The sequence below is a fragment of the Xylanibacter brevis P6B11 genome (genome assembly GCF_000621825.1).
Lineage (GTDB): Bacteria > Bacteroidota > Bacteroidia > Bacteroidales > Bacteroidaceae > Prevotella > Prevotella brevis.
Genome location: NZ_JHXG01000012.1, coordinates 57,672 through 115,342 on the forward strand (window position 1 = coordinate 57,672; position 57,671 = coordinate 115,342).

Consider the following 57,671-nt stretch of genomic DNA (forward strand, 5'->3'; position numbering starts at 1 on the left):
ATTATTTCTTATATCTTTGGTGTGGAAAGGATTCTCCATTATTTGACAAGTCAAAGATGGCTACCTTTGAAAGGTATTTCTTATCTGACAAAATTACGTACCAAGAGGAAAAAGGATATTATTATAAGTTAAGAGACTCCATAGAAGTGTGTGATCGGATTCTTGATGCTTTTGGTATTCAGGGGGAAAATCGACATATCATAAATGGACATGTGCCTGTACATGCATCAAAAGGAGAAAATCCCATTAAGGCCGGAGGACGTTTAATGGTAATTGACGGCGGTTTTTCCGAAGCATATCATAAAGAAACAGGTATAGCTGGCTACACATTAGTGTATCATAGTCGTGGATTCCAGTTGGTACAACATGAACCATTCACTAATGCTAATGATGCTGTTTTAAGAGGTACTGACATCAAATCAACAACCCAAATTGTAGAATTGTCAGCTCATAGAATGCATGTTTCAGATACTGACAAAGGTCGTGAGCTACGTGAGCAAATTCAAGATCTTAAAGATTTGCTTTATGCATACAGACATGGCATTATTAAAGAAAAAAGGGTATAATCAATTTATCACATAAACCAACGAGTTTATCAATTGCATAACAAAAACGTATAGCACCAAGTATGGTGCTATTGTTTTTATACCATCCCCCATCGCAGCTATTATGGTAGAAGCTGATGCGAACCTCTTTGTAATAAGACCATAGATAATACTTGCCAAAGAAAAGATAAAAGCAATAATTGGAACAACAGCTCTGCTAAACGCAGATGACCATAGCCCTCCTGTCGCAGAACGAAGAATAGCATGTGATGGCAACGAAATATATAATATAAAAGAAACGTACACCACGACAACAAACAAAACTATCCTAAATGCGCCATAATGGCGTATGTCGTGATTATAATGTCCAATTCCGCAATTCCTAACACACCCCCATGTGATAGAAAGAAGAAGTATCCAAATAAGAACTTCCGTTTGCAGTCCATCTACAAAACTGCCAAAGAACCACCTGATACCCTCCGCAGAAAGAAGAGAACGTATCCCCTCTACTTCAATGGCAGACATTAACCACGAAGCAAGTACCAGCATAACTTCTAATATGCATAAAAAGACTACAAGAAAACCAATAATTCTATTCTTCATCTGGTTCCAGGTTATCAATGTCTAAGATATGGAGTTCTATGGCTCTTACAACAAGACGGGTGGCATTGACGCTTTTCCCATCTGGAAACAATTTCTGTATTAATTCATTTTGGCGTTTTTCCAGACTTTTAACGCCAAAAGGCATTGCTCTCAATTGCGTTATTTGATCCTTCGTGTAGCCAAGTGCCAAATGACGCAAGAATCGTTCATCATATTCATCTATTTCATAGTTGATGAGTGCCTCTTGTTTAGCAATTTGCGCACCAATACTCTTTTTAAATCGCTCCACAATTTTTTTAAGAATCGGCTCGTTAAAGACAAGTTGTTTACCTTCCATTACAGCCGAAACATCATTGCGTGTCAGCAGCTCGCCTGTCTTTAGAATAATACCGTCAGCTCCCGCATCTAGCACGTCAACCCACAGTTTCTCATTTAGTATTTCACCTGTAAATATTAAAACCTTTATTTCAGGGTGCAGTTCTTTAGTCTGACGACAGATCTCTACTCCAACAGTCGTAGAACCACCTAATCCTAAATCCAATAAGACAAGGTCAGGCAGTTGCTTTTTTAACAAATGCCAATAGGCAGATTCTGTATCCGCTGTTCCAATTATTTCTGCCTCAGGAATCTCTTTATTTATAATACCTTCAGTTCCTTTCAATTCTAAAGGAACGTCTTCTACGATAATTACTTTGAAGTTTTGCATACTCGTGGAAATATAACATTGATAATCACTTTGTCATCTTTTCTTTCTGCCCAAATACCACAGCTGTGTAAATTGGTAATATTACCTAGATCTCTCACAATCTGTTTACATATTAGCAATGGTATATGTTCGATGCTTGGTGCAAAAAGATTCTTCAACTCTTCATCTGTTAATGACACTTGCTTCAGATTAACTTGGCAAGCTATATATCTATTATCTCGTGGTACATAATTAATAGTTTCAATCTGACCACTAAACACTTTTCTCAACAAATCAAAAAGCATTTTTAGTTGCAGTTCGTTTGCTAAAATCTCATGATCACACTCTGACAGCCTAGTAGAATGCTCGTTTGCTTGTTTATTGGCATGTTCACTTAGAATACCATAAATCTCACGATAATAGGCGACGGTATCGATAAGAGATTTTAAATCTCCATCATTTAAAAGTTGCCGTATTCGACCAGGGTAATACATCGTTTCATGCTTAAGTGAAGAAAGACAATTGTCCAGCACAGCATTTGTTACGTAAAGATTACCTTCTTCATAACGTATTCTATTTAGCTCATCTTCCTTCATTTTCAACTGCTCTCGAATGCTGTTCTGGCGTTGTGCAGAATTATTAAGTTTAACAATAACATGCCAAACGATGACCACGATGATGGAAAACAGTAAGATTACTAATAGTATAATTGCTATTTGCTTATTGCTTTGTGACTGTTGTATTTTTCTACAATAATCATCCAATGTAGCATCCGCAGACAATTCCTTAAACAAGAGAGTGTATATTCTGTTGTTGTAATGATATAGTGTCCAATCGTGAAGTGCCAGAGCAGCTACCGCACTCTCGTTTCGAATATCTAATATGACGTTATAATTAATATCAATAGAATCGTGTAGCCAAAGAATCTCCGGAATTACCGCATTATCCGCATACTCCATCAAAGTATCTTTTCCTTGTGTGCATATCTTTAGATACTGTTCATTGATCTTTTGTCTACCTAAATTTGCAAAAGTCAAAGCCTTCTCATAATCCCCATTAATATTACAGAAATAAGCAGAGTCAGCATAGATACTTGCTTGTTCTATTGGAGTCATGGCAGACACATTCAGAGGAATCAATGAGGCTATAATAAAAGATAAAAGAGAAAGACTTCTACTTAACATCTTTACAACGCCTTTAGGCAGTCGGAAATAGAACCGGCTACCCTCGCCTTTTGAACTTTCGCAACTGATAGTACATACATTGAATATTTTACTAGTCTTGCGATATTTCTCAATGATTCCCTTGCAGTTTACAAGTCCATAACCATGACCACCTTCTATCTTGTGTTCAAATATATGCGCTGCTGTGTCCTCATCCATTCCAATGCCCGTATCTTTAATTGAGATTTCGACATAATCATCGGATTCCTCAGAATAGATGGAAACGACATCTCCTTCTCTCGTAAATTTACGCGCATTATCAGCCAGCGTGTTCAACATAAACACTGTCAGTATCTTGTCAGCCTTCACCGTAGCATTTGTCGGAACAATGTTCAACTGAACATGTTTCATCTTAAATCCCATTTCGCTCTTTGCTACAATATTAAATATTTCCTGCAGCGGGAAGGATTCTATATGTAGATTTAAGTCTCCTTGATGTAGCTTTATCCAGTTGGTTAAAACATCGTTGTCTTTTTCTATCTGCTCCGTCAGCTCATTGACATAGGTAATAGAGTCAATATCGATATGGTCGTTGGGCGACTTGATTGCATATAGTATTCTATCTATCAGTGGAGTAATACTATTTACAAGAGAAATCTTTGCACGATGTTCCACTAGAGCACGTTGCTCATTCTCACAATGCAGTGTTGCTATATCTATCTGTTCTTGAATCTCTTCTATTTCATTGACAATCTCTTCATCTTCAACATAATTATTTCTTCGATGACGTAGAAGTCTGCGATAGTAGAGTACACAAACCAAGGTAGCAACAAAACCTATAACAATACAAAGAACGATTAATAAATCATTCAATTGCGACAGCTGATACTCCAACTGTCCGGCTCTAGCCTCCAGTGAGCGATCTTGACGTGTTTGTTCTTGTAAATCAAGATAGCGATTTCTATTCAGATCACTATTTCGTTTATTGTTTATAGCCGCATAGACCACACTCAACTGTTCACAAATACTAGCAACCAGGTCTGGCGCTTGGTTTATAGTGGAGTCAGAAAGGGCTTTTTCTAAGTACAACAGAGCCTGTTCGTAGTCTTGATGGGCCCAATAGCAGGACGCTAATGTTCTATAAGCACCCGCAATTTGGTAAACATCCCCGTATTGGCAAAATAAAATCAGTGCACTATCAGCCAATGCAGGTGCATAATACTCATCCAAATGATGTTCAGCTAGTCCTTCTAACGAATTGGCCATAAAGAATGTATACTGTCCCTCCTTTGCTAATTCATAGCACCTTGTTAGATATACAATTTCTTTTTCATTGATATCATCTTGAGTACCCTGATTAATCACACCACCGGCACCAATATTATATAGGTAGTTCAGATATTGGGCAGTGTCACTTTCCAGATCAACGGATATTTCATCCATAGCCTGTATAGACTGTCGTTCCAGTCCTACATAATAATAGTAGGTGGAGGTGATCAGAGACATCTCACTTTTGGCATAGCTTAACCGATGCTTCTGACGCTCGTCGAGCATTTCTGTATCTTCCTCTATTCTGGCCAATGACTGTAGGGCCTTCATACGAAAATCATAAAACTCTCGATTATGTGAACGACGTTGACATAATCGCATCTGTTGAACATACGCAACAAGAAGTTCAATATGATTGTCCGTTAATAGAGGGATTTGACGAAGCAGGCTGTCAGCCTGATCGTATTGCATTCGAATAATGTGAACGAATGCAAGATTATTAAAAGCTTCTGCCTTTCCATCAGGGTAATTATCTGAGAGGTTGATAGCAACATTCGCATAATGCTTGACTGAATCTAAGTCACGATAATGAAAGGCATAAGAAAGAGAATTCAGCTTGTCCACCGCTTGTCTATTAGACGGTGAACAAGCTGAAAGAAATAATATTGCGGTGACTATATTAAGCGCGAGCTTTTGCCACATAACCCAGTGCCTCCTTGCACTTGTTGGTCACGTACTGCCAATCGCCAGCCTTAACGATGTCGCTTGGGAAGAGTTTTGATCCCATACCTACACAGAATACGCCTGCTTTAAACCACTTGGTCAGGTTCTCTTCTTCTGGAGCTACGCCACCAGTGACCATGATTTTAGACCAAGGCATTGGTGCCTTCAAACCTTTCACCATATTCGGTCCAACCACATCACCAGGGAATACTTTTGTCAGATCACAACCCAACTCTTGAGCTTTACCTATTTCAGATACAGTCATACATCCAGGACAGTATGGAACCAGTCGTCTGTTGCAAACTGGCGCAATCTCTGGGTTGAACAGAGGACCAACAACAAAGTTTGCACCCAACTGGAGATATAATGCAGCAGTAGGAGCATCTACAACAGAACCAATTCCTAATGCCAGCTCAGGACATTCCATGTCTGCCCACTTTACCAACTCTCCGAAAATCTCATGTGCGAAATCGCCACGATTAGTAAACTCGAATGCGCGTACACCTCCTTCGTAGCAGGCCTTTACTACATTCTTACATGTTTCTAAGTCTTTGTGGTAGAAAACAGGCACCATACCTGTATCACCTATCTTTTTTAGTACAGCTATTTTATCAAATTTTGCCATAGTAGTAGTTCTTCTTTATGTGTCATATTATCGTTGAACACGTCCGTTGGCATTGCCGCCTGCCAAAGCCTCTACTTCTTCGGCAGAAACCAGATTGAAGTCACCATTAATAGTGTGTTTCAGCGCACTGGCTGCCACTGCAAATTCGAGAGCTTCACCTTGTGTTTCTTTTGTCAGCAAACCGTGTATCAGGCCACCTGAAAATGAATCGCCACCACCAACGCGGTCGATAATGGGATTAATTTCGTAACGTTTTGACTGATAGAATTCCTTACCATCGTAAATCAGCGCTTTCCAACCATTAAACGTTGCAGAGTATGACTCACGCAATGTCGAAACGACATACTTGAATCCGAATTCCTTCATCATCTGCTTAAAGATGCCTTCATAACCTGCAGCATCCGTTTGTCCGCCTTCGACATCTGCATCTGGTTTGAATCCTAAGCAGAGTTCAGCATCTTCTTCGTTACCAATGCATACGTCAACATACTTCATAAGAGGACGCATCACAGAGATAGCCTTTTCACTGGTCCACAACTTCTTACGGAAATTCAGATCGACAGACACCGTCACGCCATGACGCTTAGCTGCTTCACAGGCCAAACGGGTAAGTTCTGCTGCCTTATCACTAATAGCAGGTGTGATACCACTCCAATGGAACCACTGTGCACCTTCCATGATCTCATCAAAATCGAAGTCCTTTGGATCGGCTTCAGCAATTGAAGAATGTGCACGGTCATATATAACCTTTGAAGGACGCATAGATGCTCCTGTTTCTGCGTAGTACAATCCAACGCGATCGCCACCACGTGCAATAAAGCGTGTATCTACGCCATAACGACGCAAAGCGTTTACTGCAATCTGGCCAATCTCATGTTTGGGCAGTTTTGACACAAAATATGCCTCATGACCATAATTAGCCACGCTAATAGCTACATTAGCCTCACCGCCACCAGGAATGATACGAAAAGACTCACTCTGAATGAAGCGATCGTTACCCTGTGGTGAGAGACGAAGCATAATTTCACCAAGTGTTACAATTTTTGCCATAATTTTAATTTGTTTTTAATAGTTTGTTAATTATCCATTCATTGACATAAGGAATTCATCGTTATTCCTACTTTGTACAAGTCTGTCGCGTACAGTATTCATCGCCTCAATAGGATTCATCTCACTGATAAACTTACGTATAATCCACATGCGGTTAAGTGTAGTTGTATCCTGCAACAGGTCATCACGGCGTGTTGATGACTGAACAAGATTGACTGCAGGGAATATACGTTTGTTAGAGAGCATACGATCCAACTGAATTTCCGAGTTACCCGTACCTTTAAACTCTTCAAAAATGACTTCATCCATCTTTGAACCCGTATCTACCAACGCAGTTGCAATAATAGTCAGCGAACCGCCATTTTCAATGTTTCGCGCAGCACCAAAGAATCGCTTTGGTTTTTGCAGTGCATTGGCATCCACACCACCGGTAAGTACTTTACCACTTGCGGGAGATACCGTATTGTATGCGCGCGCCAGACGCGTGATAGAGTCAAGGAAGATAACCACATCGTGGCCACATTCAACCATACGTTTTGCTTTCTCCAAAACAATACCAGCAATTTTTACATGACGGTCTGCGGGTTCGTCGAATGTAGATGCAATCACTTCAGCATTAACTGTACGACTCATATCTGTCACCTCCTCAGGACGTTCATCAATGAGCAGCATCATGATATACGCTTCTGGATGATTGGCAGCAATTGCATTAGCGATGTCTTTCATCAGGATTGTTTTACCAGTCTTAGGCTGTGCCACAATCAATGCACGCTGTCCTTTACCAATTGGAGAGAATAAGTCAACAATACGAGTTGAAGGATTTGTTGTAGCCTTTTCACCACACAAGTTAAACTTCTCCTCAGGGAAAAGTGGAGTCAGATGTTCAAAACTAACACGGTCACGAACTTCAGAAGGTATGCGTCCATTGATCATTTCCACATTAGACATTGCGAAATATTTCTCATTGTCTTGTGGAGGGCGAACGGTGCATTCTACCACATCGCCTGTTTTCAATCCAAAACGTTTGATCTGCTGTGGCGAAACATAAATATCATCGGGTGATGAAAGGTAATTATAGTCGCTGGAGCGGAGGAATCCATAACCATCCTGCAAGATCTCCAACACACCATTACCTTTGATAATATCTTCAAAGTCGTATTTCTCGATTTGAGGTGCAACGGTTGGTGCTGAAGGGAATGAAGTATCTGGCTGTTGAATCATGGGGCGATCAAACATATCCAATGTTGGAATGGCAGCTTGATCTTCTATGGGAATATCGACTACTGTAATAAAGTCGGTACCATCGCCTGGGTCACCAGGCCAAACGTCATCATCCTCAACTTCAAAATCCTCTAACAATCCGTGATGAGACATTTTTTCTTGTAGCTGATTAATCATGCCTTCATCCAACATCTCCGAGGCGTCTGAATCAATATGCGCTTCCTCAGGAATTTCTGCAATAGATTCCTCAGGAACCACCGTTTCATTTGGCTGTTCTTCTGCGGGCACTGCCACTTCTTCTGTAGCTTCTTGTATTTCCTCTTTAGCTACTTTTGGCTTGCGACCGCGCTTTTTGGGAGCAGATTTCTCTTCGCTTTGAGTTTCCTCTGCAGCAGGTTGTTCCTCTGTGAAAAGAGAAGGCGCTTCCGAGGCAGTTTTCTTTCCGCTTTTCAAGTCGTAGTTTTCTCCCTCGTTTCCTTTTACCGTATAAACTTTGTCTGTGTCTTTCTTGGCAATACGAGTACGTTTTTTCTTCGGAGCCTCATTGGTATTATTTGCGGTATCAATAGCCGCTTTGTCCAGAATGTCATAGATAACCTTTTCCAGACTATCATCCTGAGAAACTTTTACACCTAGGTTGTTGGCAATTTCCATCAACTGAGGTATATCCATCTTTTGGAGTTCATCTTTTGTATACATAAACTAATATACTAATTTCAAAATTTGTTTTGTTTGATTTTAAAAAACGCTTCTAGGAAAGAAGCGCTACTTGAATTTGCTTGCAAAGGTACAAAAATTCTTTGATATAAACAATTGACAATTGAAAAACTGCACCGTATTTACATTAATTAACCATGCGCATGTTTTTCAATCGTCAATTATCAGATATCTTATTTTTTTAGGGGAACGACAACACTAAACGTAGATCCTTCTCCCAATACAGATTCTACCATAACGTCTCCACCAATTTTCGTGGCAAAATCCTTGCAAAGTTGTAGTCCTAATCCACTACCCTCTTCGCCATCGGTTCCATAGGTCGTTTCACCTTTATGGAATAATGTTTCTATGCGATCAGGGCTTATACCAACACCATGGTCCTTGATGCTAATTTTGGCGAATTCACCCTCAGGTTTCATCGAAATCTCAATAGTGCTCTCATCAGGACTGAACTTAATGGCATTAGAAATAAAGTTTCTGACAATAGTTTTCAGCATATCGTTATCTGCCAAAACGACGACAGGATCTTTACTACCCGTATAGACCAGTTTAATCTTCTTGGTAAGGGCAATCATATTGTATATTTCAACGACACCTGGAATGATGTCATTCAAATCCAATTCCTGCTGAACGACATTGAGTCGTCCGGTCTGACTTTTCGTCCATTTCAAAAGATTATCCAGCAAGTCATGACAATCCTCCGACTCTTTGTTCGCCTTATCCAACAAATCAAATAATTCAGGACCAATAATATCTGGAGTCACAGCCGACATCACTAGGTTCAAAACCATACGGATTGACGCCATTGGCGAGCGTAAGTCATGAGCAATAACCGAATACATCTTATCGCGGTTCTTGATAGTCGCCTGCAAATCGCTATTTTGCTTTTGAATAATGCGCTTTGCAGCGACAAGTGCTATTTGGTGCATCACACGAACCAACAGCTCATCCTTATTGAAGGGTTTCGTCAAGAAATCGTTAGCTCCCACCTGGAAACCTTTTACCAAGTCACTTGGGTTATTAAGTGCAGTAAGAAATATGATGGGAATATCTTTTGTTTCAGGATCCTTACGCAAAATGATAGCAGCATCAAAACCACTAATATCTGGCATCATAACATCAAGCAAAATCAAATCTGGCTTCTCTGCCTTCGCTTGCTCAATGGCCATATTTCCGCAGTTTGCAGTACATACCTGAAACTTCTCATTAGACAGCAGTATCTTCAATAGAAGAACATTGCTGACGACATCGTCAACAATTAAGATTTTATAGTCACTTCTGTTAATTTGTGACTCAAATTTACCTTCCTGATCCATCGTTAATAAATTAATGGTGTGGATTTATTTTGCAAAAATAAGACAAATAATTGATTTCCGCAAATTTTTAGACAAGATTTTTAATATGAGCATATTATTTTAGCTAATTTACTATAGTATACAGGAATTTTTAGCTAACTTTGCACATTGAAATGGAAAAAATTATACTTGGAATTGACCCTGGAACAAATATCATGGGATATGGCTTACTTAAAGTCTGCGACGGAAAAGCTCAAATGATTACCATGGGTATCATCGACTTACGCAAGTTTGGCGATGCATATCTTAAGCTAGGCTATATTTTTGAGAGAGTTACGGGTATCATTGATGCATATCTTCCAGACGAATTGGCTATTGAAGCTCCGTTTTTTGGAAAAAACGTTCAGTCAATGTTAAAACTTGGCCGAGCGCAAGGTGTTGCCATTGCTGCAGCCATCAAACATGGGGTTCCCATTCATGAATACGCACCTATGAAGATAAAGATGGCATTGACAGGTAATGGAAATGCATCGAAAGAGCAAGTGGCTGGCATGCTTCAGCGTTTACTTCATATACAACAAGAGGAAATGAGCAAATTCATGGATGCCACCGACGCCTTGGCAGCCGCCTATTGTCACTATCTTCAAATGCGCTCTCCCATTTCCGATGCACCACACTATAAGGGATGGAAGGATTTTGTGAATAAAAACCAGGATAAAGTATGGAAAAAGGCAAAACCATAGCGATTGTTGGTTTTAATGCCAGCGGCAAAACCCAATTTGTAGATAAACTTCGTCGCCAACTGGCCAGTGATCGGGTTCGGTACATGGCTTTCTGCGATTCATATGGGATGTTTACAGATCGTGCTTATTATCTTCAGCAACGCTGGAACCAACACGACATCGACGAAGAGACGCCTACCGTTGGGGGGATTCTTGAGCAGACTTTCCTTCTTACAGGTGATGACAATCCTGAACGGCGTAATTATCAACAGCGTCTCTACAGATTGTTTGCTATGAATGACGAGCTTGATAAGTACGTCATATTACTCTCTAGCGGAGAGTTGCGCAAGTATCAATTGGTGAAACAGCTACTTTCGCATCCTAGCACTTTAATTCTTGATAATCCTTTCATTGGATTAGATGCTGAGTCCAGAGACTCGTTGCGCAATCTGCTCTATTCACTAGTTAAAGAAGAGCATCTCACGCTTTACATTCTTCTTACAAAACCAGAAGACATACCTGAATATGTTGACGAGGTTATCTATTCAACACAAAAAGAACTGTTTCACTCTAATCCCCAGAGCATTAGCTACAGAAAGAAAAAGGAACTCTTGAATCTACAAACTCCAATACACACATCTACATCCAACTTAGTTGTCAAGATGAAAGATGTTGGCATTCGCTATGGAAATCGTCAGATTCTGGAGAACGTAAATTGGGAAATTCATGAAGGGGAATGTTGGTCGCTTTCCGGTTCCAATGGTTCCGGCAAATCGACTCTGTTGTCACTCATTGCTGCCGACAATCCTCAAGCTTACGCATGCGACATCACACTGTTTGGTAATCAACGAGGATCCGGCGAAACAATATGGGATATCAAACGCCGTATTGGATACGTATCACCAGAAATGCATCGTGCCTACAAACACAGTCTCCCCGCACTACAAGTAGTAGCTAGTGGTCTCAAAGACACCATTGGATTATATGTACGCCCAAATGAAGCAGAGCGCGAACAATGCATGTGGTGGATGCGTTTATTTGGTATAGAGGAATTAGCCACTCGTTCATTTATGATGATGTCGAGCGGAGAACAACGAATGGTTCTTTTGGCGCGTGCATTTGTCAAAGACCCTGAGCTTCTTATTCTCGATGAACCCATGCATGGTTTGGATTTACACAACCAACAGTTGGTCAAAGACATCATTGAGACGTTTTGCCAGAGGCCTCATAAGTCACTCATCTTTGTGACTCACTATCCAGATGAGCTGCCTCCTTGCATAGATCATCATCTTACACTTACAAAAATACATTAATATCCTCAGTTATAATATGAAAAAGATAATAATAGTTTGTTCGTTGCTTTTCACAACTTATATTAGCTCATCTGCGCAAGCGGTCTATGCGGAAGTAAAAAAAATCACGCAAGAACACATAGATAATCCCCGTTCGACACAGATCATTAAAGACGTGAACAGATTTGAGCTTGATGCTTTAAACTATATGGGTATGAAGATGAAAGAGCTGATGCCAGACGCTCCAGCCTCTGTACTCGATGATCAAGCATACGCTTTATATCAGTTTATCAATTTATACTGTAAAACATTGGTTGACATTAAGAATCAGCCCAAATCCTATCAGCTTAAAGTTCTAAACCTCTTTATGGATGTCAGCTATTCTAATCCCTTCTTCAAAGACCCAGAGAAAGAATTAGTTTTGTTTTACTTTTCCAATGCCGAGAGTGTAACACGGTTCTCTCTTGACACAGATTGGCAACGTGCTTTTGTTGCTGCATCAACAGAACTAAAGAAGCTAAAGTAAGCGAACATAACCAATGTTCTTCGTAGTCAAAGAGCGTACTCCCCTCGCCCTTTGGCTAGGAGTTTTAGTTGAATCATTTTAGTGAAGCTCTTTTCCAACCTAATAGCGACGCTTTAGTAACTGAAAAGCGCCGCTTTTTTAATTCACGACTTAAGTCAACAGATCTCACGACTTAAGTCAACAGATCTCACGACTTAAGTCAACAGATCGCACGACTTAAGTCAACAGGTCGCACGACTTAAGTCAACAGGTCGCACGACTTAAGTCAACAGGTCGCACGACTTAAGTCAACAGGTCGCACGACTTAAGTCGAAAGACGCGAAAGTGGCACCATTAAGGCGGAATAGTGGCACTATTAGCAAACAAAAGTGCCAGTATTCAGAACGAATAGCGGCACTTTAAAACTATTTCTGTTTTATATTCCATCAACACAGCAAAACGAGTGAGTCATAAAAAAAGGAGCTTAGATTTTAAGCTCCTTCATTATTTCACTCATACGTTGAAGTGTTGAGATCCTGGTTGGTACCAAAGGCAACCTCAAAACATTTTCAATGAAACCCATCTCGTGTAGCATTGCCTTAACACCAGCGGGGTTGCCGTCAACAAAGAGCAGCGAGAACAAATCCGTAAATCGATGATGTATCTTTCGTGCAGGATCATACTCACCTTTCATTTGCAAACGAATCATCTTAGAGAATTCCTTTGGTAGCGCATTGCCAATAACCGAGATAACGCCCACGGCACCACACGATATCATGGGGAAGGTTAATGCATCATCACCCGAAATAACATCAAAATCCTTAGGTTTATTCTTGATTATCTCGTCCACCTGCTCCAAGTTGCCGGAGGCTTCCTTAATAGCAACAATATTCTTACAGTCACGTGCCAATCTAACAGTTGTTTCTGCTTTCAAGTTTACACCCGTACGTCCAGGCACATTATAAAGGACTACTGGAAGTTCTGTGGCAGCAGCTATGGCTTTAAAATGCTGATAAAGTCCCTCCTGCGAAGGTTTATTATAATATGGGCAAACGCTCAACACGCCATCAACGCCCTTAAAATCACCATTTTTCAACTCATCAATCACAGCAGCTGTGTTATTACCGCCGCAACCCATCAAAATGGGAACACGAGCCTGCACTCTATCTACAATCAGATTTTTGATTTTTGACTTTTCTTCTTGTGTCAGTGTGGGAGTCTCTCCTGTAGTAGCTAGAATACAAAAGAAATCTGCGCCGTTCTCTAATTGATAGTCAACCAATCGCAAAATAGCGTCGTAATCTACAGAGCCATCTTGTTTAAAAGGGGTTACGAGCGCAATTCCTAGCCCTTTAAAAATATTGTATACCATAATAGTCCGTCTAATTTGTCTGCAAAGGTACTAATTATTTTTCTATTACTTGCACGATAAACGATTTTTTTACTCGTTTAACTACCAATATACAAGAATATCATTCCCAACAGCACCAAGGCCAAATCAACGGCTTTAGCTTTCAGGTTCTTCTCATGGAAGAACGCTGCGCCACACAAGAACGAAACTATCACGCTACCTCTTCTGACCATCGACACAATACTGATCATAGCCTCAGGAAGTGACAATGCATAGAAGTAAACGAAATCAGCCGTTGACAGAAAGAGGCTTACGCCAATAATAGCCCAATCCCAGTGAAAAGGGGTGTTTTCCTTTCTTTTAGGCCACCACAACAACATCAACATCACAAACATCATGATGCATTGGTAGATGTTATACCATGCCTGTACCATCATGCGGTCTAGCCCTACCCCACCAGCTTCAACGGGTGCCATTAAATACTTGTCATAAAGGCCACTTATGGCTCCCAGTATTGCTGCGCCAACAATCATATAAATCCATTGGTCATGCTTAAAGTCTATTCCCTCTTTTTTTCCGCTTCTGCTCAACAAAAGAAAAGAGACGATGGCCAGCGACACACCAATCCACTGCCAGGTATTTAAACGTTCGCCAAAAACCAACAATGCACCGATCAGCACCATTACAGGTCGTGTCGCATTAATTGGTCCAACTATTGTAAGTGGCAAATGCTTCATGCCAAAATATCCTAATACCCAGCTAGAAAGCACAATAATGGCCTTCAGTACAATATACTTATGACATTCCCATCCTCCTGCAGCCACCAGAAAAGGCGTTTCTTCTAACGACTGCGTCATATAGCTCAAAACAATGAATGGAATGAATATAAGCGACGAAAACAATGTATTAAGAAACAAAATAGGAATAACCGCATTATCCTTCAGTGCTTTCTTTTTCAAAGAGTCATACACACCCAAAAGGGCTGCAGACATGAATGCAAGTAATAACCACATATTAATATTTGATATCTACTAAAAACAAGGCATTTCCAGGCATCGATTCTCCGGCTTCCGTACGACGTTTTCCTTCTATCACGTGACGAAAATCATCTAGCGAAAGACGGCCTCGACCAACTTCAACTAATGTTCCAACGACAGCCCTCACCATATTTCTCAAAAACCTGTTCGCACTTATCTCAAAGCGCCATTCTCCATCCTTAAGTTCTTTCCATTCTGCATGAGTTACTTTACAGAGGGTCGTCTTTACATCTGAATGACTCTTACAAAAAGCGCCGAAGTCTTCATACTCCATCAGAATCATGGCAGCCTCATTCATTTTCTTAAAGTCCAGTTCATAATGCATTTCACATGAATAATGACGTAAAAAAGGAGACTTATATGTATGAATGAAATAATGGTACGTGCGCGATGTAGCCGAAAAACGTGCATGCAAATCTTCGTCAACAGGTTCTATCCGCTGGATAGCAATATCCTGAGGCAACAACCTATTCAACTTGTAACACAACTGATGGCAGTCAAACTCTTTTACCGTATCAAAGTGCGCAATCATCATCGAGGCATGAACTCCTGCATCCGTGCGTCCTGCACCAGTGATAGCTATTTCTTCACGTAAAATAAGGGACAGAGCTTTTTGCAACTCTCCCTGCACAGAAATTCCATTGGGTTGCACCTGCCATCCATGAAATCGAGTTCCGTCGTAACTTAATGTGATGAAATATCTCATAATCGCCTGCAAAATTACCTCAAAAATCAAAGAAAAGCGATTTTTTTAACGAAAAGTTTGGCTGTTATGAAGTTTTTATATACTTTTGTACCCAATAAAACCATTATTAATAACTCATCAATCTAAAAATTATTGCCTATCGAAACAAAATTACTTCATTATTAAAATAAAAACAATATGAAGAAATTTGAAGGAGTTACCGACGAACAGTTGGCACTGCTCTATGCTAAAGGCAATAATCGTGCGTTTGATGAATTATTAGATCGCACCAAGAGCAAGTTGTTTACATATATTATGTTCGTGGTACGCGATCACGATATCGCAGACGACATCTTCCAAGAGACCTTTGTCAAGGTTATCATGAAGTTACAAAGCGGACACTACGCCGATACTGGAAAGTTCCAGTTTTGGGTTAGCCGCATTGCCCATAACGTAATGATGGATTGGTATCGTCAGCAGCAAAACCATCATTTTGTTGAACCAAACAAAGAAAACGATCTACAGAACTTACGTGGAGCATCCATAATGGACAATTGTCGTGAATCTGAATTGGTCAACGAGCAAGTTCTGCATGATGTTACTCGACTGATGAACACCCTTCCTGCCACACAGCGCGAGGTAGTTTACATGCGTTTCTTTCAGCAACTTTCTTTCAAGGAAATTGCCGAGATCACAGGTGTTAGCATCAACACATCACTTGGACGTATGCGCTACGCCATTTTTAACTTGCGTAAAATGGCGAAAGAAAACAAAATGGAACTTGCCCTTCAGCTATAGCAACTTGTAGTTAAGACTTATAAAGCCTTCAATTCTTTGATGACAGACTCGGGATCGGCAGCTTTGAAAATATAGCTGCCGCTTACCAATACATCGGCACCTGCAGCTACGAGACGTGGTGCCGTTTCTTTTTGTACACCTCCATCTATCTCAATCAAAGCTCTACTACCACTTTCGTCAATCATTTGGCGCAATCGTTTCACTTTATTGATTGTGTTCTCAATAAACTTCTGACCGCCAAAACCGGGGTTAACACTCATCAACAACACCATCTCTACTTCTGAAATCACATCTTCTAACACCGAAACAGGTGTTGATGGATTCAGGGTCACTGCAGCTTTCATACCTGCATCATGTATCTCCTGAATGGTGCGATGCAAATGCACCGTAGCCTCTTGATGTACATTCATCATCATTGCACCTAGTTTCGCCGTTTGGCTGATATACCTCTCAGGACGTTCAATCATAAAATGCACATCCAAAGGTTTTGTACATACCTTGGCAACTGCCTCGATAACAGGAAAACCGAAAGAGATATTAGGAACAAACATGCCGTCCATCACATCAACATGCAACCAGTCGGCTTCAGAACGATTAATCATCTGAATGTCGCGTTCCAAATGCAGGAAATCAGCAGAGAGCATTGAAGGTGAAACAATGGTCATTTCTTACTATTAGTTTAAATGTTTTTAAATTTAATTCAGGCAGTAAGCCTCTTTGTTATTTACGCGATAGGTATAAGCTATCTGTTTAATGAGTTTAATCACCTTCTCACTGGGGTTCATTTCTTCGGGAGTAAATATTTGCATAGGCCAATATATTATGTTTTTATTGATCGTTTTTATTATCATAACGTACTGACCCATATAAATATTATACTAACGAACAAAATATTTTTCTATATCTTTCACCCCATTGAGAAAGGCCGTAGCTTCCATTCTCTTTTTACCAGCTAATTGCAATTCCTCAATTTGTAGCAGGAAATCTTCGCAACAAACATACAAGTGCTTTTTATCTGCTATTAATTGTCCCACGTTTCCTTTGGTGGGAAGATTGGTTTTGCGAGTCTTATATATTTTCATCACGGTTTCGTGTCCTTCGCCATCTGTCATGGTTGTCCAACTGCCAGGGTAAGGTGATAGTCCGCGAACAAAATCATATATCTTTTTGCATGATTTATTCCAATCAATCATACAGGTTTCCTTAAAAATCTTTGGGGCATGATTCAACTCAGTCTCGATCAAAGAAGATTGATCGCAAGCTGCAGGATGACCATTTGAATCCACAATCTTACTCAGAGTACTTAGACATATTTTCGCGCCTAGATGCATCAGCCCGTCATATACATACTCAACATCTGCATCGTCTGGAATATCAAAAGGCATTTGTTCAATAATACGTCCTGTATCTATGTAGTGATCTAAGAAAAAGGTCGTAACTCCTGTTTTGGTTTCACCATTGATAACAGCCCAGTTGATAGGTGCGGCACCACGATATTGAGGCAGCAGCGCAGCATGAACATTAAACGTACCATATTCAGGCATAGCCCACACCACCTCTGGCAACATACGGAAGGCTACCACCACCTGCAAATTGGCATGATACCCTTTCAACTGTTCGATGAAACTGGGATCTTTCATTTTCTCAGGCTGCAGCACAGGCAGTCCTTTACTGAGAGCGTATTGCTTTACTGGCGATGGCTGCAGAACCGAGCCATGCCTCCCTACTGGTTTGTCTGGCTGTGTCACGACAGCCACCACCTGATAGTTGTTTTCAACCAAAGTTTGAAGGGTCTCTACCGCAAATTCGGGCGTACCCATAAAAACGATTCTTAAATCTTCTTTTGTCATGCTATTCCTCACTCATATCTGCCACCATCTTTCTGTACTGTGTAAACAGGCGTTGACGCGAAATATACCCATCAAGACGGCCCTCGTTGTCGAGTACAGGTAGCCAGTCGGCATGTGTCTGCTCGAACACTTTCACTACATCGGTCATTGGCGATTGGTCACTTAATACAGCAGCAGGCTCCTGCATCAACTGTCGAGCAGTAAAATGATGGTAAAGTTCGATACGAAATACTACATTGCGTATCTTGGTTATGTCTATCTCACCCTGCAACATACCACCGGCATCAAGCACGGGTATGACACTGGTATGAGAACGACTTATTTTATTGACGATGTCTCTCAACTCTGTATCAGGTTCCACCGATAAAAAATCCTTCTCTACAACACTACTCAATTGCATCAGTGTCAGCACAGCGTGATCGGTGTGATGCGTAATCAGTTTACCTTCTTTTGCCAGTCGTGCACTATAAATGCTGTGCGATTCAAAAATATTAATCGTCAAGAACGAGCTGACAGATACAATCATCAGGGGCAGGAAAAGACTATATCCACTCGTAAGTTCTGCGATCAAAAAGATACCCGTCAGTGGTGCATGCATTACGCCAGACATAACACCGGCCATGCCCATCAGTGCAAAGTTCTTTTCAGGTACATGAACACCAACCTGATAGATATTCCACAGACGTGAAAAAAGGAAGCCACTATAGCATCCCACAAACAAGCTGGGAGCAAAAGTACCGCCACAACCACCTGCACCATTCGTTGCAGATGTAGCAAAGACTTTTGTCAACAAAACCAATGCTATGTATATAATCAGCCAATGACTATGTCCAGAAAACAACGAGTTATTCAAGATGGCATCCCAGTCGGCCTCGTCAGTACCATTAATCAACAAATTAATAGAATCGTAACCTTCTCCAAACAATGCCGGAAACAAGAAGATTAGCCCGCTCAGCAGCGCGCCTCCTAACAACAATTTAACATACGTACGGTTCTTCAATCTTGCGAAGATGCCCTCACAAAAGCTCATGGTTCTAATAAAATAGAGACTCACAAGTCCACAGAACACACCCAAGAAAATGCAAGCAGGAATACGTTCAACCGTCCATTCTTCATCAAGATGGAATGTAAATAGAGCATTTCCACCACTTAATATATAAGTAAAACAAGTGGCTGTAACACAAGACACCAGAATAGGCATTAATGAGGCCATTGTCAAATCTATCATCAATACCTCAAGTGTGAAAACCAAACCGGCAATGGGAGCCTTAAAAATGCCGGCTATGGCACCTGCAGCACCACAGCCCACAAGCAGCATCATAGTCTTACGGTCAAGCCCGAACACTTTTCCCAGGTTACTACCGATGGCGGAACCCGTTAGCACAATCGGAGCCTCTGCACCCACCGAGCCACCAAAACCAATAGTGATAGCCGATGCCAGAACCGACGTCCATGTATTATGTGCTTTCAATCGCGAACGATTCGAGCTGATTGCATATAAGATGCGAGTGATACCATGCGAGATATTATCTTTCACAACATACTTTATAAAAAGCATCGTTAGAAAGATACCTACAACGGGATAAACCAAATATAACCAGTTGTAAGATTCTGAATTAAAAGAACTGGTCAGGAAATGACCAATCTGCCGAATGATAGAGTGAAGTACAAAGGCTGCTACCGCAGCTAGCAAGCCTACCAAGAAAGCTAAAACGAGCACAAGCATGCGCTCGCTAATATGATCCTCACGCCAACTGTTCAGACGCAAGAGCCACGATGAAGATATGTCAGTTGATGTATCTGTCATCAGATATAAGGCTACAGTTTAGTTTTTTAAAAGTTCTGCCAGAAAGTTATCCAGTTCTTCATCCAATCCTTCCATCAGGTTAGGATCAATTATCACGGTATCGTCGTCAACAACATACAACTCTGTAATATGTTCGCAATCATCATTCTCCAACACAAAAGAATATGGTTTCAGAATCGACAAGTTCTCCACCATCTCTTTTTGTTGACTAATGCATTGACGGATATCCTTTGCGATGGCCTCATAGAAATCATCATCCTTATTATCTATCCATTGCTCAACTACGCAACGTGTAATCTCATTGTCGTCATCATCAAAAGCCAACAATTCACCTGTATCCTGCGATACGCGGATATGAATATCTGTCAGCAAAGCTGCCTCGTCATTTACTGGGAACTTCTCAGCTATTTTCCTAATAGCTCGTTGGATTTGCTGCATGGTGTTTTCTGTTGCTTTCATATGCTTTTCTATCAAATATCACTGCAAAAATATCAAAAAAAAATTGTATCTGCAAATAAATGCGGAAAATATTTAAAAAAGACATTATTTTCTTCGTCTTAATTCTGATTTTATTGTATCTTTGCCCTCAATATGGAAGAAATAGTACGCCACAAAGGCACCGTATTATCGACCTCTGACACCCATGTAAGGGTTAAGATTGTACAGCAGTCAGCCTGTGCAACTTGTCAGATTTCATCCCATTGCCAGGTTTCTGAGTCAAAGGAGAAAATCATCGACGTCTTCGATGTTCAGTCAACAACCTATCAAGCTGGCGATTCCGTTGTGGTGTATACCACACGTCGAATGGCCTTTCAGGCTTTGTTTCTTGGATTTATCCTACCATTACTCCTGCTCTTAGTCATCTTGTCACTGCTTTTGTGGCAACACACCAGCGAAGGACTAGCCTCGTTACTATCTCTGAGTGCACTTGTACCCTACTACGGCATCCTATGGCTATATCGAAAGAAAGTGGCCAATTTCGCGACATTCTACATTGAACATACCTAAAAAACAAATAACTATAACACTAATAATTTATACTTTATGAATTCAATTATTATAGCAGTCGTTATACTTGGAGGCATCGCATTTGTTGCAGCCATCGTACTATTTGTCTGCTCTAAGAAATTTGCGGTCTTCGAAGATCCCCGCATTGCCCGCGTCAACGAGTTGCTACCAGGAGCCAACTGTGGTGGATGTGGATTTGCAGGTTGCAACGCCATGGCCGAAGCTCTAGTCAAAGAGTCTGACAAAGGTAGCATCGAAGGAATCAGTTGTCCTGTGGGTGGTGCCGAAGTCATGTCGCAAGTAGCAAATCTCCTCGGCATGACTGTTGCAAATGGTGAGCCACAAGTTGCCGTGATAAGATGCAACGGAACATGTGAGAATCGTCCTCGAATCTCTCAATATGTCGGTCTGCGCACCTGTGCCGCAATGAATGCCTGTGGTGCAGGCGAGACCGCCTGCGGCTATGGGTGCCTGGGGTGTGGCGATTGTGTAAATGCTTGTCAGTTTGACGCCCTCCACATGAATAAAGAAACCGGTCTGCCCGAAGTTGACGAAAATAAATGTGTGACATGTGGTGCTTGCGTCAAAGCTTGTCCTCGACATATCATCGAATTACGCAAGAAGGGCCCAAAGAATCGAAGAGTCTTTGTTTCGTGTGTCAATCGTGACAAAGGCGCAATTGCCATGAAGGCTTGCAAATCCGCCTGTATTGGTTGTGGCAAATGCGCAAAAGAGTGTCAGTTCGAAGCAATTACCATAGAAGAAAACCTCTCCTACATTGACTTCACGAAATGTCGTCTCTGCAAGAAGTGCGTAGCTATTTGTCCTACAAAGGCCATCCAAGCTGTCAATTTCCCATTACCCAAGAACACAGAAGTAAAAAAGGAGGTAGAAGCATGAAAATTAAGACATTCAGCATAGGTGGTATTCACCCGGATGAGAACAAGTTGACCCACGAAGTGCCAACCCAGTCAGCCCCATTGCCCACACAAGCCATCTTTCCATTGTCGCAACATATCGGTGCTCCAGCCAAGCCTGTTGTCAAGAAGGGAGATTTTGTTAAGGTCGGTACGTTAATAGCCGAGGCTGGTGGTTTTGTGTCGGCTCCCATCTATTCATCAGTCAGTGGCATCGTATTCAAAATAGATACCGCCATTGATGCCACAGGCTATCGCAAACCTGCCATTTTTATCAACGTGGAAGGTGACGAATGGGAACCTTCTATCGACCGAACAGAAAAACTAGAATTAGTGAAAGACCATCCTGAGCTGACGCCCGAGGAGATTGTGAATCGAATCAAGTTAGGAGGTGTCACCGGTATGGGTGGAGCAGGATTCCCGACATTTATCAAACTCTGTCCGCCACCAAAAGCCAAGGCCGAGTGTGTGATAATTAATGCCGTAGAGTGCGAACCCTATATAACAGCCGATTACCGTCTGATGATGGAGCATAGTGATGAGATACTTGTAGGACTGGAATTGTTAATGAAAGCAGCCAAGGTGACACGAGGCTATATTGGCATTGAAATTAACAAGCCCGCAGCTATCAAGCTTCTCAAGCAAAAATGCAACGAAGTGTTCTGTAACTCAGATTACAAGGTTGAGGTAGTACCTCTACAGCAACGCTATCCCCAGGGAGGCGAAAAGCAGTTGGTTGACGCAGTCATTGGGCGCCAAGTACCAGCACCGCCAGCCATCCCCGTCAACGTTGGAGCAATAGTTCAGAATGTTGGTACTGCTTACGCTGTATATGAAGCAGTTATGAAACACAAACCACTTATCGAACGCTATACGACTGTTACAGGTAAAAAGCTATCGAAACCTGCAAACTATCTAGTGCGTATAGGTACTCCTATGCTACAACTGATAAATCTATGCGGAGGGATGCCGGAAGACGACAACAAAGTCTTGGCTGGTGGACCTATGATGGGTAAAGCACTCACTTCTACCGAGGTGCCTATCTGCAAAGGTACAAATGCAGTAACAGTCCTCTCGGGCGATGAAGCTCGTCGTCGGACACCTGCCCCCTGTATCCGTTGCGCCAAATGTGTCTCCGCATGTCCGATGGGACTTGAACCCTATCTTTTGGCAAAGCTTTCAGCTTTCAAGGAATGGGAACGTGCCGAGCGCAACGACATCGTCAGTTGTATAGAATGCGGTTCGTGTCAGTTCACGTGTCCTGCGCATCGTCCGTTGCTGGACAATATCCGCTTAGGTAAGAGCACCGTTATGGGTATCATTAAATCAAGACAAATAAAATGAAACAACTTATAGTATCTCTTTCGCCACATGCTCACGGAAATGATTCCGTAGAGCGCAATATGTATGGTGTCATCATCGCGCTAATACCTGCCTTGCTGGTATCGTTTGTTTATTTTGGCATTGGCTCTATTGTCGTTTGCCTTTCCAGTGTTATAGCATGTGTATTTTTCGAGTGGTTCATCGCCAAGTATGTAATGGGCCGCCAGACATGTAGCATTCTCGATGGATCAGCAGCTTTGACAGGCCTTCTTCTAGGCATGAACCTACCATCTAACCTACCAATTTGGATTGTTATTATCGGCGCCTTATTTGCCATAGGTGTAGCCAAAATGACGTTTGGTGGTCTCGGTAATAATATATTCAATCCAGCTTTGGTTGGTCGTTGTGTACTGCTTGTTGCCTTTCCTGCCCAGATGACTAGTTGGCCCCAGCCCGGCCAGTTATGGCAATATACAGATGCTATCACTGGTGCCACCCCCCTATCCGTTATGAAGCAGGCAATTCAAACGGGCGATGCGGCCGTACTCGATCAGTTACCTGATGCTTTTCACCTATTGCTAGGCAACCATTCTATTGGCGGTGGCGCAGGAACCATCGGTGAGATATGCGGACTAGCCCTCTTGTTAGGTTTAGCCTTTATGTTATGGCGACGCATTATCACCTGGCATATTCCCGTCAGCATCATTGCAACGGTTTTCTTATTCAGCACGGTAATGCATATTATTAACCCGATTTACGCAGACCCGACTACCGTCATTCTAAGTGGCGGGCTATTACTTGGTGCCATCTTCATGGCCACTGATTATGTTACATCTCCAATGACCGCCCGTGGTCAGCTTGTATATGGTGTTTGCATCGGTCTGCTCACCATTGTTATCCGCAATTGGGGATCCTATCCTGAGGGCATGTCATTTGCCATTCTTATCATGAATGCCTTCACACCACTCATCAACAATTACATGAAACCAAAAAGATTCGGAGAGGAGATCAAGAAATGAGAAAGCTTGAATCATCATTAATAAATATGGTGCTGGTACTTACGGGAGTTGCTATTATTATGAGCATCGTACTAGCCAGTGTAAACCATATAACCAGTGAACCTATTGCCTTACAGCAGCAGAAGGCTTTAGCCGATGGCATCAAGGCAGTGATGCAGGCAGACGACATCTGCGTCAGCCGCACAGACACAGTTCAGCAAACCGACGATAGTGGCAAACCGCAACTATTCTTAGTTTATCAAAATGAGCTTGGTGCAGCTGTGGAAAGCACCACCAATGGCTTTGGCGGCAAGCTGCGTGTATTGGTAGGATTCAATAACCAGGGCAAAATTTTGGGCTACACAATTTTAGAACATGCCGAGACGCCTGGACTAGGCGCCAAGGTCACTGAGTGGTTTCAAAGTGGACAAAAAAGCTCCATCATTGGTCTATCCCCCGCTAAGCCTCTCACGGTATCAAAGGACGGTGGTACCATAGATGCTATTACTGCATCTACCATTACAAGTAGAGCATTTCTTTTAGCTGTCAACAATGCCTATCGTGCTTATAAAACAATGTCTATCGATGAAGAAACAGCAGCCACTCCACAAACTAAAGATAAGAAGGAATAAGTGAAATGAAAGCTATACAAATTATCAAGAATGGCATCATCAAAGAGAATCCTACCTTTGTACTGATGCTTGGCATGTGTCCTACACTTGCCACCACGTCTTCAGCCATCAATGGTCTTTCAATGGGCTTAGCTACCATGGTTGTTCTTATATGCACCAATGTGGTCATTTCGTGCCTAAAAAGTATAACGCCCGACAAGGTTCGCATACCTGTATTCATCGTTGTGATTGCAGCCTTCGTCACCATCCTACAGATGACCATTCGGGCCTACCTGCCTGCTATCGATAAGGCACTAGGACTATTCATACCACTTATTGTTGTCAACTGCATCATTCTGGGGCGCGCTGAAGCCTTTGCATCCAAACACACGCCACTGGCATCGCTTTTCGATGGTATTGGCATTGGACTAGGATTCACGCTGGCACTTACCTTGTTAGGCATGGTTCGAGAATTGCTAGGTGCAGGCTCTCTTTTCGGCTACACTATCATCTCCGAGCAATACAACATTCTGCTATTCGTCTTGGCTCCTGGTGCATTCATAACTTTAGGCTATCTTATTGCATTAGTCAGAAAAATAACAGAACGATAATATATATCCCTTTTAGCATTGCTGCAAGGAAATAATTTTCAATAAAGATATTACAAGAATATGGAATACTTACTGATTTTCATAAGTGCTGTCTTTGTCAACAACATTGTGTTGGCGCAGTTTTTGGGCATATGCCCCTTCTTGGGCGTTTCTAAAAAGATAGACACCTCATTGGGAATGTCGGCAGCAGTAGCCTTTGTTATGGTTCTGGCCACATTAGTCACATGGTTGGTACAATCCTACCTGCTAGTACCCTTCCATCTAGAGTATTTGCAAACTATTGCTTTCATTCTAGTCATTGCCTCACTTGTTCAGATGATAGAGATTGTACTGAAGAAAGTTTCTCCAACTCTGTATCAGGCATTGGGTATCTTCTTGCCACTTATCACTACTAACTGTGCCGTGCTGGGTGTCGCCATCCTAGTTATTCAGAAAGAAATGTCTTTGGCTCACTCTGTGATGTATGCCCTATCTACGGCAATTGGCTTTGGCCTAGCTCTAACCGTGTTTGCCGGCATTCGCGAACAGTTGGCACTAAACGACGTACCCAAGGGCATGCAAGGTATGGCTATCGTACTAGTCACAGCCGGCCTGCTTAGCCTCGCCTTCATGGGTTTCTCGGGTATTGGAAACTAAGAAAGACAAGATGCGATTGTCTTGTCTGCGTGTTTTACCCTGAAAAACGTTGAATCAAAAAACAACGTTCTTCAGGGTAAAATTGTGAGATAATAATAAAAAGTGCAGGTTATCCACTTCAACAATTAAAAGATGTGTATTTATTGATATACATCTGTAGAAAATCCAAAGATAAAGAACAAAAACAAAAAAAAACTTGAAATATTACTCAATACGGATTTTATTTAGTAACTTTGCATCGCAAAACAGCAAATTCTTTATAACGTAATAAAATAATGGCTTAAAAGATGAAGCTTATCATCCTTACAAGAGCCACGTTTTTCGTGGAAGAAGACAAGATTCTGACAAGTCTTTTTGAAGAAGGCATGGAGAATCTGCATCTATACAAGCCCGGTTCAGAACCAGTTTATTCTGAACGGCTTCTTACCCTTCTCTCTGAAGACTATTATAAAAAGATTACTGTTCACGACCATTTCTACCTGAAAGAAGAATATGGGCTGCACGGCATTCATCTTGACGCTGCAGATATTGAAAAGCCTGAAGGATACAAAGGACATACAAGTTGTACATGCCATAGCATTGAAGAACTTCATGATGCCAAAAAGCGCAACGATTATGTTTTCCTGAAGACGATCTTTGATAGCAATAGTAATCCTGACGACAAACAGACACTCGACATGGAAAGTTTGAGAAATGCGTCGAAGAAAGGATTAATTGACAGACATGTATACGCTATGGGTGGTATATGCCTGGATAATATAAAAGAAATGAAAGATCTTGGCTTTGGCGGAGTTGTGATTTGTGGTGATATATGGAATAGATTTAGTATTCATCATGGTCAAGACTTCAAAGAGCTGATCACACATTTCCAGAAATTACAAAAGGCAGTAAGTTAATTTTCGATTATACAATAAAAAAATGAGTACACAAAACTCCTACATGGTATTCTCAGGTACAGCAACTAAGTACCTGGCTGAAAAAATCTGTCAAAGTTTGGGTTGCCCTTTAGGTAAAATGCAGATGACAAAGTTCTCTGACGGAGAATTCGCAGTGTCTTACGAAGAATCAATTCGTGGTCGCGATGTATTCTTGGTGCAGAGCACATTTCCCTCTAGTGACAACTTGATGGAACTGTTGCTTATGATTGACGCAGCAAAACGTGCTTCTGCCCGTACCATCAATGCTGTTATCCCCTATTTTGGATGGGCGCGTCAAGACAGAAAAGATAAGCCACGCGTTTCAATTGGTGCGAAACTCGTAGCCGATCTTCTTAGCACCGCAGGAGTTAACCGTGTTATCACGATGGACTTGCACGCAGATCAGATTCAAGGTTTCTTTGATGTTCCCGTAGATCATCTCTACGCGTCAGGCGTTATTCTCCCCTATCTACAGAGTTTGAAGCTAAAGGAAATGGTCATTGCATCTCCTGACGTCGGTGGTTCAAAGCGCGCTAACACATATGCCAAATATCTTGGTTGTCCACTGGTTCTCTGCAACAAGACTCGTGCTAGAGCAAACGTAGTAGAGTCTATGCAAATCATTGGTGACGTAGAAGGTAAGAACGTTGTAATCATCGACGATATGGTTGACACCGCTGGTACCATCACTAAGGCTGCCGATCTAATGATGGCTGCCGGCGCAAGTAGCGTTAGAGCCTGTGCTTCGCACTGCGTGATGAGCGGACCTGCTAGTGAAAGAGTTCAAGAGTCTGCTCTTGAGGAAATTGTATTTACCGATTCAATTCCTTACACTCAGCGTTGCGCAAAGGTTAAGCAGATCTCAGTTGCAGACATGTTCGCCGAGACTATTCGCCGCGTGATTGCAAACGAGAGCATCAGCGATCAATATCTAGTATAATAATATTGTATGAAGATTCATAAATTATCTATTGGGCTAACTAGTTTAGCCCTTTTCTTTTCAGCATGTCACTCAAACAGTTATAAGATTGAGGGAACTACTGAAGGAATGTCTGACGGAGACACACTGTTTATTGTTGACGCCTTTGGTAATCCAACCGACACGCTAACCATCAGTAATGGTAAGTTCGAATACGAAGGAGAAGTAGATTCGGCCGCCCTCTATTTGCTAGGAGCACCCGCATCTATGAATTCGGTATCGTTCTTCAAAGAACCTGGAACCATCAAGATTCATTTCTCTGCTGATGGTAATTCTAAGGTATCAGGAACTAAAGCCAATGATGGATTGCAGATTTTCGAGGATATCAACACTGAATATGCGAAGAAAGCTGAAGAGTTGATGATGACGGCAAAACCTGACGAGATGACAGAAGCGCAGCAGATGGCCATATTCCAGCAATACAAGAATCTGCAGAAAGAAATGCTTGACAAAATTCTTGAACTTGCTTCTGACAATATCGACAATGAATTTGGCTACTACCTAGTAGTCAACATTCCCATCAACGAAGAGGCACTTACACCAGAGAAGGCTTCTGAACTGATTGAGAAGATGCCTGAAAAATTCAAAAAGCGCCAGCTTATCAAAGAGTTAAGAGAGCGTATATCGGCCTATCAGGATCTAGCAGTAGGAAAAGAAATTAAAGATTTCACACTGACTACACCCGATGGAGCACCACTGAGCATCATGAGCGAGGTTAGTAAACATAAGATAACAGTTCTCGACTTCTGGGCCTCATGGTGCAACCCATGTCGCAGGGAAATGCCCAACATTGTGAAGCTATACAAGGACTATCAGCCAAAAGGCTTAGGCATCATTGGTATTTCTCTTGATGAGGATGCAGATGAATGGAAAAAAGCCATCAAAAGCATGGGACTCACATGGCCACAAGTTTCCGATTTGAAAGGGTGGCAATCTGAACCAGCAAAAAGATTCCAAGTAAGAGCAATTCCATTCACTATGGTTTTAGACAACAATGGAAAAATCATAGCAAAAGAGTTAAGAGGCGTAGAACTCGAAAACTTTATCAAGCAACAGCTTAATTAACTAATAAAGAACGGCGGACTTCATCAAGAAGATCCGCCGTTTTTATATATAACTTTACAAGATTAAACCAACTTATTGTCCTTTGGGAAAACAACTGTCGGTTTGAAAGTCTTTGCTTCTTCAAAATCCATCAACGCATACGAAATGATGATGACAGTATCTCCAACCTGAACTTTTCGTGCAGCGGCACCATTTAGACAAATACAACCACTACCGCGCTCACCCTTTATGATATATGTCTCGAAGCGCTCACCATTGTTATTATCAACAATCTGTACTTTCTCGCCAGCAATCATATTGGCTGCATCAAGCAAAGCTTCGTCGATAGTGATACTACCCATGTAGTTCAAGTTCGCTTCCGTTACCTGAGCACAATGTATCTTTGACTTCAATACTTCTATCATCATGATTCTTTATATTTTATATGGTCGATAAGGCGAATGGGGGTCTTGCCACAATAAACAGTAATACATCCTACTACATAATCAGAAGAATCCCAATCAACAAGGTCCTGAAGCGTATTACCATCTACGATAGAGAAGTACTCCACGTCAAGTCCATCAACAGCATTAATCGAGTCAACCACATAATCATGTGTTTCCTTCAACGAATGAGTCTTGCTATATACAACGCTGTCCTTCAATGCTTCATAGATTCTAGGAGCGATAGCGCGTTCTTCTGGTTTTAACAATGTATTTCTGCTGGAACGAGCCAATCCATCGTCATCACGAACAATCGGACATTCCACGATTTGAACCCTCAGGTCCAGATGCTTGACCATTGCCTTCACGACAGCTATCTGCTGCCAGTCTTTCTCACCAAAATAAGCCCGATCTGGACGAACTATGTAAAAAAGACGACTTACCACCTGACACACTCCGTTGAAATGGCCAGGACGATGTGCGCCCTCCATAACAGTAGATACTGGAGGATACTCGAACTGACGCGTATCGGGAGTTGGATACATATCCTCCACTTCGGGAGCAAAGACGTAATCAGCCTTACATTTCTCTAACAATTCGCAGTCAGCTTTTAAATCCCTCGGATAATTTTTAAGGTCATTTTTATCGTTGAATTGAGTAGGATTTACAAATACTGATACCACTGTTACATCGTTATCCTTAACACTACGGCGCACAAGCGATGCATGACCCTCATGCAATGCTCCCATCGTGGGAACTAATCCGACAGAGTGTCCCTGCTTTCTCGCCTCAAAAAGTTCGTTTTGCAGGTCAACAATTTTACTTAAAACTTTCATCAATATTGTATATCTTTAATCACCAAAATTCATATCATGGCGTAAATTGCGGTGCAAAGTAACAACAATTTTTGCAAATATGGAAAAAAAAGACTAAAAAATAGCCTCTCAAATGTCACTTTTTCATAAAATAAGACCTTTTAATGCGTCTTTTAAGATTTTTTTTCGTACCTTTGCATGGAAATAATCAAATAGTAATGGCAAAGAAAAAGATTCTTTTTATCAACCAGGAGATTGCTCCTTACGTTCCTGATACGAATCTATCGCTCATGGGACGTGCTCTTCCTCAAGCAATGCAAGAGAAGAACCATGAAATCCGTACGTTCATGCCTAAGTGGGGAAATATCAATGAGCGCAGAGGTCAGCTTCATGAAGTGATCAGACTCTCTGGTATGAATCTCATTATTGACGACACCGACCATCCCCTAATTATTAAAGTCGCAAGCATTCAGTCTAGCCGCGTTCAAGTATATTTCATCGACAACGACGATTATTTTTCTAAACGCCAGATGGTTACAGACGAGCTTGGAGAGGATTATCCTGATAATGGTGAACGTGCCATCTTCTTTGCAAGAGGCGTACTCGAGACCGTCAAGAAACTGCGTTGGGTACCAGACATCATTCACTGCCAGGGTTGGATGAGTGCCGTAGTTCCATTGTACGTAAAAACAGCTTACCACGATGAGCCCTCTTTTGCCAATACAAAGATTGTTACCTCATTGTTTACCAAGGGCTTAAAAAATGATTTGGGTACAAACTTCAAGAAATGTCTGGAATTCAGAGAGGCTAAAGCTGAACTGCTGGCTGGATACAAAGACAAATTTGACTTCGTGGAGTTAGGAAAGCTTGCTATTGATTATAGCGATGGTGTCATTCAGGCTAGCGAAGATGCCAATGCGCAACTGATCAAATACACTAAGAAAAAAGAAATTCCGCTGTTGCCCTTCACAGAAGATTTTGCTGACGCATACGAAAGCTTCTATGATCAGATTTATCCAGATCCGGTGGAATAATAAATTGATAATAACATCATACAATAAAAATGATGAACGTTTTTAAGTACATGGCTGGCGCTACATTCGTAGCAATAGCCATTTCTTCTTGTGATGAAAGTACAGTGACACTTGGCGGATCGCTGACTGACGAGAACGACAATCTCTCTATTGTCGATGCCGCATTTCATGCCACTTCACGCACATATGTTGCAGATTCTGTTCTTTCGCTGAGTAATTCTTTCTACCTTGGAAAGGTAAAAGATCCAGAAACAGGCGCTGAAGTTAGAAGTGAATTCACTACGCAGTTTCACCTGTTAGAACATACATACATCTCACCTGAAAACAAAATTGTTGGAAGAGACAATGGGCGAGCAGCTGCAGACTCATGCGAACTGTTAATTTATATTGAATCTGCATACAATAACAACGACAGTTTGACTGCCGTCAAGATGCGTGTTCGAGAACTAGCTAATCCCATGGAGGAAGGCGTGAAGTATTACTCAAACTATGATCCTGTGAGCCACAACCAAATCCTTGCTGATGGACTGAACAAAAGCAAGGTCTTCACATATAAGAATTTAATGGAAGAAGATAGTGTGCGCAATGAATCAAACTATTTGAACCACATACGTATTACGCTAAACGAGCCATACACAAAGAATGGTGTAACCTACAACAACTATGGCACATACCTGATGCGTAATTACTATGATCATCCAGAATATTTCAAGAACTCATACTCATTCATCCATAACCTTTGCCCTGGCTTCTACTTTGAGATGACAGATGGTGTGGGATTTCATTCTAAGATTTCAAATATAGGATTAAGAGTACACTATCGTATCGATGCTGATACTGCAGTAACCAGTGGTATTCTAACACTAGCCGGAACCAAAGAGGTTCTTCAAACTAGCCATATTATAAATGACAAGAACGTCATAAAAAATCTGGCAGAAGAGAACACTCACACATATATCAAATCTCCAGCTGGACTCTTCACAGAAGTTGAGCTTCCTGTTACCGACATTAAGGAGAACCATCAGAACGACTCATTATTAGCAGCTAAGATTGTGTTCCAACGTCTGAACAACCAATCGTCAGACAGCCGCCAACTGGGCATACCACAAACCATCATTATGATTCAAAAGGATAGTCTCATCTCCTATTTTGAGAATAATGATGTTCCCGATGGCAAAACATCGTACTACACATCGTTTGCATCAAGCACAAACACCTACACATTCACCAATATATCAAACCTGATTACTTATTTATGGCAAGTAAGAGCAGATGGTATTGCAAAAGATGCAGCATGGGAGACAAAACATCCTAACTGGAACAAGGTATTGCTGATACCCGTGAATGTTAAGACTTCAAACTCATCCTCTACCCTAACTCGTGTGGAACACGACATGTCACTATCTAGCATTCGCTTGGTAGGTGGAGAAAACAATCCTAACGATCCAATAACCATCAATGTGGTTTACGGAAAGTTTAAATAAGCAACAAGATGGCAGACGGATATTTAGAGAAGCATCAGCAGGATTACGAAATACGCAAAGAAAACTATCTAAGAAAGAAAAAGCATTTGCCGAAACTCGTAAAGAGACCAACAAGACCTGATGATGAAGCCTTATAAGAAGACAAAAGCGCCGCAATTCTTCGAGAAAAGCGGCGCTTTTATCATATTAAACAATTGAAATACAAAGACGAAACAGCATGACAACCAATGATATTTTAGAACTACGAAAAGCTGGACACACTGAAGATGCCTACGAAGCTGCCAGAAGACTATATGCATCTGTAAAAGACGCTAGAACTTCCGCAGTGATGTTTCTCACTGCCACCGACGTACTCAAACGCAGGACGGATGAAGGAAGAATGGATGAAGCTTATAAGATATATATGGCTTTAAAGAGACTTATAAGCAACACGAACTGCGAGAACGAATGGATGCAAGACGCGCTTAAAAGATGCGAAGGTTATCTACAACAGGCCAACAGAAGGATGACAAATCCAAGACTAACACCTGAGCACATAACCCTAGGTAAATGGGGAGAAGAGTTAGCTGCAGCCTACCTAAGAGAGAAGGGATACGCCATACTGGAACGTGACTGGCACTCCAGTCATAAGGATATCGATATTATTGCGCAACAAAGGGATTGTATTGTATTCGTAGAAGTAAAAACGAGAAGAAATAGAGACTTTATAGAACCAGAACAAGCAGTCAACTACAATAAGCAAAAGAACCTAAGAATGGCAATCAACCACTATGTAAAATCGCATCACTTAAATGGTCCATGGAGATTTGACGTAATCACCATTGTAAAAAGACCAGGAGAACTCATGCCAGACATTAATCACACGGAAGACTGGAGCCTTATATAAAAAAGCTGCCGTCAAAACCTCAAGTCCTGACGGCAGCTTTTTATAACTAATTCTATCTATTACTTAGAAGAACAGATAGCGATTATCCTCGATATTGGCCTTCTCGTAAAGGTCCTGTAACAACATCTGAACGTTAGGCATATTCTGCTGACGCAGCTGCAACAGCATCTGCTTCTCATCGAACTTAGCGCCCTCACGATTCTTTCTGTCAACTACTTGGAACATATAAGCACCAGCTTTACCCTTTACAACACGACTCAACTTACCTTTCTCTGTAGCAGCAACAGCACCATTAAGTGCGGGCTCGCTAGCAACAGTAGAAGGAACAAAAACGGGACTACTGAATGTAATGAAACGAACGGTATCAACACGAGCATTCTGCTTCTTTGCATCTGCAATGCTCTTAACACCCTCAAACTTCTTTGACAAGATCTCGAACTTCTTATCATTCATAACCTCAGGTCTCAAAGTCTCCTTAACAGACTCGAAATCAGCATATCCCTTCTCGTGAATTTTATCAAGGGCAACAACAAGCATATAGTCATTGTCACCACAACGATCGTAGAGTTGAGAGATAGCACCAGGCTTAGCATCAAACACCCATTTCAAAGCATCGTGTGTTCCACGGATACCAGCAATCGTGTGAACTGCATTTGAAACATTTGCACGGGTTAAAACGTTGTAACCATTCTTAGCTGCATTTTCTTCCATCGCCTCGATGGTAGAGTTTTCACTAATAAACTGGCTAAACTTATTGAATGCCTCGTTATAAGTATCGTTAGAGAAGTTGATATCACGCTTTACAATAGCGACATTGTACTTATCAACAATAGCACGACGATCGGTTACCTCAAATACAATATTTCCCTGTGAAATCTTCAGTTTCTTAAGTTCACCACGCTGCATAGAGAGCAGAGCTTCAACATAGTTCTTTGTATCAGCATCGATAGTGGGAGCTGACTGATAGTTGGCAGAAGTAAACCAATTCTTTGTACCAGGCTGATTGTAGCGAGCTGCAATAGAATCAAACTGTGCACCACCACGAAGTGCCTTCAGCACACTGTCGGCCGACTCTTCGTTTGCAAGGAAGATTGAGCGAACCTCAATAGAGTCAGGCTGTTGAACCTTAGAGATATACTTAATAACATTGAATGTATTATCACCAGTTGTCTCGAATGGCTGAGATACCTGTCCAATAGCCATAGAGTCAAGGTGAGCAACGATATCACTAGGCAAAGCCTCACGTGTTACAGGAAGGCCATTGTATGCAATCTTAGACTGTGCACGACGAACAACTTCAGAAGCTTTTAAACTATCTGATTTGAAATCAGCAACACAACCTTTCATGATATCCATCAACTGCTTACGATCAGCTTCTGAAGCCTTAACATGTACAGGAATGTATTTGATGTCGCGTGTCTCAACTACCTGACGGAACATACCCTTCTTCTCGTTGTACTTAGCCTTAAGATCAGCATCTGATACCGTTACATCATTATCATTAACCATACTATAAGGCAATGCTGCAAGCAGAATGCTGCTCTCCTGAGACTGATTCTCAAATGCTGTCTTTGCAGCAACTGGGTTAGACATAACGCAACCAGCAAGGAGGCTCTGGTACTTTGACTGCAGAAGCTGCTGACGAAGTTGCTTCTCGACATATTTCCAGTAGCGATCAAATGTTGAATACTGCTCCTGATAGCGAGCATCCTGAGCAGCCAACTGCTTCAGCTGTTCGTACTGAGTAGTTACGATGCTGTAGTCAAACTGACGAGTCTGCTGATTAAAGAACTGTGGACTAAGAGGTAACTGATAGAGAATTGGATTAGTTCCCTCACGAAGGATATTTGCTATTTCCTCGTCAGTAACCATCAAACCTAGTTTCTCTGCCTCGGCTTCAATCAGTTTATTAGTAACGTAATTCTGCCAAACCATGTCTCTGACATTGTTCATCTGGTCCTCGTTCAGGTCATCATAACCCTGCATTTTGAGCACTTCCTGATACTCATCAACGAGAGCCTGATAATCCTGATAATAGACCTTCTCGCCCATTACCTTACCAATTGTCTGACTGTTTGTAGCTGTAATAGTACGCAGAGCTTCACCTGCATACTCCAAAATAAAGAATAGGAGCACAATTCCCAGTACAATTACCAGGAAGGTTCCCCAGCTTCTAATTTTTCCAATTGCTGCCATTTTGTTTTTGTTTTTTATTATTTAATTTTTAGTTATTCGAACTAATATTATGCTCGGATTCCCCGATTCAGCCGACAAAATTACTAAATTAACTTGAAACGACGGCATAATTTTACGAAAAATTACTACTCTCGTTAACTTTAAGTCGAACAAGTTCTATTTTTGTTGCTGTATTTTTAATGATTTTGAATTCATAGGGAGGAATAGATACTATCTCATTGAGTTTTGGAAAACTCTGATACTCATGAAGAATTAAGCCTCCGATAGTCATATAGTCGTCACTTTCAGGAAGTTCGAGGCCAAACATTTCATTGACTTTTTCAATCTCAAGTCTCGCAGAAAGAAGATACTCGCCATTGTCAAGTTGCTTAGAAATATAATGCGTAGAATCGTGTTCGTCCTCAATATCGCCGAAGATTTCTTCGACTATATCTTCTAGGGCTATGAGACCACTTGTACCACCAAACTCATCAACTACAACACCTAAAGACTTTTTTTGCGCCAGAAATGTCTGCATCATCTTACTAGCAGGCATCGTTTCTGGTACAAACGTCATCGTGCGAATATTTTGAGTCCAGTCTTGAGGATTGCGGAACATTTCAGAAGAATGAATATAGCCAACGATATGATCTATATCCTCATGATAAACGACGATCTTAGAATGTCCACTTTCAACAAATTTCTGCTTCAATTCATCAATACTACAAGTATCTTCAACGGCGTCAATCTCCGTGCGTGGTATCATGCAGTCACGCACCTTTGTATCGGTAAAATCAAGCGCATTCTGGAATATTTTAACCTCCTCATCGATATCATTCGCATTAGCAGCATTGTCAATACTTGACTGCACCAAGTAATCCAAATCCACCTTAGTAAACTCTTTATCATCCGCTTCCTTCTGCATATGAACACCAAACACTCGAAGCAAGCCCCTTGAAAGAAGTGTTGCAAAACGTGAGATAGGCCAAAGAGCTACATAACAAATCCATGCAGGAACTGCAAAGATAGTGAGCAACCCATTAGGATTAGACTTAAAAATACTTTTGGGAAGAAATTCGCCGGTAAACAAGACGACCAAGGTAGAAAGCAACGTGTCGCACGTCACACGAACACCATCACTAAAACCATGGAAAAGTGTTGCATCGAATATACGAGCAAAGAGAATACCATAAATAACCAATGCAATATTATTTCCAACTAACATTGTGGAAATAAAATTATTTGGGTATTTATAGAAAATAGACAGAGCTCGCTGAGAAAGACCATTTTTCTCTCTATCCATTTCTGCACGTAAACGATTACTTGAAACAAAAGCGATTTCCATGCCTGAAAAGAAGGATGAAAAAATCATTGTTAAAAATAATCCTATAATATCAGCAGTTGAGACCATTGGCATAATGATTAGTTATCTTGAAGCTGCATGCTTTACCACAGCAGGTCGAACATACACGCTATCTGGCGTACTTGACGTATCGGGCTGTGAAACACCATCAGATGATTCTCCACTCATATCAGAAGCGAGAAAAGAGCCTTTTGAATTGGTAACCAAATAATGACTCATATTTTCATCACTCCGAAAATAGGAACCTTCTAGTGTTCGCTCGGGGGTAACTATTCTAGAGAACTCTGTAGAATAGAACTCATGGCGCAAACCATCCCAATAAAGTTCGTTGGAAGTATAGACAACACCATTGACATTACGTATATTCACTCTTCCACGTAACTTCCAAAGTCTCTGCTGATCGTAATACCATGCTGTGTCAGCCTGAATATAGGCTTGAACATGCAACAATTCATCAAATTGCTCGAAAAAGATGCCTTTCATGAATTCCCAACGTGACGGATTCTTAACCGTATTAACGTCCCAGCGTTCAGTAACTATACGATACTTGATGACTCCAGAATCACTAATGAGTGTATTAACGCCATAAGAGGTCATCATTGACGCAGAGTCTTGCGAATTGATTGCATCTGCAACATGTTCATGTGCCTGATTACATGAAACAAAAATCATAAGAGTGAATGAAATACTCACCCTTATGACAAATTGTATGATATGATTAATTGTTCTCAATGAGATAAGGAATGTTAATCAATTCTCCACTTCATGAACCATCGTTCATTGAAAGTTAGACCAATATTAATACGGAATGTATTTTCGGTTATCAAGTCTTTTGCTGAAGTACGCACCCATTGAGCACTAACGTTCAAAAGCGAGCGATTATTATATGCGTTCTGAAGAGGAATTCCCAAGCCGGCACTTACACTAATTTCTTTAGGGCCATCAGCTCCATTTATTTTATAATATGGTGTAGTATATCCGGCACCAAAACGATAATGTACGCGATTTAAGAAACGACGACTCATAGGCTGCGGAACAAAATCGGCACCTACATTCACTTTATAACGATCCTTCAACATATCATCACGCAAAACATAATCCTTGATATTTCCATCGAAATAAGGATACTTCACACTTCCCCACTGCTGCAAGCAGAAATCTGCAGCAACTAACCATCTATTAGAATGATTCCAAGCCAAGCCCAATCCATAAGTCATTGGGATCTCCAAACCGTTCTTAATCGTAAAGAGTGTGGTATCAGTAGCAGCTGTTTGAGAGTTGATATCCAATATCTCACAATTAGCATCACAACCCAGTTTATGTCCAATACCAACTGTAGCGCCAATAGTAAGTTCATCTTTTTTTGACAACTGCTGCTGCCATTGGAGTCCAAACTCCAAGTTATAACTATTCACTGTACCATAGTAGCTCTTAGTAAGTGAATTTATAGACGAAGTTGAGCTACTAGAAACAGAACGATTATAGGTACCCCACATATAGGCTATATTAAAACCTACCGACAAAGGCTTAAGAATACGCCAACCTGCACCTATAAACGCCTGATGAAGACCACCTTCGCCCGTGTGAGTATCAGTGATTGTCTGCTGAGTAAGTTCAAGTCTTTGCTCCGAATAATAATTATACCCTATATTGGAATATGGCAAAATACCAAAACTCACACCGACAGACGGCAACAATCGAAAACTACCAACGGCATACTCGAAATTTGAATTATTGGCATTGACCTTAACATTCCCTTCTTTAAAATTCGTTATTTGGCCAGAAAGACCAACGTCAAACATCATTGTCAAAGAATCAACAGCCGAGTACGATGCAGGGTTCAATGTATTGACGATATTACCTTTACGGACTCCAAGTCCCACGCCATTCATACCGCGATTGAAACCCAGAGATTGATCAGAAAGGATTCCTAATCCATACTGACTATATGGGGAATTTGTTCCACTTTGCGCATTAGTCATCAAGACTAACGCCGCCATGCAAACTGTAGATATAATTCTTTTATTCATATCTTGATTATTATTCAGCGTGCAAATTTATTAAAAAAAATCGAACTAAACGCACCGAAAGTGGAAAATATAGCTTAAATTTGCATCGTGAAACAATTTAAAGACTTTTTTAGAACTATTTTCCTTGTTTTTACAGGGATAATTCTTGTTTGCCCGACAACTTTTGCAGACGAGAATGACCGGCTTGACAGTATTGAGATTGGACTTATCACCTGTTCTCCGCACGAAGAGCTTTATAGTTTGTACGGTCACAGTGCCATTAGGATACATGATCTTAAAACAGGCGAAGACCTAGTCTTCAACTATGGCGTTTTTAATTTCAAACAGCCATTTTTTATCCTTCGTTTTGTATTGGGTATCCCCAAATACGAACTTGGAATCATCCCGTATGACTACTTTTGCAAATACTATAAGGATTGGGGCAGTCAGGTTACAGAGCAAGTTCTGAACATTACGAATGTAGAAAAGCAAAAAATTGCCCAAGAATTGGCTTTCAATTACCGTCCAGAGAACAGAATGTATGTATATAACGTGTTCTACGACAACTGTTCTACACGTCCAAGAAACATCATTGAACAATGCCTTCAGGGAAGAATTGAATATACGTACAACAATAATTATACACCATCTTTTAGGGAGATGACGCGCGAATACACGAGAAATCACCCTTGGGCCACTTTTGGCAATGACATCCTTTTGGGAGTGAAAGCAGATTTAGAAACAGATGCGCGCCAACAAGAATTTCTTCCCTTTAACCTTCGCAATGATTTCGATCATGCAATGATAAACAGGAACGGAGTCTTAACTCCCCTAGTCAAAGAGCGAAGAGAACTAGTTGCACCTGGTATTCAGATTATCGAAGAAGATTTTCCTTTATCACCAACAATGTGCGCACTTCTTCTTTTAGGTCTCTCCCTCATCGCGTTTGGCATAGAATACTATAAAAAAACAACATACGTATGGATTGATGCTTTACTGATGACATTAACAGGAATCGCAGGTTGCTTACTTACAGTCATGCTATTCTCCCAACATCCGACAACGAGCACAAATCTTCAGGTATTAATACTAAATCCTGTCGCTTTGGCATTTATACCAAAAATCGTAAAAAAGAAGAAAAGCTATTGGTTTCGTATCAATGCATTGCTTATCTTTATATTCTTTATTGGTGGCATTTGGCAAGACTACGCTGAAGGAATGGAAATTGTGGCACTATGTTTGCTGCTTAGAATACTGAGACATTACAATGACAAATAGAAAGTTTTATATTACGTTACTAGCCGTTTTAGGCTTTAGCATCGAAACAATAGCACAAGGCGAGGTTCAACCACTAAACGCACCTCGACTGGTGGTCAACATCACTATTGACCAACTACGCAATGATTATCTTGAAGCATTCATTCCCCTGTATTCTGAAAAAGGATTCAAACTGATGCTAAACAAAGGAAGAGTATACACTCAAGCATCATACCCTTTTGCACCAATAGACATTGCATCAGCCATTGCGTCACTAATGACGGGAACCACACCTTATTATAATAATATAACAGGTACAGACTGGATGAGCAGAAAAACCCTACGTCCAGTAAACTGTGTGGAAGACACAAAACAAGAAGGCTTTCTGACAAGGAAAAAGGCTTCGCCCGCAAAACTAAGCACATCTACAATTACTGACGAGCTAAAAGTTGGAACTGCAGGAAAATCTGTGATATATGCTATCGCCCCATCTTGCGAAGCTGCCATCCTGGCAGGAGGACATGCTGCAAATGGAGCAGTATGGTTAGATGAGAACAATGGATTTTGGTGCTCGTCCAGCTATTATTACAACTCCCTTCCTTCATGGATTCAAAATTTCAACAGCCTGCATGCACCTGGAAAACTATCACAGAACATCACATGGGAGCCAATCAATGAATTAGTTGGTAATTTCAGCTATTTCATGAGCTCTAGCATACAGAAGCCCTTCAAACACACAATTAAGGGTGATCATCAATACGTAGACTATCAAACTAGCGCACTTATCAACGAAGACATCTCAAATCTGGCTATGCAATGTATGCTTAGCACAGGAATGGGTAAAGATAAGGTAACAGACATGCTATGCCTCACATATTATGCTGGAACCTACAAACATCAATCCGTAACAAGATGTCAGATTGAGCTACAAGACACCTATGTACGCCTTGACTATGAACTGGGACGTCTGATCGAATTTATTGAAGAGCGCATTGGAAAAGAAAATGTTTTATTTGTACTAACAAGTACTGGCTATAATAAAGAAGACGACGCAGACTACGAAACATATAGAATTCCTTCTGGAACATTCTACATGAACAGGACGTCTAATCTTCTAAACATGTACTTAGGAGGAGTATGGGGACAAGGTAATTATGTAGAAGCAACATTCAGTAACCATATATACTTAAACCACAACCTCTTAGAAACAAAGAAAATAAGCATTAATGAAGCAGCTTCAAAAGCTCAGGAAATACTGGCTATGATGTCGGGGGTGCGAAATGTTTATACTTCCTTTCAACTTATAACAAGTAAAAATGAAAACATAGAGAAAACGAGAAATGCTTTCTCTGCAGATCACGGAGGCGATTTAGTCATTGACGTTGCTCCAGGATGGCGTGTAATGAACGAAGATACTCAAAAAAGCGAGCAGTATAGATCGTCATATATACAATTCCCCATTATTTTCTACGGAACAGGCGTCCATGCAGAACGCATCAACAAGCCAGTAAGTATTACTCAACTAGCTCCTGCAATAGCACGCAGCATTCGTATCAGAGCGCCAAATGCATGCTCTTCAGAACCATTATACTAAAGAAAGTATTACTCCCAAAATCGCAAATAATAGTCTTTTCTTGCAGATTTAGCAAAAAAATGACTACCTTTGCATGCAATTTACTGTAAAAGAATAAAATAATATATCATAAACGATGAATTTTAATAAAATTTTGAGGGCTTTGTTTGGTGACAAGTCTTCACGAGACATGAAACTCATCCAGCCATTCGTAGAAAAGGTATTGGCTGTATCACCCCAGGTAGAAACATTAGATAACGATGCCTTGCGTGCAAGAACGCAAGAAATCAGAAAATATGTTCAAGCTGCCGCTACAAAGCAAAAAGAGGAAATTGAACAACTAAAGGGCACAATTGAAGGAACGCCTATTGATGAGCGTGCCGACATTTTTGCTCACATTGACAAACTTGAAAAAGAAGCACTTGAGGAATACGAAAAGGCACTCAACGAAGTAATGCCTGAAGTTTACGCTATTGTCAAGGAGACAGCACGTAGATTTGCACAAAACGAAGATACAATTGTAACTGCCAATGATTTTGACCGCGAACTAGCAGGAGATCCTCGCAAGGACTTCATTACAATCGACGGCGATAAAGCTATTTACCACAACCACTGGACTGCAGGAGGCAATGACCTTAAATGGGAAATGGTACACTACAACGTACAGTTGTTTGGTGGTGTTGTCCTTCATCAGGGTAAGATTGCAGAGATGGCCACAGGTGAAGGTAAAACATTGGTTGCGACCCTCCCTGTATTCCTAAACGCATTGACAGGAAATGGTGTTCATGTAGTAACGGTCAACGACTATCTTGCTAAACGTGACTCTGAATGGATGGGACCTCTATATATGTTCCACGGACTAAGTGTAGATTGTATTGACAAGCACCAACCTAACTCACCCGAACGTCGTAAAGCCTACCAAGCTGACATCACGTTTGGTACAAACAACGAGTTTGGTTTCGACTATTTGCGTGATAACATGGCCATTTCTCCTGCTGACCTTGTTCAGAGAGCCCATAACTATGCCATTGTCGACGAGGTTGACTCTGTATTGATTGACGATGCACGAACACCTCTTATCATTAGTGGCCCTGTACCCAAAGGCGACGTACAGATGTTTGAAGAATACCAGCCACTGGTTGAAAAGCTGGTTGGAGTTCAGCGTCAATTGGCCACACAGTATCTTGCAGACGCAAAACAAAAGATTTCAGAGGGACAAAGGACTAACAATAAAGAGTTGACCGACGAGGGATTCCTGTCTCTATACCGTTCACACAAATCACTTCCAAAGAACAAGCCACTTATTAAGTACCTCTCAGAAGAAGGTATCAAAGCTGGTATGCTCAAGACGGAAGAAATATACATGGAGAACAACAATCGCAAGATGCCAGAAGCTGTAGAACCGCTATACTTTGTGGTTGATGAGAAACTGAATTCGTGTGACCTCACCGATAAAGGTACTGCATGGCTAGCTGCGCAAGTTAACGATAAGGACCTGTTTGTACTCCCTGACATCGCATCACAACTCTCTGAGTTAGAATCAGAAAAAGGACTAACAGACGAGGAACGCTTAAACAAGAAAGACGAGCTTCTAAACCATTATGCAGTTCAAAGCGAACGTGTACACACACTACAACAGCTTTTGAAGGCATACACCATGTTCAACAAGGATGATGAATATGTGGTAATTGATGGTGAGGTAAAGATCGTTGATGAGCAGACTGGACGTATTATGGAAGGTCGTCGTTGGAGTGACGGTCTTCACCAGGCTGTAGAAGCTAAAGAACACGTAAAAGTAGAAGCAGCTACACAAACATTTGCTACTATCACCCTTCAGAATTATTTCCGCATGTACCACAAACTTGCTGGTATGACAGGTACTGCATCAACTGAAGCAGGTGAATTCTGGGACATTTACAAACTTGATGTTGTTGAGATTCCGACCAACAAGCCCGTCGCAAGAAACGACATGGACGATCGTGTGTACAAGACTGCAAGAGAAAAATACCGTGCCGTTATTGAGGAGGTAGTCAAAATGCGTAAGGCAGGGCGTCCAACATTGATTGGTACCACCTCTGTGGAAATATCTGAGCTGCTTTCACGCATGTTGGATATGTACACTGATCCAGAAACTGGAAAACGCGAAGGAATCCCCCATCAGGTATTGAATGCTAAACTTCATCAAAAAGAAGCAGACATCGTAGCATTGGCTGGTCAGCAAGATAGCAACGGACAAGGCGCCGTAACTATCGCAACCAACATGGCGGGTCGTGGTACCGATATCAAGCTTTCACCCGAAGTTAAAGCTGCAGGCGGCTTGGCAATCATCGGTACAGAACGCCACGAGAGTCGTCGTGTAGACCGTCAGTTGCGAGGCCGTGCTGGTCGACAGGGAGACCCAGGCTCTTCAGTATTCTATGTTTCCTTGGAAGACAAACTGATGCGTTTGTTCGCTAGTGAACGTATTGCCGCGGTCATGGACCGTCTGGGATTCAAAGAAGGAGAAATGATTGAAAGCCCCATGATATCCAAGAGTATTGAGCGTGCTCAAAAGAAAGTGGAAGAAAATAACTTCGGCATTCGTAAGCGCTTGTTGGAATATGACGATGTAATGAATAAGCAGCGAACAGTTGTATATGAAAAGCGTCGTCACGCATTGATGGGTGAGCGAATTGGTATGGACATTTCCAATACCATTTGGGATCGTGTTGTGTACATCCTTGAGAATAATGATTACGAAGGTTGCAAAGAAGAATTCCTGCATCTTTTTGCGATGGAAGTTCCTTTCTCAGAGCAGCAGTTCAATGATAGAAAACTGGATGATCTTGCAGAAGAATCATTCCAAGCCGCTCTTGCAAATTTCAATCGTAAAACCGAAAGAATTATTGAGGTTGCAACACCTATCATCAAGCAGGTATATGAGAATCAAGGACATATGTATGAGCGCATCATGGTGCCCATTACTGATGGCCGAAGAATTTACAACATTGCCTGCAACTTGAAAGAGGCTTATGAGACAGAATGTAAATCTATTGTAAAGGAGTTTGAGAAGCAGATGCTATTGCATATTATTGATGATGCATGGAAAGAAAATCTGCGCGAACTTGACGAGCTCCGTCATTCTGTACAGAATGCCAGCTACGAGCAGAAAGATCCTTTACTTATCTTTAAATTGGAGAGTGTAAAACTGTTCGACGCAATGGTTAATAATATGAATAACCGGACAGTTTCAATCCTCACTCGTGCAGCCATTCCAGAAATGCAGCAAAGCGAGGTAAAGGAGGCTGCTCCTGAAGAGCACACCAACCGTCAGCAGTATACAGAGAATAAGCAAAGCCTGCCAGAAGAGCAAATGACCGATGCTAGTCAGACTCGTGCTGCTCAGTCTGACACACGCGCTCAACATCCCAACAATCCAATTGTAAAGGACAAATTGCCTGGTAGAAATGACCTCTGTCCCTGTGGAAGCGGCAAAAAGTTTAAAAACTGCCACGGAAAGGGTCTCGTATGATAAACATTTCAAACATTAAGAAACAGTTTGGAAAAACAATAGCCAGCGATATCCCGTCGTTCTTTGTGAACGACGGAGATATCCTTGGTTTAGTAGGAAATAACGGTGCCGGAAAAACCACTCTTTTCCGCATGATGCTAGACCTTCTAAGACCTGATGAAGGTACTATCACGATAGACGACATCAATCCCTCTATCTCTGAAGAATGGAAGACTAGAACAGGCGCATATATAGATGATAGTTTTCTAATTGACTACCTTACTCCAGACGAGTACTTTGCATTCTTGGGGAAAATTTGTAATATCACTAGCGAAGAACTTTCGACACGACTCCAGCAATTTGAAACGTTTGCCAATGAAGAAATCTTCGGGCAAAACAAACTGATTCGCAATCTATCTGCTGGCAACAAGCAAAAGGTTGGCATCATTGCAGCCTTAATGAGAAATCCAAGCCTAGTTATTCTCGATGAGCCATTCAACTTTCTAGATCCAACCTCACAAAGTTCACTGAAGCACCTTCTAACTGAATACCATAAAAAGTATAATGCTACGATATTAATAAGTAGCCATAATCTACAACACACCACAGACATTTCAACGCGTATTGCATTGATGGAGAAAGGCTGCATTATTCGCGACCTTAACAATGACAATGAAGAGGCAAAACAGGAACTTATCACCTATTTTGAACAACAAATGTAAGGGCAAAGGAAGTTTTTTTTGAAAAAATACCTAAAAAATTTCTATATGTGACTGAAAAACAGTATCTTTGCACTCCGAAATTAGAAATAACAATATAAATACGTAAATTAAGAGTAATATGACTAAGGCAGAAATGGTCAACAATATTGCCCAACAAACAGGAATCGGCAAGAAAGAAGTTGCGATTACAATAGAGGCTTTTATGGAAGAAATCCGCAATAGCCTTGCAAAACAAAAAGAAAATGTATACCTCCGTGGTTTTGGAAGTTTTATCGTAAAGCATCGCGCTCAGAAGACTGCCCGTAACATTTCAAAGAACACCACATTGGTTATTGAGGCTCACGATTTGCCCGCATTCAAGCCAGCTAAGAGCTTCATTGAGAAGATGACAAAATAATAAGGAATTTCAAAACAAAATAATAAACATTAATTTTATTTAGTTATGCCTAACGGAAAGAAAAAGAAGGGTCACAAGATGGCTACCCACAAGCGTAAGAAGAGACTGCGCAAGAACAGACATAAGAGCAAGTAAAAGAGAGCTTTTACGTCATGAAGGAAATGAGAGGAGTGTACCCATGGCATAAACACGTGCAGGGTGCACCCTTTCTGTTTTAAGACAACTAATTATTATAGAAAGATAAGTCAAAGACATGACAAGTGAAGTAATTATCGATGTCCAACCAAAAGAAATTTCCATTGCTTTACTAGAAGATAAGCAATTGGTGGAATACCAGAACGAGCCTAGAGAAGTCTCGTTTGCAGTTGGCAACATCTACATAGGAAAGGTTCGTAAATTGATGCCTGGCCTTAATGCATGTTTCGTAGATGTAGGATCTGAGAAGGATGCTTTTCTTCATTACCTTGACTTAGGCCTACAATTCAGTTCTTACGAAAAATACCTTAAACAGGTATCTAGTGATCGCAAAAAACTATTCCCCATCCAGAAGGCCACTCACCTACCCGACCTTCCAAAGGATGGAAGCATTCAGAACAGCCTGAAGGTTGGACAGGAAATACTTGTTCAGATTGTCAAAGAGCCCATCAACACTAAGGGGCCGCGTTTGACATGTGAATTAAGTTTTGCTGGACGTTATATGGTTTTAATACCTTTTGGCGACAAGGTTTCAGTTTCTAGCAAGATTAAACGTGGCGAAGAGCGTACACGTTTAAAACAACTTGTTCAGAGCATGGTACCTAAGAACTTTGGTGTTATTGTACGTACGGTTGCTGAGGGTAAAAAAGCAGCAGAACTTGATCAGGAATTAAAAGTACTGCTCAAGCGATGGGACGATACAATCACTAAAGTACAGAAAACAACCGAGCGCCCATTGATGGTGTTCGAAGAACAAACACGCGCTGTGGCTTTGCTACGCGACCTTTTCAACCCAACTTATGATGGTATCTATGTGAATAATGCTGAAATTAAACAGCAGATTCACGATTATGTGTCACTCATTGCCCCAGAAAAAACAAGTATCGTTAAGCTTTACGAGGGTAATGTACCCATTTTCGACAACTACAATGTCACCAAACAGATTAAGTCAGGATTTGGTCGCACAGTTAACTACAAGCGTGGTGCTTACCTGATTATTGAGCACACTGAGGCAATGCATGTTGTAGATGTCAACAGCGGCACACGTATTAAGAAAGAAAACGGTCAGGAAGCCAATGCCTTAGAGACCAACTTAGGTGCAGCTGATGAACTAGCACGCCAGCTTCGTCTTAGAGACATGGGAGGAATCATAGTTGTAGATTTTATCGACATGAACCTGGCTGAAGATCGCCAATTGCTCTATGAGCGTATGTGCGAAAACATGAAGAAAGACCGTGCACGTCACAACATTCTTCCACTCAGCAAGTTTGGTTTGATGCAAATCACGCGCCAGCGTGTGCGTCCTGCAATGGATGTCGCAGTAGAAGAAAGCTGTCCCACATGTCATGGTACAGGTAAGATCAAAGCAAGCATTTTGTTCACAGATCAACTAGAAAGTAAGATTGATTGCCTAGTCAATAAAGTAGGTATAAAGAAATTCACACTTCATGTGCATCCCTATGTAGCTGCATTTATCAATCAAGGTGTTATCTCACTGAAACGCCGCTGGCAGATGAAATACGGCTTGGGAGTGCGTATTATTCCCAATCAGAAAATGTCTTTCTTGCAATACGAATTCTACGATGCCAATAAGCAGTTCATAGATATGCAAGAAGAAAATGAAGTCACCAAGTAACAATTATGGCTAGAAACAAGAAACCATTACCCCTACTTGAGAACATTACTATCGAGGCCGTTGCAGCTGAAGGTAAATGCCTTTTCCACTGGAACGACCTGGTAGTTTTCGTACCTTTCTGCGTACCAGGTGATGTTTGCGACATACAAATTAGAAGGAAGAAACATTCATTTGCTGAAGGCGAGGTGGTGCGATTTGTTGAAAAGAGTAAAGTTCGTGCGGTACCATTTTGTCAGCACTTTGGCGTTTGCGGTGGCTGCAAGTGGCAGAACCTGCCTTACGAAGAACAACTGAAGTTCAAGCAGCAACAAGTCTTCGACCAACTTCATCGCATCGGCAAAGTTGAACTCCCTGAATTCCGTCCTATCCTTGGAAGTGTCAAGATACAGGAATATCGCAACAAATTGGACTACGGATGCGCAAACAAGCGTTATCTTACAAAAGAAGAGATATCCTCACTGCCTAAGGAGGAAAGCCAGAGTTTGAAAGACGTTCCTGCTATTGGTTTTCATATCACAGGAGCATTCGATAAGATTCTTCCAATAGAAAAATGCTGGCTGATGGACGATTTGCACAATCAAATTCGTAACGATATTCGTGATTATGCAGTAAGCCATAACATTTCATTCTTCGATTTGCGCGCACAAGTGGGATTACTGCGTGATATTATCATCCGCAATAGTGCCAGTGGTGAACTTATGGTCATCATCCAATTCCACTATGACGAAACAGGAGGTGAACAAGAAGCGCTCGATTTGCTTCAACATGTTGCAGACACATTCCCACAGATTACGTCCCTACTCTATTTGGACAACCAAAAGTGTAATGACACCATTGGTGATCAAAACATCATAGTATTTAAAGGGACAGATCATATCTTTGAATTGATGGAAGACCTGAAGTTCAAGGTTGGTCCAAAATCATTCTATCAAACAAACACTGAGCAAGCCTACCACTTGTATAGTGTTGCTCGTGAGTTTGCAGGCCTAACCGGTGATGAGATGGTTTACGACCTTTATACTGGAACGGGTACAATTGCCAACTTCGTGGCAAAGAAAGCCAAACACGTTATTGGTATTGAGTATGTGCCAGAAGCAATTGAGGATGCTAAGATTAATTCCGAGATCAACGGTATAACAAACACCTTGTTTTATGCCGGCGACATGAAAGATATCCTGACGGACGATTTTATTGCAGAACATGGACGTCCTGATGTCATCATTACCGACCCACCTCGTGCTGGCATGCATCCGGATGTCATCAATACTATTCTACATGCTGCCCCCGATCGCATCGTATATGTTTCCTGCAATCCTGCCACTCAGGCGCGCGATTTGCAGAGCCTTGATGAACAATACAAAGTGGTTGAGGTTCAACCTGTGGACATGTTCCCCCACACACCTCACGTAGAGAATGTTGTATTATTAAAGAAAAGATAATGAGGAAAGTATTTCTTGCTGCCCTGATGATGGGCGCAACACTGAGTACACAAGCTCAGAATGAATGGTTCAAGAACGTAAAGTTCAGCGGATACGGCATGGTTCAGTATCAAGCCAGCGACAAAGAAGGCTCCGAAAACAACGGCTTCAATCTGCGTTTGGTTCGTATGGCACTAGAAGGACGTGCACATCAGGACTTCTATTGGAAGGTTCAGATGCAGATTAACGGTAACACATATGATCCAGACAAATCATCTACCGACATCCGCCTGGTGGATCTCTTTGGCGAATGGCAAAAGTACGAGTTCTTCAAAGTGAAGGCTGGTCAGTTCAAGCGTCCTTTCACATTTGAAAACCCCATGCATCCTATCACACAAGGATTCATGAGCTATTCTCAGAACGTTTCAAAACTGGCAGGTTTCTCTGATCGCTGTGGTGGTAACGCTTCAAACGGTCGAGATCTTGGTGTACAGATTCAAGGTGACATGATGTGGCTCAATGAGCGTCCTCTGTTGCACTACCAGATTGGTGCTTTCAATGGTGAGGGTATCAATCAGAAAGACAAGGACAACAGAAAAGACATCATCGGTGGCGTATGGGTTATGCCAGTTAAGGGCTTACGCATTGGCGCCTTTGGATGGACAGGAAGTCAGAATGTCACCAACAAGGAAGAAGTAAATGTGAGAATGCAAAAGAATCGCTATGCTCTGTCTGGCGAATATGCGCAGGACGACTGGACTATCCGCTCTGAATATATTCACAGTCAGGGATGGAATCTTGCTCACACCAGCGACAAGGCCGATGGTTACTACGCACTTTTCATTGCCCCAATAAAGAAGAATAAGTTGCACATTAAGGGCCGCTATGACCTTTATCGCGAGGCAAAGGAATGGGGACAGTCGAAGACCCAGTACGAGATTGGTGCCGACTATATGTTCACCAAGAATCTGCAGCTCAATGTAGAGTATGCTCGTGTAAACGACCGCACAATTAAAAACGCCGACAAGCACAACTACAACATGGTTGATGTTGAGCTTGACTTCCGCTTCTAAGAGTTAGTTCAAGCTAGTCGTCCCAATTCAAGCTAGCGTATGACGTCAAAAGTATTATTAATATATACCGGTGGTACCATCGGCATGAATCAAAACCCACAGACAGGTGCTCTGGAGCCTTTTGACTTCGAGCACCTGCTCAGTCGGGTACCTGAGCTGGCACAATTCCAAACAGAAATAGCCACTTACCAATTCAATCCGCCCATTGATTCTAGTGATATGTCACCCAGGCTTTGGACAGAGTTGGCACACATCATTGCTGATCACTATGACGAATATGACGGTTTTGTTATCCTGCATGGAACTGACACAATGGCATATACTGCCTCCGCCCTATCATTCATGCTCGAGAACATTACTAAACCCGTTATTCTAACAGGATCGCAATTGCCAATAGGACAGTTGCGTACAGACGGCAAGGAGAACCTTATCACCAGTATCGAGATAGCAGCAGCACGAAACCAAGATGGGACAGCAAAAGTACCAGAAGTAGGTATATACTTCAATGGGCACCTAATGCGCGGAAACCGCACTACAAAACAGAGTGCTGATGAATTTAATGCCTTCGAGTCATTCAATTATCCACATCTAGCCGATGCCGGTGTAGAGATAACCTATCATGATGAGTTTATACATCGTCCTGTGAAAACAAGCTTTACACCACAGTTTAAACTAGACAACAACGTCATTATCTTTTCATTGTTTCCAGGCATTCGTGAAGACCTCATCCGTCACATCATAGCCACCCCCAACCTGCGTGCTATCGTCATGAGAACCTATGGTTCAGGTAACGCACCACAAAACCCGTGGCTCATCAATGCCCTGCGCGAAGGTACACGCAACGGTAAAATCATTATCAACATCAGCCAATGTCTGCAAGGCTGTGTACAAATGGGGCGTTATGACACAGGTTATCAACTTCAAGAAGCAGGCGTAATCAGTGGATATGACGGTACTGTTGAATCAGCAGTAACAAAACTCATGTATCTACAAGGAAAATATGAAGATCCCGAGCAGGTCCGCAAATTCATGCGACAAAGTATCTGTGGCGAGATTTCTATATAATTTTATAACTAAACAAACACCAAACAAAAATGAAAGATTTAAAAGGAACAAAAACAGAGAAGAATCTGCTGGAAGCGTTTGCCGGTGAATCACAGGCTCGTAACAAATACACGTATTGGGCTTCGAAAGCCAAGAAAGACGGTTTTGTACAGATTGCAGCTATCTTTGAAGAAACAGCTGCCAATGAAAAAGAGCATGCTAAGCTGTGGTTTAAATTGCTTGAAGGTGGAGCTATCAAGTCAACAGCTGAAAACCTCGAAGCCGCTGCAAATGGTGAGAACTACGAGTGGACCGATATGTATGCACGTATGGCACAAGAGGCCCGTGAAGAAGGATTTGATGAAATTGCAGCCAAGTTTGAGGCTGTAGGTAAAATTGAGAAAGAGCACGAGGCTCGCTATCGCAAGCTGTTAGACAACGTCAAGAAAGAGCGTGTATTCTCAAAGGATAACGATGTTATCTGGCAGTGTTCTAACTGCGGACATATTGTTATTGGAAAGAAAGCTCCCGAGGTTTGTCCTGTATGTAATCACCCACAGGCATACTTCCAGGTTAAGGCCGAGAACTATTAAATCCAAAGTACAACACAGAAGAGTGAGCTAGCGATAGCTCACTCTTTTTTATTCTCTATATCCAACGTAACAATACTTCAAAAACGATGTTCTCCTTTAAAAGGACTAAAGCATGATTTTAGCGTAACCAAAGGGGAACTTTAGCGTAACCAAAGAGGGACTTTAGTGTAACCAAAGGGGGACTTTAGTGTAACCAAAGGGGAACTTTAGCGTAACCAAAGCAGAGTTTTAATGTAACTAAAGTGGCACTTTGACGATGCAATAGTGCCACTTTAAGGGGTTAAAACAACTTGTTTCTATTGAAAATAACAGGAAAGTAATTGCCTATCCAAAGAAATAAATCTCGAGCCAAAGAACGGCAAAGCCTAGGAGAAAACCGAAGAGGACCTTAAGAGTAAGGTTCTTCAAGTACCATCCTACTCGTATATGCTCCATCGACATAAGAGCCATGCCACTAGTACTGCCAACGGAAAGCAAACAGCCACCGATTGCTGTACTATAAGCCACAACCTTCCAATAGGCACCATCCTGTGCATAGTCTCCTGCATTCCATACATCGTAGAGTGAGATATCACTTACGGCGATAACCAGTGAATCTACCAAACTGCTGAGGAAACCAGAAATAATGCCGACCACCCATAAATTATTAATAGTCTTATCAATCCAGTCAGCCACCTCTGTCAAAACTCCCGTCTCGAAAACAACACCCATACCCAACATGGTTCCCATAACAAACAGAACCTGCTGGATAGATTGGTACTGTATGGAACGAGGCAGACGACGACGTGACATCTGATCAGACTCGTTTAACTTACGATTGAAGGCTTCGTTGACCACCCAAAGCACTGACAGGATGCAAAGAGCACCGAGAAATGCTGGAAGACGTGTGATACTCAAAAAGGTAGGTACGAACCATAATCCTCCAATGCCGACCAACAGCATTAGCATACGTTGCCAGCGGTTCAGTCGTGTATCATCACCACGATAAGGAGCTACTACCCACTCTATATCAAGACGTGAGGGCAACTGACGAGCTATGAGCAAGGTTGGCACCACCCAAGCAATGATGGCCGGTGCGACCATAAATGATGAAAAATCGGTTGCTGTGATAGCTCCATTATTCCACAAGATGAGGCCTGTGGGGTCGCCAATAACCGTAAAACTGCCTCCGCAAGTAGCTGCAAGAACAACAGCCGAACCAACAAGCATACGCTGACGACGACTCTTAATGATGCTGTGCATGATGACAAGCATCACAATAGTGGTGGTCAGCGTGTCAAGGTTGGCAGAGAGAACAAAAGCGGCAAGCGTGATGGTCCATAGAAGACGTTTCGAGTTACGTGTGCGGATCCACTCACTGATAAAGTCAAAGCAACCATTGTTGTTCAGTATCTCAATGATAGACATTGTGGCCAGAAGATACATCACAACAGAAGCTGCTTTACCTACGTAGTTCAGAAAAATGTTGCTATAGATAAAGTTCTTGATAGCCTGCTCATTGTTTGCATGATCAGTAAGATACTGAGCAAACAGAATAGGATGCTGACTCATCACGAAATCACTGCCCCAACAGATGTAGACCACCCAGCCAATGGTACCCAGGAACATGGCTATTGCAGCCTTGTTCACACCTGTCAAATGTCCCGTAGCTATCAGCAAGAAGCTGAACAGCAACATGATAACAATAATGAGCGTCATCTTTCCGAAACTATTAGGTAAAAACTATTCTTCTTTATTTAGCAGCCTTCTTATAGCGCTTGTTCATGCCATTGATAACATCCTGAGTGATGTCGTGTTTCTTTCCGGCATAAAGCACTGCAGCCTTGTTCAGTATAATGTCGTATTTCTTATCCTTGTTATAGTCAGCGAGGAAATTATCCAGGCTATCCTGGAAAGCCTGCAGCAGCTTTGCCTGCTCTGATGCCAGTTCATTCTCCAGACGCTGCTGAAGAGCTACCAAGTTATTCTGCTCGCGCTGAAGAGCTGCCTGTGCATTCTCGGCCTGCTCACGCGATGTGAATCCGTTGTTCTGTAATTTACTCTGGAAATTTGCTACGTTGGTCTCCAACTGCTTTGACTTCGAAGTCATTGTATTACGAGCGTTGTTGCTTTTCTTCTCCAATTCAGCTGTCGTGCTCTTGGTAAACTCATAATGAGCCAACAGAGTATCCAACTCGATATAGCCAACGCTGATACCAGAGGCGCTGTTACTACCTACCTCAGCGGGCTCATCCATTTTAGGACTCTGATTGTTGCAAGAAACCAACAGTGCAGCCAAGGCTGTCACCGACATAACACTTTTAATGATCTTTTTCATTTTATATGTTTTTAGTTAATTATTTCTTTCACTTACCGCAAAGCGTCTTTCGCGTCGTGCTTCACGATCCTGATCCATCACACAGTGAATACCTCGTTCGCGCATAGCTTTTGAATCATGAATATGCTGCGATGCGAAGCGTCCATTTTGCTTAAAAAGCAATTTAATGCACAAAAATGCCATAGCTATAGCAATTATTAACGTGCTAATGACTAAAATCTCAACCATTTTTACTAATTTTGCGGGTGCAAAGATAATAAATAAATGAATAAACAATATAAATTTTACATTAAAAATGAATAAAAGTAGCCTTAAACCCGCATCTGTCTTCGAGCAGTTTGCAAAGATTAACACAATTCCACGTCCATCAAAGCGCGAGGAAAAGATGATTGATTACCTGAAAAAGTGGGGCGAAAGTCATCAACTAGATACACATGTCGACGAAACTGGTAACGTCATTATTCGTAAGCCTGCCACTCCTGGCTATGAAGACCGCAAGACCGTGATTATGCAGAGTCACATGGATATGGTGTGCGACAAGCTGGTAGATATAGAATTCGATTTTGACAAAGACGCCATCCAGACATATGTTGATGGCGACTGGCTGAAAGCTAAGGGTACCACACTGGGCGCTGACGACGGCATCGGATGTGCCATTGAACTGGCCATTCTCGAAGCTAACGACATTGAACATGGTCCTCTAGAGTGCGTATTCACACGCGATGAAGAGACCGGTCTTTCAGGCGCAGAAGGCATGAAGGCCGACTTTATGACGGGTGATTACCTTATTAACCTAGATTCCGAAGACGAAGGCGAGATGTTTGTATCATGTGCTGGCGGACGCAACACCACTGCCAAGTTCACATTCAAGCGCGAAGAGGCTCCTGCCAACTCGTTCTTCATGCGTGGCCAATTGAAAGGCCTCACTGGTGGTCATTCTGGCGACGACATCAACAAGAAGCGTGCTAACGCCATTAAGCTGCTGGGGCGTTTCCTGTATCAGGAGATGAAACGCTATGAAGGTATTCGTCTGGCTCAGTTCCATTCTGGCAAGTTGCATAATGCCATTCCTCGTGATGGTCAGTTTGTTGTTGCAGTACCCAGCGCCATCAAAGAGAATGTAAAGGCCGACTGGAACGTATTTTCAGCAGAAGTTGAGGAAGAGTTCCATGTAACTGACACTCAGATGGTATGGTCTATGGAAAGCACCGAAGCTGAGTCTGTGATTGAGAAAACAGTTGCAGACAACTTTATCCGCGCTATCCAGGCTGTAGATAACGGAATTTACGCCATTTGCCAAGATCCAGAGCTGAATGGCATGGTGGAGACTTCAAGCAACATTGCAAGCATTCACACTACAGAGAATGAGATCAACATCCTGTCTTCACAGCGTTCAAACGTGATGTCCAACCTCGACAACATGTGCGCCACCATCATTGCAACCTTTGAGTTAGCTGGCGCCGAGGCACACTCAAGCGATGGATATCCTGCATGGAAGATGCGTACTGAGAGCAAGTTGCGCGATACAGTAGTAGAGACCTACAAAGAACTATTTGGTAAAGAACCCATCGTACGCGGCATCCACGCAGGCCTGGAATGCGGTCTGTTCTCAGAGCGCTATCCTAATATCGACATGATATCATTCGGCCCCACCCTTCGCGATGTTCATACCCCCGACGAGCGACTCTATATTCCCTCTGTACAGATGGTTTGGGATCACTTGCTGCTCGTTCTGAAACGTATATGATTAACGACTATATTGAAATAAAAGGAGCGCGCGTCAACAATCTCAAGAATGTTGACGTGCGCCTTCCCAGAGGAAAGTTTGTTGTCATAGCCGGTGTTTCTGGCTCTGGCAAATCATCATTGGCCTTCGACACACTTTATGCCGAAGGCCAGCGTCGCTACGTAGAAAGTCTGTCCAGCTATGCTCGCCAATTCCTGGGGCGCATGAATAAACCCGAGTGCGACTTCATACGCGGCATTCCGCCTGCTATTGCTATCGAACAGAAAGTGATAGCACGCAATCCCAGAAGTACCGTTGGCACGTCAACAGAGATATACGAATACCTGCGTCTTCTGTTTGCACGTATTGGAAAGACCTATTCTCCCATCAGCGGAGAAGAGGTCAAAAAGCATTCTACTGAGGATGTCATTCAGAAAATGCTTGAGTTCTCCCAAGGCACTAAATTTGTGGTAATGGCACCACTGAGAGTACCTCAAGGACGAACCGTGGAAGAACAACTGAAAGCCAGCATTCTTCAAGGATACGCACGTATCTATGTCAACAATGACTTTCAACGCATAGACGACTATCTAGAGTCAGAGAAGCCAGGAGACGAGGAGATATTCATCGTCATCGATCGTTTATCTGTTGACGACACGAAAGATGTCATTGCACGCCTTGTTGACTCTGCAGAAACAGCTTTCTACGAAGGACAGGGCGAAATGCGTCTCATGTTCCTGCCATCAAACATCTATTACGACTTCTCTACTCGCTTTGAGGCCGATGGCATCACTTTCGAGGAGCCCACCGACCAAATGTTCTCGTTTAACTCACCTGCAGGTGCTTGCCCAGAATGCCAAGGTTTTGGACGCATTGTAGGTATTGACGAACACTTGGTCATCCCCAATACCTCCTTATCCGTCTATGATGGCTGTGTTGTATGTTGGCGTGGCGAGAAGATGAGCGAATGGCAAAAGTGGTTCATTCAGCATGCGGCTAAAGACGACTTTCCTATCTTCGAACCATACTACGAT

The 57,671-nt window shown here is 41.8% G+C and carries 54 protein-coding genes (2 of these 54 cut by a window edge); 31 read left to right on the forward strand and 23 right to left on the reverse strand.

Translation table 11 applies throughout. The features are described 5' to 3' along the window. Positions 1–566, forward strand: the end of a protein-coding gene (locus T496_RS0107995) for a fructose-bisphosphatase class III (protein ID WP_027450297.1). 1,393 nt of this gene lie to the left of the window's left edge; 566 of the gene's 1,959 nt are visible here — the last part of the coding sequence; its start codon lies beyond the left edge, outside the window; its stop codon occupies positions 564–566. Here the strand turns inward: T496_RS0107995 and T496_RS0108000 are convergent, their stop codons facing one another. The 7 genes from T496_RS0108000 to T496_RS0108030 all read right to left on the reverse strand — a co-directional run bounded on the left by T496_RS0108000 (position 567) and on the right by T496_RS0108030 (position 9,917). Then, complete coding sequence (locus T496_RS0108000) at positions 567–1,148, reverse strand: AbgT family transporter (protein ID WP_027450298.1); 582 nt, start codon at positions 1,146–1,148, stop codon at positions 567–569. It abuts the gene before it with no gap. Continuing rightward, complete coding sequence (locus T496_RS0108005; protein WP_027450299.1) at positions 1,138–1,854, reverse strand: DUF5932 domain-containing protein; 717 nt, start codon at positions 1,852–1,854, stop codon at positions 1,138–1,140. Before T496_RS0108005 ends, T496_RS0108000 begins: the two co-directional genes overlap by 11 nt. Continuing rightward, entirely contained in the window at positions 1,836–4,889 is a 3,054-nt protein-coding gene (locus T496_RS0108010) for an ATP-binding protein (protein WP_052342136.1), read from the reverse strand. The genes T496_RS0108005 and T496_RS0108010 overlap by 19 nt, the downstream gene beginning before the upstream one ends. 55 nt (positions 4,890–4,944) lie before the next feature. Next, complete coding sequence (locus tag T496_RS0108015; protein WP_027450301.1) at positions 4,945–5,613, reverse strand: bifunctional 4-hydroxy-2-oxoglutarate aldolase/2-dehydro-3-deoxy-phosphogluconate aldolase; 669 nt, start codon at positions 5,611–5,613, stop codon at positions 4,945–4,947. 27 nt (positions 5,614–5,640) lie between these two features. After that, entirely contained in the window at positions 5,641–6,663 is a 1,023-nt protein-coding gene (locus T496_RS0108020) for a sugar kinase (protein ID WP_027450302.1), read from the reverse strand. 30 nt (positions 6,664–6,693) lie between these two features. Further along, complete coding sequence (gene rho, locus T496_RS0108025; protein ID WP_027450303.1) at positions 6,694–8,583, reverse strand: transcription termination factor Rho; 1,890 nt, start codon at positions 8,581–8,583, stop codon at positions 6,694–6,696. Between the two features lie 191 nt (positions 8,584–8,774). Beyond that, complete coding sequence (locus T496_RS0108030) at positions 8,775–9,917, reverse strand: hybrid sensor histidine kinase/response regulator (protein WP_027450304.1); 1,143 nt, start codon at positions 9,915–9,917, stop codon at positions 8,775–8,777. 152 nt (positions 9,918–10,069) lie between these two features. On the opposite strand from T496_RS0108030, the gene ruvC reads away from it, so the two are divergent. From ruvC to T496_RS0108045, 3 genes are read left to right on the forward strand one after another with little or no spacing between them, the layout of a single operon-like run. Then, on the forward strand, positions 10,070–10,639 hold the full coding sequence (gene ruvC / locus T496_RS0108035) for a crossover junction endodeoxyribonuclease RuvC (RefSeq protein ID WP_027450305.1): 570 nt from the start codon (positions 10,070–10,072) through the stop codon (positions 10,637–10,639). Continuing rightward, complete coding sequence (locus T496_RS13730; RefSeq protein WP_052342137.1) at positions 10,618–11,931, forward strand: ATP-binding cassette domain-containing protein; 1,314 nt, start codon at positions 10,618–10,620, stop codon at positions 11,929–11,931. Before ruvC ends, T496_RS13730 begins: the two co-directional genes overlap by 22 nt. A gap of 16 nt (positions 11,932–11,947) precedes the next feature. After that, complete coding sequence (locus T496_RS0108045; protein ID WP_027450306.1) at positions 11,948–12,436, forward strand: hypothetical protein; 489 nt, start codon at positions 11,948–11,950, stop codon at positions 12,434–12,436. A gap of 463 nt (positions 12,437–12,899) precedes the next feature. Here the strand turns inward: T496_RS0108045 and dapA are convergent, their stop codons facing one another. The 3 genes from dapA to truA all read right to left on the reverse strand — a co-directional run bounded on the left by dapA (position 12,900) and on the right by truA (position 15,512). Beyond that, on the reverse strand, positions 12,900–13,787 hold the full coding sequence (dapA, locus tag T496_RS0108050) for a 4-hydroxy-tetrahydrodipicolinate synthase (protein ID WP_027450307.1): 888 nt from the start codon (positions 13,785–13,787) through the stop codon (positions 12,900–12,902). A gap of 77 nt (positions 13,788–13,864) precedes the next feature. Next, a complete protein-coding gene (locus tag T496_RS0108055) occupies positions 13,865–14,779 on the reverse strand; it encodes a DMT family transporter (protein ID WP_027450308.1) in 915 nt (304 codons plus the stop codon). Between the two features lies 1 nt (position 14,780). After that, complete coding sequence (gene truA / locus T496_RS0108060; protein ID WP_027450309.1) at positions 14,781–15,512, reverse strand: tRNA pseudouridine(38-40) synthase TruA; 732 nt, start codon at positions 15,510–15,512, stop codon at positions 14,781–14,783. 174 nt (positions 15,513–15,686) lie between these two features. On the opposite strand from truA, the gene T496_RS0108065 reads away from it, so the two are divergent. Beyond that, positions 15,687–16,286, forward strand: a complete 600-nt coding sequence (locus T496_RS0108065) for a sigma-70 family RNA polymerase sigma factor (RefSeq protein WP_027450310.1) — start codon at positions 15,687–15,689, stop codon at positions 16,284–16,286. A 17-nt stretch (positions 16,287–16,303) separates the two neighbouring features. On the opposite strand, the gene rpe is transcribed toward T496_RS0108065, so the two are convergent. The 4 genes from rpe to T496_RS0108090 all read right to left on the reverse strand — a co-directional run bounded on the left by rpe (position 16,304) and on the right by T496_RS0108090 (position 20,402). After that, a complete protein-coding gene (gene rpe, locus T496_RS0108070) occupies positions 16,304–16,951 on the reverse strand; it encodes a ribulose-phosphate 3-epimerase (protein WP_027450311.1) in 648 nt (215 codons plus the stop codon). A gap of 213 nt (positions 16,952–17,164) precedes the next feature. Further along, positions 17,165–18,136 (reverse strand): methionyl-tRNA formyltransferase, encoded by a 972-nt coding sequence (gene fmt / locus T496_RS0108080; protein WP_027450312.1) that lies wholly within the window; start codon positions 18,134–18,136, stop codon positions 17,165–17,167. A 1-nt stretch (position 18,137) separates the two neighbouring features. Continuing rightward, the gene (locus tag T496_RS0108085) at positions 18,138–19,943 is read right to left on the reverse strand and encodes a chloride channel protein (protein ID WP_027450313.1); all 1,806 of its coding nucleotides are present in this window, start codon (positions 19,941–19,943) and stop codon (positions 18,138–18,140) included. A gap of 18 nt (positions 19,944–19,961) precedes the next feature. Beyond that, the gene (locus T496_RS0108090) at positions 19,962–20,402 is read right to left on the reverse strand and encodes a hypothetical protein (RefSeq protein WP_027450314.1); all 441 of its coding nucleotides are present in this window, start codon (positions 20,400–20,402) and stop codon (positions 19,962–19,964) included. A 132-nt stretch (positions 20,403–20,534) separates the two neighbouring features. On the opposite strand from T496_RS0108090, the gene T496_RS0108095 reads away from it, so the two are divergent. The 10 genes from T496_RS0108095 (at position 20,535) to T496_RS0108140 (ending at position 29,008) form a co-directional block, all read left to right on the forward strand. Further along, positions 20,535–20,951, forward strand: coding sequence for a SoxR reducing system RseC family protein (locus T496_RS0108095; protein WP_027450315.1), 417 nt, complete (start codon positions 20,535–20,537; stop codon positions 20,949–20,951). Positions 20,952–20,987: 36 nt separating this feature from the next. Continuing rightward, on the forward strand, positions 20,988–21,851 hold the full coding sequence (locus T496_RS0108100; protein WP_027450316.1) for a Fe-S cluster domain-containing protein: 864 nt from the start codon (positions 20,988–20,990) through the stop codon (positions 21,849–21,851). Next, the gene (gene rsxC / locus T496_RS0108105) at positions 21,848–23,212 is read left to right on the forward strand and encodes an electron transport complex subunit RsxC (protein ID WP_044110890.1); all 1,365 of its coding nucleotides are present in this window, start codon (positions 21,848–21,850) and stop codon (positions 23,210–23,212) included. Before T496_RS0108100 ends, rsxC begins: the two co-directional genes overlap by 4 nt. Next, a complete protein-coding gene (locus T496_RS0108110; RefSeq protein WP_027450318.1) occupies positions 23,209–24,210 on the forward strand; it encodes an RnfABCDGE type electron transport complex subunit D in 1,002 nt (333 codons plus the stop codon). Before rsxC ends, T496_RS0108110 begins: the two co-directional genes overlap by 4 nt. Beyond that, on the forward strand, positions 24,207–24,821 hold the full coding sequence (locus tag T496_RS0108115) for an RnfABCDGE type electron transport complex subunit G (protein WP_027450319.1): 615 nt from the start codon (positions 24,207–24,209) through the stop codon (positions 24,819–24,821). Before T496_RS0108110 ends, T496_RS0108115 begins: the two co-directional genes overlap by 4 nt. Before the next feature lie 5 nt (positions 24,822–24,826). Continuing rightward, complete coding sequence (rsxE, locus tag T496_RS0108120; protein WP_027450320.1) at positions 24,827–25,411, forward strand: electron transport complex subunit RsxE; 585 nt, start codon at positions 24,827–24,829, stop codon at positions 25,409–25,411. A gap of 60 nt (positions 25,412–25,471) precedes the next feature. Beyond that, the gene (gene rsxA / locus T496_RS0108125; protein ID WP_027450321.1) at positions 25,472–26,047 is read left to right on the forward strand and encodes an electron transport complex subunit RsxA; all 576 of its coding nucleotides are present in this window, start codon (positions 25,472–25,474) and stop codon (positions 26,045–26,047) included. 287 nt (positions 26,048–26,334) lie between these two features. Then, positions 26,335–26,943, forward strand: a complete 609-nt coding sequence (locus tag T496_RS0108130; protein ID WP_027450322.1) for a thiamine phosphate synthase — start codon at positions 26,335–26,337, stop codon at positions 26,941–26,943. Between the two features lie 22 nt (positions 26,944–26,965). Then, complete coding sequence (locus T496_RS0108135; RefSeq protein WP_027450323.1) at positions 26,966–27,904, forward strand: ribose-phosphate pyrophosphokinase; 939 nt, start codon at positions 26,966–26,968, stop codon at positions 27,902–27,904. 9 nt (positions 27,905–27,913) lie between these two features. Beyond that, the gene (locus T496_RS0108140) at positions 27,914–29,008 is read left to right on the forward strand and encodes a TlpA disulfide reductase family protein (protein WP_027450324.1); all 1,095 of its coding nucleotides are present in this window, start codon (positions 27,914–27,916) and stop codon (positions 29,006–29,008) included. A gap of 62 nt (positions 29,009–29,070) precedes the next feature. Here T496_RS0108140 and panD read toward each other — a convergent pair whose 3' ends face one another. Both panD and panC read right to left on the reverse strand, forming a co-directional pair. After that, complete coding sequence (gene panD, locus T496_RS0108145) at positions 29,071–29,415, reverse strand: aspartate 1-decarboxylase (protein WP_027450325.1); 345 nt, start codon at positions 29,413–29,415, stop codon at positions 29,071–29,073. Continuing rightward, positions 29,412–30,266, reverse strand: coding sequence for a pantoate--beta-alanine ligase (gene panC, locus T496_RS0108150; RefSeq protein ID WP_027450326.1), 855 nt, complete (start codon positions 30,264–30,266; stop codon positions 29,412–29,414). The genes panD and panC overlap by 4 nt, the downstream gene beginning before the upstream one ends. A 197-nt stretch (positions 30,267–30,463) precedes the next feature. On the opposite strand from panC, the gene T496_RS0108155 reads away from it, so the two are divergent. The 4 genes from T496_RS0108155 (at position 30,464) to T496_RS15235 (ending at position 33,649) form a co-directional block, all read left to right on the forward strand. After that, on the forward strand, positions 30,464–31,279 hold the full coding sequence (locus T496_RS0108155) for a glycogen/starch synthase (RefSeq protein WP_027450327.1): 816 nt from the start codon (positions 30,464–30,466) through the stop codon (positions 31,277–31,279). Positions 31,280–31,308: 29 nt separating this feature from the next. Next, positions 31,309–32,763 carry a DUF4270 domain-containing protein gene (locus tag T496_RS0108160; protein WP_052342138.1) on the forward strand — a complete coding sequence of 485 codons (1,455 nt, stop codon included), beginning with the start codon at positions 31,309–31,311 and terminating at the stop codon, positions 32,761–32,763. Positions 32,764–32,771: 8 nt separating this feature from the next. Continuing rightward, positions 32,772–32,900, forward strand: coding sequence for a dehydrogenase (locus tag T496_RS14705; RefSeq protein WP_081778412.1), 129 nt, complete (start codon positions 32,772–32,774; stop codon positions 32,898–32,900). Positions 32,901–32,980: 80 nt separating this feature from the next. Then, positions 32,981–33,649, forward strand: a complete 669-nt coding sequence (locus T496_RS15235) for a YraN family protein (protein ID WP_231478027.1) — start codon at positions 32,981–32,983, stop codon at positions 33,647–33,649. Between the two features lie 63 nt (positions 33,650–33,712). Here the strand turns inward: T496_RS15235 and T496_RS0108170 are convergent, their stop codons facing one another. The 4 genes from T496_RS0108170 to T496_RS0108185 all read right to left on the reverse strand — a co-directional run bounded on the left by T496_RS0108170 (position 33,713) and on the right by T496_RS0108185 (position 39,217). Next, a complete protein-coding gene (locus T496_RS0108170) occupies positions 33,713–35,845 on the reverse strand; it encodes a peptidylprolyl isomerase (RefSeq protein WP_027450330.1) in 2,133 nt (710 codons plus the stop codon). A gap of 112 nt (positions 35,846–35,957) precedes the next feature. After that, the gene (locus T496_RS0108175) at positions 35,958–37,235 is read right to left on the reverse strand and encodes a hemolysin family protein (RefSeq protein ID WP_044109448.1); all 1,278 of its coding nucleotides are present in this window, start codon (positions 37,233–37,235) and stop codon (positions 35,958–35,960) included. Positions 37,236–37,250: 15 nt separating this feature from the next. Then, positions 37,251–37,859 carry an LPS export ABC transporter periplasmic protein LptC gene (locus tag T496_RS0108180; protein ID WP_027450332.1) on the reverse strand — a complete coding sequence of 203 codons (609 nt, stop codon included), beginning with the start codon at positions 37,857–37,859 and terminating at the stop codon, positions 37,251–37,253. 74 nt (positions 37,860–37,933) lie between these two features. Next, positions 37,934–39,217 carry a hypothetical protein gene (locus tag T496_RS0108185; protein WP_027450333.1) on the reverse strand — a complete coding sequence of 428 codons (1,284 nt, stop codon included), beginning with the start codon at positions 39,215–39,217 and terminating at the stop codon, positions 37,934–37,936. An 87-nt stretch (positions 39,218–39,304) separates the two neighbouring features. On the opposite strand from T496_RS0108185, the gene T496_RS0108190 reads away from it, so the two are divergent. The 10 genes from T496_RS0108190 to rbr all read left to right on the forward strand — a co-directional run bounded on the left by T496_RS0108190 (position 39,305) and on the right by rbr (position 52,594). Then, entirely contained in the window at positions 39,305–40,474 is a 1,170-nt protein-coding gene (locus T496_RS0108190; RefSeq protein ID WP_027450334.1) for a lipoprotein N-acyltransferase Lnb domain-containing protein, read from the forward strand. After that, positions 40,464–42,047 carry an alkaline phosphatase family protein gene (locus tag T496_RS0108195; RefSeq protein WP_044110892.1) on the forward strand — a complete coding sequence of 528 codons (1,584 nt, stop codon included), beginning with the start codon at positions 40,464–40,466 and terminating at the stop codon, positions 42,045–42,047. The genes T496_RS0108190 and T496_RS0108195 overlap by 11 nt, the downstream gene beginning before the upstream one ends. 115 nt (positions 42,048–42,162) lie before the next feature. Further along, positions 42,163–45,537, forward strand: a complete 3,375-nt coding sequence (gene secA / locus T496_RS0108200) for a preprotein translocase subunit SecA (RefSeq protein WP_027450336.1) — start codon at positions 42,163–42,165, stop codon at positions 45,535–45,537. Further along, the gene (locus T496_RS0108205) at positions 45,534–46,238 is read left to right on the forward strand and encodes an ABC transporter ATP-binding protein (protein ID WP_027450337.1); all 705 of its coding nucleotides are present in this window, start codon (positions 45,534–45,536) and stop codon (positions 46,236–46,238) included. The genes secA and T496_RS0108205 overlap by 4 nt, the downstream gene beginning before the upstream one ends. A gap of 118 nt (positions 46,239–46,356) precedes the next feature. Then, positions 46,357–46,635: an HU family DNA-binding protein gene (locus tag T496_RS0108210; RefSeq protein WP_027450338.1), complete on the forward strand. Its 279-nt coding sequence runs from the start codon at positions 46,357–46,359 to the stop codon at positions 46,633–46,635. 253 nt (positions 46,636–46,888) lie between these two features. Beyond that, positions 46,889–48,466 (forward strand): Rne/Rng family ribonuclease, encoded by a 1,578-nt coding sequence (locus T496_RS0108220; RefSeq protein ID WP_027450339.1) that lies wholly within the window; start codon positions 46,889–46,891, stop codon positions 48,464–48,466. 5 nt (positions 48,467–48,471) lie between these two features. After that, positions 48,472–49,905 (forward strand): 23S rRNA (uracil(1939)-C(5))-methyltransferase RlmD, encoded by a 1,434-nt coding sequence (gene rlmD / locus T496_RS0108225; RefSeq protein ID WP_027450340.1) that lies wholly within the window; start codon positions 48,472–48,474, stop codon positions 49,903–49,905. Continuing rightward, a complete protein-coding gene (locus tag T496_RS0108230) occupies positions 49,905–50,957 on the forward strand; it encodes a porin (protein ID WP_027450341.1) in 1,053 nt (350 codons plus the stop codon). Before rlmD ends, T496_RS0108230 begins: the two co-directional genes overlap by 1 nt. Positions 50,958–50,996: 39 nt before the next feature. Next, on the forward strand, positions 50,997–52,022 hold the full coding sequence (locus tag T496_RS0108235; RefSeq protein ID WP_027450342.1) for an asparaginase: 1,026 nt from the start codon (positions 50,997–50,999) through the stop codon (positions 52,020–52,022). Between the two features lie 29 nt (positions 52,023–52,051). After that, the gene (gene rbr, locus T496_RS0108240) at positions 52,052–52,594 is read left to right on the forward strand and encodes a rubrerythrin (RefSeq protein WP_027450343.1); all 543 of its coding nucleotides are present in this window, start codon (positions 52,052–52,054) and stop codon (positions 52,592–52,594) included. A gap of 324 nt (positions 52,595–52,918) precedes the next feature. Here rbr and T496_RS0108245 read toward each other — a convergent pair whose 3' ends face one another. Genes T496_RS0108245 through T496_RS15135 form a run of 3 tightly spaced genes read right to left on the reverse strand, consistent with a single transcriptional unit; the run spans position 52,919 to position 55,139 of the window. Continuing rightward, complete coding sequence (locus T496_RS0108245) at positions 52,919–54,292, reverse strand: SLC13 family permease (protein WP_027450344.1); 1,374 nt, start codon at positions 54,290–54,292, stop codon at positions 52,919–52,921. A 34-nt stretch (positions 54,293–54,326) separates the two neighbouring features. Further along, positions 54,327–54,911, reverse strand: coding sequence for an OmpH family outer membrane protein (locus T496_RS0108250; protein ID WP_027450345.1), 585 nt, complete (start codon positions 54,909–54,911; stop codon positions 54,327–54,329). Positions 54,912–54,926: 15 nt separating this feature from the next. Continuing rightward, positions 54,927–55,139, reverse strand: coding sequence for a hypothetical protein (locus T496_RS15135; RefSeq protein ID WP_027450346.1), 213 nt, complete (start codon positions 55,137–55,139; stop codon positions 54,927–54,929). Positions 55,140–55,206: 67 nt separating this feature from the next. On the opposite strand from T496_RS15135, the gene T496_RS0108260 reads away from it, so the two are divergent. Continuing rightward, on the forward strand, positions 55,207–56,658 hold the full coding sequence (locus tag T496_RS0108260) for an aminoacyl-histidine dipeptidase (RefSeq protein WP_027450347.1): 1,452 nt from the start codon (positions 55,207–55,209) through the stop codon (positions 56,656–56,658). After that, a protein-coding gene (gene uvrA, locus T496_RS0108265) for an excinuclease ABC subunit UvrA (RefSeq protein ID WP_044110894.1) crosses the window boundary here: on the forward strand, positions 56,655–57,671 show its beginning. It continues 1,779 nt past the right edge of the window; 1,017 of the gene's 2,796 nt are visible here — the first part of the coding sequence; the start codon lies at positions 56,655–56,657; its stop codon lies beyond the right edge, outside the window. Before T496_RS0108260 ends, uvrA begins: the two co-directional genes overlap by 4 nt.

Bases quoted from the DNA above. Each gene is read 5' to 3' on its own strand.
- T496_RS0108000 (WP_027450298.1), bottom strand. From the start codon at position 1,148: ATGAAGAATAGAATTATTGGTTTTCTTGTAGTCTTTTTATGCATATTA.
- T496_RS0108005 (WP_027450299.1), bottom strand. From the start codon at position 1,854: ATGCAAAACTTCAAAGTAATTATCGTAGAAGACGTTCCTTTAGAATTG.
- T496_RS0108015 (WP_027450301.1), bottom strand. From the start codon at position 5,613: ATGGCAAAATTTGATAAAATAGCTGTACTAAAAAAGATAGGTGATACA.
- T496_RS0108020 (WP_027450302.1), bottom strand. From the start codon at position 6,663: ATGGCAAAAATTGTAACACTTGGTGAAATTATGCTTCGTCTCTCACCA.
- rho (WP_027450303.1), bottom strand. From the start codon at position 8,583: ATGTATACAAAAGATGAACTCCAAAAGATGGATATACCTCAGTTGATG.
- T496_RS0108030 (WP_027450304.1), bottom strand. From the start codon at position 9,917: ATGGATCAGGAAGGTAAATTTGAGTCACAAATTAACAGAAGTGACTAT.
- ruvC (WP_027450305.1), top strand. From the start codon at position 10,070: ATGGAAAAAATTATACTTGGAATTGACCCTGGAACAAATATCATGGGA.
- T496_RS13730 (WP_052342137.1), top strand. From the start codon at position 10,618: ATGGAAAAAGGCAAAACCATAGCGATTGTTGGTTTTAATGCCAGCGGC.
- T496_RS0108045 (WP_027450306.1), top strand. From the start codon at position 11,948: ATGAAAAAGATAATAATAGTTTGTTCGTTGCTTTTCACAACTTATATT.
- dapA (WP_027450307.1), bottom strand. From the start codon at position 13,787: ATGGTATACAATATTTTTAAAGGGCTAGGAATTGCGCTCGTAACCCCT.
- T496_RS0108055 (WP_027450308.1), bottom strand. From the start codon at position 14,779: ATGTGGTTATTACTTGCATTCATGTCTGCAGCCCTTTTGGGTGTGTAT.
- T496_RS0108065 (WP_027450310.1), top strand. From the start codon at position 15,687: ATGAAGAAATTTGAAGGAGTTACCGACGAACAGTTGGCACTGCTCTAT.
- rpe (WP_027450311.1), bottom strand. From the start codon at position 16,951: ATGACCATTGTTTCACCTTCAATGCTCTCTGCTGATTTCCTGCATTTG.
- fmt (WP_027450312.1), bottom strand. From the start codon at position 18,136: ATGACAAAAGAAGATTTAAGAATCGTTTTTATGGGTACGCCCGAATTT.
- T496_RS0108085 (WP_027450313.1), bottom strand. From the start codon at position 19,943: ATGACAGATACATCAACTGACATATCTTCATCGTGGCTCTTGCGTCTG.
- T496_RS0108090 (WP_027450314.1), bottom strand. From the start codon at position 20,402: ATGAAAGCAACAGAAAACACCATGCAGCAAATCCAACGAGCTATTAGG.
- T496_RS0108095 (WP_027450315.1), top strand. From the start codon at position 20,535: ATGGAAGAAATAGTACGCCACAAAGGCACCGTATTATCGACCTCTGAC.
- T496_RS0108100 (WP_027450316.1), top strand. From the start codon at position 20,988: ATGAATTCAATTATTATAGCAGTCGTTATACTTGGAGGCATCGCATTT.
- rsxC (WP_044110890.1), top strand. From the start codon at position 21,848: ATGAAAATTAAGACATTCAGCATAGGTGGTATTCACCCGGATGAGAAC.
- T496_RS0108110 (WP_027450318.1), top strand. From the start codon at position 23,209: ATGAAACAACTTATAGTATCTCTTTCGCCACATGCTCACGGAAATGAT.
- T496_RS0108115 (WP_027450319.1), top strand. From the start codon at position 24,207: ATGAGAAAGCTTGAATCATCATTAATAAATATGGTGCTGGTACTTACG.
- rsxE (WP_027450320.1), top strand. From the start codon at position 24,827: ATGAAAGCTATACAAATTATCAAGAATGGCATCATCAAAGAGAATCCT.
- rsxA (WP_027450321.1), top strand. From the start codon at position 25,472: ATGGAATACTTACTGATTTTCATAAGTGCTGTCTTTGTCAACAACATT.
- T496_RS0108130 (WP_027450322.1), top strand. From the start codon at position 26,335: ATGAAGCTTATCATCCTTACAAGAGCCACGTTTTTCGTGGAAGAAGAC.
- T496_RS0108135 (WP_027450323.1), top strand. From the start codon at position 26,966: ATGAGTACACAAAACTCCTACATGGTATTCTCAGGTACAGCAACTAAG.
- T496_RS0108140 (WP_027450324.1), top strand. From the start codon at position 27,914: ATGAAGATTCATAAATTATCTATTGGGCTAACTAGTTTAGCCCTTTTC.
- panD (WP_027450325.1), bottom strand. From the start codon at position 29,415: ATGATGATAGAAGTATTGAAGTCAAAGATACATTGTGCTCAGGTAACG.
- panC (WP_027450326.1), bottom strand. From the start codon at position 30,266: ATGAAAGTTTTAAGTAAAATTGTTGACCTGCAAAACGAACTTTTTGAG.
- T496_RS0108155 (WP_027450327.1), top strand. From the start codon at position 30,464: ATGGCAAAGAAAAAGATTCTTTTTATCAACCAGGAGATTGCTCCTTAC.
- T496_RS0108160 (WP_052342138.1), top strand. From the start codon at position 31,309: ATGATGAACGTTTTTAAGTACATGGCTGGCGCTACATTCGTAGCAATA.
- T496_RS14705 (WP_081778412.1), top strand. From the start codon at position 32,772: ATGGCAGACGGATATTTAGAGAAGCATCAGCAGGATTACGAAATACGC.
- T496_RS15235 (WP_231478027.1), top strand. From the start codon at position 32,981: ATGACAACCAATGATATTTTAGAACTACGAAAAGCTGGACACACTGAA.
- T496_RS0108170 (WP_027450330.1), bottom strand. From the start codon at position 35,845: ATGGCAGCAATTGGAAAAATTAGAAGCTGGGGAACCTTCCTGGTAATT.
- T496_RS0108175 (WP_044109448.1), bottom strand. From the start codon at position 37,235: ATGGTCTCAACTGCTGATATTATAGGATTATTTTTAACAATGATTTTT.
- T496_RS0108180 (WP_027450332.1), bottom strand. From the start codon at position 37,859: ATGATTTTTGTTTCATGTAATCAGGCACATGAACATGTTGCAGATGCA.
- T496_RS0108185 (WP_027450333.1), bottom strand. From the start codon at position 39,217: ATGAATAAAAGAATTATATCTACAGTTTGCATGGCGGCGTTAGTCTTG.
- T496_RS0108195 (WP_044110892.1), top strand. From the start codon at position 40,464: ATGACAAATAGAAAGTTTTATATTACGTTACTAGCCGTTTTAGGCTTT.
- secA (WP_027450336.1), top strand. From the start codon at position 42,163: ATGAATTTTAATAAAATTTTGAGGGCTTTGTTTGGTGACAAGTCTTCA.
- T496_RS0108205 (WP_027450337.1), top strand. From the start codon at position 45,534: ATGATAAACATTTCAAACATTAAGAAACAGTTTGGAAAAACAATAGCC.
- T496_RS0108210 (WP_027450338.1), top strand. From the start codon at position 46,357: ATGACTAAGGCAGAAATGGTCAACAATATTGCCCAACAAACAGGAATC.
- T496_RS0108220 (WP_027450339.1), top strand. From the start codon at position 46,889: ATGACAAGTGAAGTAATTATCGATGTCCAACCAAAAGAAATTTCCATT.
- rlmD (WP_027450340.1), top strand. From the start codon at position 48,472: ATGGCTAGAAACAAGAAACCATTACCCCTACTTGAGAACATTACTATC.
- T496_RS0108230 (WP_027450341.1), top strand. From the start codon at position 49,905: ATGAGGAAAGTATTTCTTGCTGCCCTGATGATGGGCGCAACACTGAGT.
- T496_RS0108235 (WP_027450342.1), top strand. From the start codon at position 50,997: ATGACGTCAAAAGTATTATTAATATATACCGGTGGTACCATCGGCATG.
- rbr (WP_027450343.1), top strand. From the start codon at position 52,052: ATGAAAGATTTAAAAGGAACAAAAACAGAGAAGAATCTGCTGGAAGCG.
- T496_RS0108245 (WP_027450344.1), bottom strand. From the start codon at position 54,292: ATGACGCTCATTATTGTTATCATGTTGCTGTTCAGCTTCTTGCTGATA.
- T496_RS0108250 (WP_027450345.1), bottom strand. From the start codon at position 54,911: ATGAAAAAGATCATTAAAAGTGTTATGTCGGTGACAGCCTTGGCTGCA.
- T496_RS15135 (WP_027450346.1), bottom strand. From the start codon at position 55,139: ATGGTTGAGATTTTAGTCATTAGCACGTTAATAATTGCTATAGCTATG.
- T496_RS0108260 (WP_027450347.1), top strand. From the start codon at position 55,207: ATGAATAAAAGTAGCCTTAAACCCGCATCTGTCTTCGAGCAGTTTGCA.